Here is a 57671-nt window from a genome sequence, read left to right on the forward strand (position 1 = left end):
GCCCCTCCGCAGGCATAACCATGGCCACGGCGCTTGCAAGCGCGCTAGCCAAGATTCCAGTGCGGCGCGACATCGCCATGACCGGCGAAATCACCCTGCGCGGCAAGGTACTGCCCATCGGCGGCTTGAAGGAAAAACTGCTGGCGGCGCTGCGTGCGGGAATCTTCGAAGTCATCCTGCCCAAGGCCAACGAGAAAGATGTGGCCGAGTTACCCGACAACATCAAGAACTCCATGAAGCTCCACTTTGTCGACACCATGGACGAAGTGCTGGCCCTCGCGCTTGAAAGCCCGCTGCCAACCCCCATGCCTGAAGCCACGGAAGTCCTCACCGCCGTGCCGCCACAGGATGTCGCAGGCGGCGGCCAGGTCTCCCGTCAATAACAATCGGCAGAGCTTCCAACGCCCATTCTGTTACGTCTCAAGGCACGCTTCCACAGTCTGCCGAGAAGCTCCAGTCTTCGTAGTCCGGAGGGGAGCATGGGGCTTCAGCCCCACGAAAAGCGGCCATCGAATCAACGGGCTTTAGCCCCGGCCTCTTGTTTGCGCGCCCTTACTTGCCCTGGATGTCCTCGAAAGCATGCACCCAGGCATTCATCACATCGTCGAACGTGAACCCCGGTTCCACCTTGCAGTTCGAAAATGCATCGCCCTTCTTCTCGCACTCCGCGACCCTCTCGCCTTTCACGTTGTAGAGAGTGAGGCTGTTGGGGCCCTTGGGAATCTTTACCAGCGCCGGTTGCGTGACAGGCGGCTCTTCGAGGTTGATGGCATGGACGACCGGACCGTTGGCAGTCGCGGCCAACAGACAAATGGCAACGAGTGTATGCACGTTGACTCCAAATAAATTGATGAGAAGTGAATGCAGTATAGGGCAGGTTTCACGCAGAGCGTATTGTCTTTCTGTGGTCATTCGTCACAAGACATTACTTTTCGCACGGGCGCGTCGGGCCCACAGCCAGGCGCACTCTGCACGGCGCCTCGGTCTTGGTCCTGTATCCTCAAGAAAATGCGAGGCTGCACTCCCGAGACCTCTGCGGATGAGATCGACATGCCCTCAATGCGCTACACCACACAATTTCTCCTCTCTGCTATGGATGCTGCACAGTTCCCTTCGGTCTCAACTGTGCCGGAGATCGCATTCCTCGGACGTTCGAACGTCGGTAAATCGAGCCTGTTGAATGCGCTGGTGGGCGAGAAGGCCGCGAAAGTCTCGCAAACACCCGGTCGCACCCGCGCTATCAACTTCTTTGCTCTGCTTGACCCGCGGCAGCAGAGCAAACTCGTTTTCGCAGACCTTCCCGGCTACGGCTACGCCAAGATCTCAAAATCCATTTCAGCCGAATGGCCGAAGTTTATCGATCCGTATCTCGCCGAGCGCGAGACTCTCAAACTGTGCGTCTGTCTCGTAGACTCCAACATTCCTCCGCAGCCAAACGACGGAAAGCTCTTCGACTGGCTCCGCCATGCTGGCCGCGAGTTTCTGGTGGTCGCAACCAAGATTGATCGGCTCAGCGGCAACGCACGCACACGAAACCTTCTGGCTATCAAGAATGCTTTCGACCTCGGTGAAGTTCTTCCCGTCTCAGCCAAGACCGGCGCGGGCATTAAGGAACTCTGGAACCGCATCGAAGCGTAGAGCGCTGTCGAACCTCGCTAGCGCCATAGTTCTTAGATTCTTTAGATGTGAGGCGTCATTCTGAGTGAACCTCCTCCCAAGATGAGGTGTCATTCTGAATGAAAGGGGCCCCAAACGTACTTCGGTTTGGGGTGGTGAGCGAAGAATCTGCTTTTCGGGCTTAGGGCCCGACCGGAGGAACGAACTCTAAATTCTCCACCGCGTCGCGAATACAAAGGCCAACGGAAACCTTCGTTCCAATCGCACCACTCCCAACGGCTTCTCGAAAACGTCGCACGATCTCGCTCGCAGCGAGTGCATCGCAGTAAAGCGCTCTTCGCGCCTGCGCTGTACGCCCGAAGTACCGCGGACCAAGGCGGATCCACCGGGATGCCGGCCCGTCCTCCAGAAGACACGCGATGGCAATCGAATCAAGCCGCTGCATCCACTGCGCAGGAGCATGCTCCACCTGCCAATTAATCCAGGCAACGCTCGCATCCGGCTTATCAGGATGAACGTCCGTCTCTCCTGGGCCGAAGTGACATACCCTCCGCGGTTCATCGCTCAAGCCCGCAAAAAGCAGGTCGGGAAGCACCCCGCGCTCCAACATCTCGTGCTCCACTTCATCGGGTTCGGCAGTAACGCTCACCGCCACAGCATGCCGCTTGCGTATCTCGTTTTTCAGAATGCGCAGAGCTTCGTCCAGCGACGTAACCACGAAATCAACGACACCATCGCGCATCGCCACCTTCTGCGCTATCGGATCTTCCGCGGCTGCAAGCGTTGCACAACCCGCAACGTTGCCGGCGATCACCATGGCACGACTGTGCGCGTCCAGTTCGCCCACATATAGAAGCCTGCCGCCCAAATTCGGCTCTGCACCCTGATCGCTGGCGCTCGCACTCGCTGTGTCGCGCATAAGCGCGCGATAGAGGCAGAAAGCCTCAAGCTGCAGCGAGTCTGTCTTTGAGGGTGCAGGGTCAGACACGAATCGGAGATTCTCCACACGACGTGGCGTCGGCGCAACCTTGGCGCGTCAGTCCTTGACGCGTTCTATCATGTTCTTCTCGCGTACAAACAGGATGAGTTCACCGGGCAGTGCGGTGGTTTTGAATTTTCCACTTACCTTGGCCTTCGCACATCCGTTTTCGGTGACAAACCCCTTCGACATGATCTGTGGAACGAGATACCATACGTCGCCGAACGCATTCTTTTCCTTGTCGCAGTTGACGTAAATATCCATGGAGTTGTTATATGCGAGGTGAAGCGCCAACTCGTGCGTGTCGGCGGGAATCGTCATCTCCGCGGTGCCGTCCTCATTCTGCTTCACCCAATCCGGGTGCAACATTGTCTCGTGATCGACGCGCACCTGGTAGCCAGTCGGCATCACAGCGCGCCCCGTCTTACCGTCGAATACCTTGATGATGATGGTCTTGGTAGATTCGGCAGCATGCAGCCCGCCACTCAGCGCGACCACACACCCAAGCACGAGCATCCCTATCGTTCTACGAGCCATTCTGTTCCCTTCGCGACTACCACGCAGAGTATGGCTGCCCGTCTGATCCTGTTTCCTGCGACCCGGAATGCACATCATCGATGCCTGGATCAGTCTGATCCAGCGTGTGCAGAGAATCACTGATATCCGTGTTCCAGGTATCGCGCGCCTTGGTCATTGGATCTTCGGGGATGGCCTTGAGGTACCCCTCCTGCACCAGGTCGTCAAGCGATTGAGGCGCTTTCTGTTTGTCCATGGTGTAGGAGTCGATTGCAGAACGCATAACGCGCAAGTCTTCCTTGAGCACGGCTTCCTGCGCAGATTTGATCGCAGCTTTGAAACTCGGAATGGCAAGCGTCGTCAAGATGCCGATGATCATCATCACGATCATCAACTCCATCAGCGTGAAGCCTGCTTCCCGTTTTCCTTTGCTGCGCATCTGTACCTCTATTCTCCTACATCCTTTGACATTCGTTCTTGGCTTATCAGAGCGGGACACGTTACCTCGAGAGCAACCGCCCAAACCCCTGTTTTCCCCAAAGCGCGATAACCCTACCAATCGGAATACTTAGTACCGTCAAGTGCTGTGCCACTCGATTTCGAGTACACATCGAAGACACTTTGGCCGCCATAGGAATCCGACTTCGGATCATCCTGCATCGAGTGCAACCCCCACTCGGCCTTGCCCGACATCGGATCAACAGGAATGCGGCGAAGGAACTTTACCTTCTTGCCCTGGATATCGACACCATTAACCAGCGTCTCCAGGTCGGGCGGATAATTCTGGCTATCGACCTTGGTCTGGATGGCGCCCTTGTCCGCAGCATCTTTGTAGTGGTCGATGGCATCGCGCATCTCCCACAGCTCTCGCCGCAGTTCGCGCTCCCTGTCCCGTTTGACCTTGAAGCGCGCAATGGGGATTGCTGCCGACGCCAGGATTGACAAAATCGCCACAGTCACGATCAACTCAACCAGCGTCAGGCCGCGCTCCGAATTCCTTCGGATTGGCCGCCGAACTGTCATTCCGCTACTCCTACTGCACAACGATCGTGGTTTGTGAGGTTTGTGCCTGCAACGCCTTGCCGGCGCTGTTCATGGCGCCTGCGCGCGTAATGCTGATGCCGCTCTCCCCTTTGGCGGTCGCCTGAAACGTTAAGACGCAGACCACGCCGGCTCCGCTCACACCAGGTGCCCCCGGTGGACGCGAAACGTTCACAGTCAGGTTTCCACCATCGTCGCGGTGCGCCATCGACACAATCTGTCCATCACGATTCAGCAGATCCCCATCCCCCACGTTGACCAGCGTCATCTTCGATGGATCATATTGAACCTGCAGGGGAACAGACGAAACATCCGCTCCGCCGGTCAATACCACCGGAATCTGGAACGTTGTGCCGTTGACCACCGTTCCCGGCGAATTCAACATAAGATTGACTTTCCCGGCTGGGGCCGCGGAACCGGGCGATCCCGGTGGTGGACTGGCTTCTGCCGCGGCTCGGTTTGCATCCGCTGCCGCACCTCCGGCGTTCGCGGCTGCCCGCATCTGTGCAAGAGCCGCCGGTGCTGCTGCCTCTGCACTCGGCCCAGGCAACGCGCCCGGAGCAGGGTGGTTTTCCGATGGTGGCGGCGCCACAGAGGGCTGAGAGACACCCGTTTCTCCAGCGGAAATATGGCGCAACTCGACCGCCTGGGTTCCTGGACCAGTATCGATTGTCCGCAGGTTGTCCGGAGTAAGGTTCTGCGTTCGCACAACATGCGGGACCACCAGGAAGACAATCTCGTCATCCTGCCTGATCTTGTCCCTCGAACCGAAGAGATAACGCAGAATCGGGATGGAGCTTAGCCCCGGAATTCCGCTCCAGTTGTCCTGAATCTGCTGCTCCTGAATGCCACCCAGAATGTTGGCTTCTCCCTCGCGCAAACGGATGGTCTGCTCGGCGACGCGCTGGCTCAGAATTGGCTCCGTTACGCCGCTGATCGTTACCGAACCACTCTGCGCAAGCACTTCAATCTTGACCTTGAGGGTGACATCGCGATCAAAGTGCACGGTTGGCGTGACCTCGATGTTGACGCCTACGTCCTGGTACTGGAACTGCGTGTTTACCAGCGAGCTGACCAGCGCAGTCGCCGCACCGGTCTGATAGGAACCGGTCGCAATCGGGATGCGCGATCCGATCTTGAGAGTGGCCTTTTGCTGGTCGGCGGCACGAATCCGTGGATTCTGCAGGATCTTGGTATTGTTGTCAGTCAGCAGGGCGTTCGCCGTGGCCGCGCCAACTGTAACTGCAAAGTCGTTGGAATTCAGGTGGGCCAGGTTAAACAGCGTCGGGTTGTTGCCCGACGTGGTCGGCGTACAAGTTGTGTCGCCCGTTGGACAAGTAGTTGTGGTGCTGGTGCTTGTCGGCGGCTGCAACTGAACCCCCGCGCTGGACGGCCAGGTAATGCCGAGATTGCGCTCCCAATTCTTGCTCACTTCAAGGATCGCGATATCGACCACAACCTCAGGACGCGCCTTGTCCAGATCGTTCACGAGCTTCTGGGCAAGCAGCAGTTCGTCCGGCGTAGCCTTCATCACGATCGCGTTCTGGCTGGCGACCCCAAAAACCTTCGCATTCGGCATCACGTTGCGCAGCGCGGTTTGAACGTCATTCAGATCGTTCTGCTGCCATGCATTCGACAGGTAAAAGGTCTGCACTGCCTGTTCGTCGAGTTCTGCGCGCTTCGACCGTGAGTTCTGCGCAACAAATATTGTGTTCTGCGTGATCGGATGCCAGAACGTTCCCGACAGCGTGCCCACGATGCGCAGTGCATCGAGCAATGAAACGTTGTTCAGCTCGACCTGGATGCGCTTGGAGATGTAGTCGGGATCGAACAGCACGTTGATACCGGCAGCCTTGCCAATGGCCTGGTACACAAGCTTCGAATCTTGCGTCATCTGCATCGAGAGAGGCTCATTCGACATGGGCTTCAACTGGGCCGGAGACTCGATGGAGCTGATCTCCTCCCCTGTTTGCGCGCTCATCGGCGAACCGCTCTCCACAGCAGGCTCTTGCCCATGCCGGTTACGGATTTTCGAAATCTCCTGCTGCGCCGCCTCGTTGCTGGGATCGATCTCTGCGGCACGCAACAGTTCCGAGAGAGCGCCCTCTTCATTGCCGGCAGCCAGCAGGTTGCGCCCCTTGGTCACGTGCATCGCGGCGTCGCTAAACCGGACGCGGTAGAAGGCCGCTCGAAAAGTCTCATTCTTCGGCGACATCGAAAACGCCTTTTGGTAGTCCTGAAACGCCGTATCGAAATCGTCGCGCGACTCGGCACCTTGCCCCTGCTTGAAATAACTGTTCGCAGACTGCGCAAAGACACGTGTCGAACCCACAGTGAGAAGGGCGAGAATTCCGACTACGAGAATCCGGAAACGAGGATTCGAAAGGGTGGGGACGGAGGGTGCCGGAGATTGAACGCGGCTTTTCATCGGACTCCCGGGCATCGCTGAGGACTGGCCTTCCGGATCAAACGGAGGTGGGCAGACCATGGCCCTCTCGACGCCAGCAATTACAAATTTTCCGATATTGGTGCTTCCTACCAAAACGATGCCTCATTCTAGCAAAGCCCCACTGCAATATGGGGGTTAGCGTTGCGATGCTACGATGAAAGTTTAAGGGACTTTCCCCCATGCCGCGCCAAACCAGCCACACTATCGTACCCCGTGACACCCCCGGGCCGGAGAAAAAGGCCAAGCCTCGCGATCCTGTGGCCTCCGGGGAACGCGATGCCGCCCATAACCGGGTCGCCAGCCACAACTACTTTCTGCTCGAAAAGTTCGAGGCCGGCGTCGCCCTCCGTGGAACCGAAGTCAAGTCGATCCGGGAAGGAAAAGCGAACCTCAAGGACTCCTACGGCCTCATCAAGGACGGTGAAGCCTTCCTGCTGAATCTTCATATAGGACCTTATTCACACGGCAATATATCGAACCACGACGAGACCCGCACACGAAAGCTCCTGATGCACAAAGAGGAGGTCCGGCGGCTCATGGCAAAGACGCAGATCAAGGGACATACGCTCATTCCCACCCGCCTCTACTTCAAGAATGGCCGGGTCAAGTGCGAGCTGGCCGTCGCCAAAGGCAAACAGGACTGGGACAAGCGCGAAACCGAGCGCCGCCGCGAAGCCGACCGCGAAGCAAGATCCGCCATCAACGCCAGCAAACACAAAATGGGCCGATAACGAATCCGGAGGAAGCTCAGGCGAAGCGATTGATCTGATGGCCTCTTTCTGATCGTGGGCGAATTGTCGCCCACTCAACTCTGGCAAGTTTGCGCCTGACATAGAAGCATCTGTGGAAACCGGCCGCGACTGCTCGAAAACCTATGCCGAATTTCACGTCCTCCCCACAATGAAATAATGGCCTTGTATGAAGACTGAACTCTCCTTCTCTCCCCTCGCCCAGATCGAAACCGAACTCCTCGCCGTCACCGCCATCGACACCCAGACCGCCAAAGGCCCCGACGTTAAGCCCGAGCCAGTCCTGCTCACCAGTGATGAAGCCGTCCGCGCCGCCGCCGCAGCCGTGCTCTCCACCGGCGAATTCAAGGCCGCCGCCAACGAAACCCTGCTCCTCCACGCCCCCGCCGGACTCAAAGCCAAACGCCTCCTCATCGTCGGCCTCGGCAAAAAAGGCAAAGCCACTGTCCACGCCGTCCGCAACGCCGCCGGAACCGCCGTCCGCTACACCAAGCCCCGCGCCATCCGCGAACTGGCCTTCGCCCTGCCCGAGAACGACTCCGTAGGCCCGCTCCATGCAATGTGCCGAGCCGCCGCCGAAGGCGCCATCGTCGGCGACTTCGACCCAGACACCTACCGCAGCGAGCGCAAAGACGTCAGCGTGCACTCCTTCACCGTGGCCGCCCCGCCCAATGCCGACCAAGCCGCGGTCAAAGCGGCTTTCAACGCCGGCGTCATCATCGGCGACAGCCAGAACTTTGCCCGCTCCCTCGTCAACGAGCCCGGCAACAAACTCACCCCCACCGTCTTCGGTCAACGTGCCGCGAAGATGGCTGCCGAGGTCGGGCTGAAGTCGGAGGTCTACTCGACTGAAAAGCTCCACGAACTCAAGATGGGCGCATTCTGGAGCGTCTCCCAGGGCTCCGAAGAACCACCCGCCCTCATCGTCCTCAAGTACGAACCGGAGGGCGTGACCGAGGGCCCCGTCCTCGGCCTCGTCGGCAAAGGCATCACCTTCGACACCGGCGGCATCTCCATCAAGCCTGCCGACAACATGGAAAAGATGAAGTACGACATGGCCGGCGGCGCAGCCATGGTCGGAGCCATGCGCGCCATCGCACTGCTCAAGCCTCGTGTCCGCGTCATCGGCATCGTGTGCTCAGCCGAGAACATGCCCGACGGCAAAGCCCAGAAGCCCGGCGATATCCAGACCGCCATGTCCGGAAAAACCATCGAGATCATCAATACCGACGCCGAAGGCCGCCTCGTGTTGGCGGATGGCCTGACCTATGCGCGAAGCCTCGGCGCAACCCACCTCATCGACGCCGCCACGCTTACCGGTGCCTGTGTAGTCGCACTGGGAATGATCAACGCCGGTGCCTTCTCCAACGACGATGCCACGATCGAGAAGTTCCAGGCAGGCCTCGCCACATCCGGCGAAAAGTTCTGGCGCATGCCGCTCGGCGATGAGTACTACGACCAGATCCGCAGCGACATTGGCGATATCAAAAACACCGGCGGCCGCTGGGGTGGCGCCATCACCGCCGCCGAGTTCCTCCACGCCTTCGCCGAAGACACCCCGTGGATCCACCTCGACATCGCCGGCCTGGCCTGGATCGAAGACAAAAAGCCCTTCATCGCGAAAGGCCCAAGCGGCGTTGCCGTCCGCTCCATCCTCGAATGGGTCCGTAGCTACGAGTAGAGAATGGGTCCGCAACTACGAGTAGAGAATGGGTCCGCAGCTACGAGACGCGCCACAGAGCCTGTCATTCCGACCGAAGTGGAGGAACCTGCAGTTGCATTTCAAATCCCTCGAATCGAAAAACGCAACACCCGATGGACAAATTCCGTGAGCAGGTCTCTCCGTCTCAAATAAAGTCCTTCTTCCTCGATTGAAAGTAGAAGGCTCCCCCAAGCATCAGGGCAATCAAAGCAAACTCAACGATCAGCGAAATTGTCGCCGCCGGCCTCCACTGGATAACGGTGCCAAACATTCCATCGCGAATGCCCGGAATGTGAGCCACCAGATATCCAACAATATTGAGAGCCACGTTGCCCACCACCATGGCGGAAATCGCCCAGCCTTTGGACTCCGAGACCAGCGCAACGGCAATCATCAGGCATGTGCTGACGAGGATCTCAACAGCCATGATGATGGCGAATGCAAAAAAGCCGTGGATAACCGGCGCGGCCACAATCAAGGCCACGCTGCCTGCCAGCATCGTCAGCCAGAAAGGAACGAAGATCAGCAGATTGCCCAGAATCTTTGAAGTGGTGTACTCAAGATAGGAGATGGGCAGGCTCATCACAAACGCAAGCGTCTGATTCTCCCGCTCTCCAATCACGTTGGCCATCACCGTCATTGCGCTGATCATGGCCATGATGGTGACGAGCAAAATAAGACCCAGGGTAAAACCAGGTTTGCCGCCGAAGGCAACGATCCCAAGTGACACTGCGCCACCGGCCAGCGAGAGCAGAATTCCCTGCCGCTGAAAATACCAGTCCTTCAAAATCAGATTCTTGACCATTGAGTAGTTCATGCCGTAAGCCGCTCCCTTCTGCTGTGCACATTGGCAACAAAAATCTCTTCCAGGGTCATCGTGTCAACTGCCTGCACGGTCGCGCCCAGGTCGTTGCAGATCGAAACCATGGCCGGCTCGAACTGATTGGTGGTCAGCACCGGGAGTCGGCTGCTTCCACCCACCTCCACAACGCCGGGCAAGCGCGGAACCACGCCGTCTGCAGGCAACACCAGTCGCAGCCGACGCCATCGGTCGAGAAACACCTCTTTGTCGTCGGAATCGATAATCCGGCCCCGGTCGATGAAAGTAATCTGGTCCGAAATCTGCTCTACATCCAGCGTGTTGTGCGACGAAAACAGGATCGTGCGCTCCTCATCGGCCAGAGCAGCCATCAATTCACCAAGCACCTCCACGCGCGCAACCGGATCGAGCCCGGTGGTTGGCTCGTCCAGCACCAGCAGCCGCGGACGCCGCGCCAGCGCCAGCAGCAGCGCCGCCTTCACCCGCTGCCCATGCGATAACCCCTTGATCTTCTGCTGCGGCTTCAGGTCGAAGCGCTGCGTCAGTCGCTCGGCGTATGCCTGGTCCCACCGCGGATACATCGGCCGCAGAAAGTCCATGTGCCACGCAAGCGTCGCCGCGCCGTAAAGCCGCATGTCTTCTGAGACAAATCCGATGTCGAGCTTCGCTGCCGCCTGCTCCGCCGGCATCGCGTGGCCCAGCACGCGCACCGTCCCTGCATCCTGGTGAACCAGCCCCATCAAGATGCGGATGGTTGTGGACTTCCCTGCGCCATTCGCCCCGATGAAACCCATGATGCTGCCGGTGGACAGTTCAAGATGGATATTCTCCAGAGAAAAGTGCGTATATCTCTTGCTTACGCCATCGAATTGGACCGCAAGATCGTTCATACATTCTCCTTCGTGAGCCGCGCCTCGTTCAGCCGGTTTAAAGCGTCCTTGGTGCGGCGGGCAATCTCTTCGCTGCTCAGGCCAAGCAATTCGCCAAGCTGCGCTACCTTCTCCAGATGCTCCGAAAACTCCTCGTCATAGAGCCGTGCACTCAGGTCTGGATTGGGGGCAATCATCGACCCCTTCCCGTGCTGCGTCACGATCACGCCCTCGCGCTCCAGTTCAAGGTAGGCGCGCTTGATCGTGATCACACTCACCCGCAATGCCATCGCGAGCTGGCGAATGGACGGAATCTCCTCCCCCGGAGACCATTCCCCCACCGCCACCCTTTGCTTCACCTGCTCCATGATCTGCAGGTACATCGGCCGGCCATCAGACTGTGAAATGACAATGTCACTGTGCATGTCGATATACTGAGTATACACAGCAACAGCGAGCAGTCAAGACCGTTGTTGTCTTTTTGTTCCCAAGCCAGCCGCAAAAATTCAGATAACCACGACCGAGGGTGCCCCAGGTGGGAAACGCAATAGCCAGCCCTGAAAATTCAGATAAGCACGACCGAGGGCCCCATCCAAGCTCTGCTTGGGTGGGAAACACAAGAGCCAGCCGCGAAAATTCAGATAAGCACGACCGAGGGTGCCCCATCCAAGCTCTGCTTGGGTGGGAAACGCAGATCGCCTCTCCTATTCTCATCATCTTGGGTGGCGCAACATGTATGACTGTGGTGCGTCTTAACCTATGTCCCCTGCACGCCACTACCGGACGCGGTTATAAACGTGTCCACCGCCCTTGGGATCGATGCAGCTCAACGAATCGCCCGACACCTGGCAACTCCAGACCATGATTCCTTCTGAGAAGAAGGAATTCGATTGCAGTCGAAGTGTTCCGTCGCCACTGCTATACGAATAAACTCCTTCATCGGAGCCGGGATTCAAGACATACCGGCCGTCAGCGCCCAGGTGGAGACCAATCGTGCTGCCGATAAAAGTAGTGGCCTTCCAATCGCCGACGATCGGGTTCTGCGGCGCAGCGGGAGCAGGCTGCGGAGCCGGTTGAACGGGAGTACTCACGGGCGTGTCTGCTGCGGGCGCAGGTGTTGTGTCCGCTGAAGGCGCAGTCGCTGTGTCCGCTGCGGGCGCCGGCGCTGGAGCAGTGTACGCGGCGGGAGCAGCCGCAGGGGCAGCGTCTGGGGCCACGTTCTCGCGGGCAGCTTCCGATCCGGAAGAGTTTTGATTCAGTCGAGAGCCCATGGCCACCGCGATCACGATCAAAAGACAGGCGCCAAAGCCGCCCAGAACCCACAGAACCGGTTTGCCTTTTCCCGCGATCGCAGGTGGATACTGTGCCTGTGGCGATGGCTGCAGCTGTGGCGGTTGCGCTGGTTGCGCTGGTTGCGCTGTTTGCGCTGGCTGCGCCGGCAGCGCCGGAAGCGATATTTGAGGCGCACCCTGTCCTGTTGCACCCTGACCTGTTGCGACCTGTCCCGTCGCGCCCTGTCCAGTCGCGAATTGTCCTGCAGCATTCCCGTATGATTTCTCTGCACTACTGAGAATCGGCAAAGCAGCCACCGCCGCCGTAGCCTGATTCGCAGACGCGCCGATGGCCTTTCCGCAAGCACTGCAGAAGGAAGCATTCTCGGGATTTGGCGCGCCGCAATGAATGCAAAACATAATGATCCGTGGGAGAGGACGAAGTATACACGCCCGTGGCCTGTGACAACAAAAGCCTGGATGCCCCATTCATGCGGGTGCCCCCGGTCCCTTGCTTTTGGGGACCGGGGATAGCATTACGACCATCGATTCCGAATCAAGACCGGGTGCCCATGTCCCGCTTTTGGGACGTGGGATCCCACGACCTCCACCCCGCCGAGTTCACCGATTCCGCTTGAGCCGGGTGCCCCATGTCCCGCTTTTGGGACGTGGGATCCCACGACCTCCCCCCGCCGAGTTCACCGATTCCGCTTGAGCGACGTGCCGACCCGCTTTTCGGACACGGGAAACCACCCCATCTGCATCACACGCGCGGTTCACCCCAAAATCCGTCAAGGCCCTCAGCCGCCAATCTCCTTCTAACTCACTCAAAACAAACGCTAAAAAGTTCCTCAGCTTTTGCAGGTTATTTCGCCGATCGGCGTAGGCTGAAACCATGCAGGCGATCCTCACTACTTTTCCAATCATCGCGCTCTCACAATTTCACAGGTTTCCAAGCCTTGATAAGCACGAGATAACGCGCCAAAACGTGCCAAAATCGACCAAAATGAGCCAGAAAGCCCCCCGCAATAACGAGCTAACTACCAGTCTCACAACAAGTTATTGCTTGGCGCACCCGGGGATAGCGTTTTGGGCCTGTGAAACTGTGAGACTGTGAACCGCCCCGTAAGTCCTTTGCGAACGAACCTCTACAGCTAATTCGAATCGGCAGAATACTTTGGACGGTACCCCCGTCGCCATATGCTGAAAACAAGAAACTTAACCAGAGAGACGGGATAATAGGGGGGGGCCGGCAAAAACCGTTCGATCCTATCTCGGACCTGCCCTAAACGCCAACAATATTCCCATCGTCATCCACATCGACCGACATCGCACGCGGATGGCTCGGCAGTCCCGGCATCAGCATCATGTTGCCCGAAACCGCTACCACAAACCCCGCGCCCGCCGACAGCGAAACGTCGTTGATGTTCAATGCCCACCCAGTCGGTGCACCCATCCGCTTGGGATCGTCCGTCAGCGAGTACTGCGTCTTGGCGATGCAGACTGGAAGACGTGCGAATCCCCACGAAGCAAAGCGCTCAAGCTTCGCGCGTGCCCTCTCGCTGAAGACAACTCCATCCGCGCCGTATACCTGGATGGCCACCTTCAGAATCTTCACGTCGAGCGAATCTTCAAGCGCGTAAACCGGCTGAATCTCCGGCATTGGATTGGTCTCGATCGCCGAAACAATCTTGTGCGCAAGTTCGACCGCGCCCTCGCCGCCTTTGGTGAAAGCCTCAACCAGCGCGCAGGGAACGCCCTGCAGTGAGCACTCCGTCGCAATCGTCTCCAGGTCCTCTGCTCGATCTGCCGGGAAGCGATTGATGGCGACAACAATCGGCACGCCGTATCCTCGCAGGGTTTTGACGTGATGCGCGAGATTGCCAAAACCTGATTCCAGCTTGCCTTCGCCCTGCGCGCGCAGGCTCTGCGCGGTTACAACCAGCACCGCGGCCGCCGGCTGAATTCCCGAAGCGCGCATAACGATGTCGAAGTATTTCTCCGCGCCAAGGTCAGCAGCGAAGCCGCATTCGTTCACGACGTAATCGGCCAGCCGCACGCCCATCTTGTGCGCCAGGATGCTCGAAGTCCCATGCGCGATGTTCCCGAACGGCCCGGTGTGCACCAGCGCCGGTGTTCCCTCGGTGGTCTGCACCAGGTTCGGCTTGATCGCATCGTCCAGCAGCGCCAGCATGGCGCCCGTTGCGCCCAGATCGGCGGCCGTCACTGGACGCCCCGTGCGCGACTGCCCGACCACGATGGATTCGAGACGGTGCCGCAGATCCGCGCGGCTCAAGGCCAGCGCCATGATGGCCATGATCTCGGAAGCAGCGGTAATCACGAAGCCGGTTTCACGATTGGCGCCGTCTCCCTTCGCGCCAAGGCTCACTTCAATCCGGCGCAGCGCGCGATCGTTCATGTCCATCGCGCGCGGCCACGTAATCTGCGCAGGATCAAGATCGAGCGCGTTTCCGAAAAAGAGATGCGAATCGATCATCGCCGCCAGCAGATTGTGCGCAGAAGTGATGGCGTGAAAGTCGCCATGGAAATGCAGGTTGATCTTCTGGCTCGGTTCCACCTGCGACAGTCCGCCGCCGGCCGCGCCGCCCTTCAATCCGAAGACCGGTCCCAGCGACGGCTCGCGCGAGGTCAGGATCGATTTGCACCCGATCCGCTCGAGCCCCTGCGCGAGCCCGATCGATACGACCGTCTTGCCTTCGCCTGAAGTCGTCGGTGTTGTGGCCGTAACAATAATCAGCTTGCCGCGAACCGGAAACGCGGGGTTCTCCAGCAGATTCAAGTTGAGCTTCGCGCCATGTGCGCCGATAGGCTCGTATTCTGTCGGCAAAAGCGAGAGTTTCCGGGCAATCTCTTCAATAGGAAGCAGCATATGTGTATGCAGAGCGGTGGTATCCATAGCCTGACTCCAGTTCCTGACCGTCGAGCAATATACTCCCGCTGCCCGAAGGCGCCTGCCTGTGACGCAGGCTACACAAGTCGTAGGAGCGTTACATGGCTTCGGGACTTTCGATGCCAAGCCAACCGAGGACGGTGATCAGTTCCTGCATCGTGACTGCCGCCGTGGCAAGCAGGAACGTGCGGCGCTCGGGGTCCAATTCCGTGAGCACGTGATGTTTGTGGTAGAAGTTGTTGAATTCCTGTGCCAGCTGGAATGCATGCTTGGCAAGGTACGCGGGCTCCGAGGTGGCAATGCATTGCTCCAGCACCGCGGAGCGCCGCCCAGCCCGCAGCCAGAGCGACCAGATGTCCTCGCTGCCTTCGCCGATCAGAAAAGCGCCCGGATCGGAACCTGCAAATTCGCGCAGGACCGCCTCCGGCGTAGTCGATCCCTTGCGGAAAATATTGCGCGCCCGCACCACCGCGTATTGAATGTATGGCCCGGTTTCACCTTCAAAACTCAGCGCATCTTTGAAATCGAAAGCAATCACGGAATTGCGCGTGAACTTCAGCATGAAGTAGCGCAATGCGCCGATCGCAATCTGCTCCGCGATCAGCTGGCGCTCCTGCTCATCGCGTGAGGTCTGGCGCGTATCGACTTCAAAGCGTGTCGCTGCAATCAGCTTATCGATCAGGTCATCGGCCTTCACGCCGAATCCCTTGCGCCCGCTGACTTCGATGTACGAACGCGCTCGGTCTTCCTCTGCCAGCTCATAGCCAAGCTCCGCAGCGCAGCGTGGTGTCAACGCGACCATCTCGTAGCCGAAATGCGTGTAATGATCCGCCTGCTCGTTGTATCCCATGCCGCGGAGCGCCTGAATCACATTCGCCTGCGGATCGGACTGGCGCGAATCGATGACGTTGTAAATCGCCTGCGCGTCGCCGAAGTGCGGATGCGCTTCCTCGCCCTTCACCGCCGAGATCCAGCACTCATGGTCTGGATACGTGAAGAACTTGCGATACCCGAAATCGCGACCAAGAAGTCTGAACTTCCAGAGATGATAGGCAATGTCCTTGCCGACGTACGTCACCGTTCCATTGGAACGAACAATCACTTTTGCGTCTTCGTCGATGCCGTTCGAGCCGTCTTCCTGTTCTTTGGCAGGCACGCCCGTCCGCGACATCACCCAGCAGCCCTTGTTCTTGCCCTCGTTCTCGAAATAGAGCACGCCCTTCTGCTTCAATTGCTCGAAAGCAAGCGCCCAGAAGTTCAGGTGCAGAATCTCGCTCTCACGTGGCAGAAAGTCGTATTCGATGCCAAGCCGTAGCATCGTCTCTAAATGCCGCTTCAACACCGCCGTCGAGATCAGATCGGCAACATCGGCCGTCTCGTTGCCGCCCTCCTCGATCTCGTGAAGCGTCGCGTATCTCAGCTTCTTCCGCTCTTCGTTCTCTTCGGCCGTGCCGCTCGTGTACCACTGCGAAGTCCGCGCGTAGAGATCCCAGCAGTAGAAGTCGACGCGCTTGAAGTGCAGTTCCAGATTGTCAATGAGTCCGCGCACTTCCGCGAGCGATTTCTTCTCGAGGTGCAGGAAGCCAACCACCACATCCGCAACCTGCACGCCCGTGTTGTCGATATAGTTCTGCACCGCGACCTGGCGCCCTGCCGCACGCAGCAGGCGCACAAACGTGTCCCCAAGAATCGCGTTGCGCAGGTGGCCGATGTGAGCCGCCTTGTTGGGATTAATGCTGGTGTGCTCGACGAGCGCGTGAATTTCGGATTTGGCCGGCCCGGAGTCTTCACCGCTCGTCATCATGCGCACCGCGACCACCCGATCGAGATGTGCGTTGATATATCCGGCGCCCGCAATTTCGAAGGAGGCAAAGCCGCGCGGCGCGCCCAGTTCCGCCACAATCTCCTGTGCAATGACCTTGGGCGCCTTGCGCAGCTTGCGTGCAAGCTCAAATGCAATGGGTGTCGCCAGCTCACCGAAGCGAAGATCCGGCGGCGTCTCCAGCGGAATGTTCTCGACCGTCAGTTCGTACTTGGCCTTGAGCACATCGCGCAGATGTGACTCAAGCCGGTTCTTCAATTCCTGATACACGGGTGAATGCCTCGGAAATCCTTGATTAGCAAGGCTGATTCTACCAGACGTTGACCTTGCAAATGCCCGGTTCAAGAACGTCAGTAACGCGACAAAAGACACCGGTTCGCATCCGCAATTCCGGCTAGATTGCATGCGGATTTGGAAATTGAAGCAAGAAATCGCTTGACCCTGGAACTAGCTCCAGGGTTCATACTTCTCCCATGTCTGAGAAGCCAAGGGCATTCCGTTCGGGGGAGTTAGCGCGGGCGGTCGGGATCAGTACGGATTCCTTGCGGCACTACGAAAGGCTCGGCGTTCTTCCCAGGGCGCCGCGGACCACCTCAGGCTATCGCCTATATCCGCCGGAAAGCCTTGAACGCGTAGAGACCGTGCGCCATGCCCTGCAACTCGGATTTACACTGCCCGAACTCGCTGAGATCCTTCGCATCCGGGATCGTGGCGGAGCCCCATGCAGGCGCGTTCTCGGGATGCTTGAGAAAAAGCTCCACGTACTTCAAGAGCGCATCGCCGAGTTGCAGCAGACACAGAGGTATATGGAATCGATGGTGAGCGAGGGGCGCGCCCGAATCTCCCAGAGTCAATCCGGAGAGAAGGCATTTCTTCTGCGTTCGCTGAATGGTGCACCGGCCCCGGCAACCGTGAGTCGAGAACCACTAAGGAGGAAAAAACGAAGATGAACAAGGGGATGAGCGTATTCATTCTGGTATTCGTGGTTGCGGCGACCTCTCTGTTGAGGGCGCAGGCACCTATGTCTGAAGATCAGCCTTGTCCGATGCACACCTCGCATACCAGCTCGGAAGCTCATCATGCGATGGTGGAAGGCCATGGCGACCACGAGATGGGCTTTCCGCATGACAAGACAACGCATCACTTTAGACTCACCGAGAGCGGCGGATCCATCGAGGTCACGGCGAACGACCCGAAGGATTCAGCCAACATCGAAGCCATTCGGATGCACCTCGCGCACATCACCAAAGCCTTTGGCGAAGGAGACTATTCAGCGCCGATGCTTGTGCACGACGTAATTCCGCCCGGCGTGACGACCATGCAGTTGCTGAAAGAAAAAATCCGCTTCGAATACCATGCTGTCGACCGGGGAGGGCGTGTCAGCATTGCAACCGATGAACCCGTGGCACGTGCCTCCGTCCATGACTTTCTACGGTTCCAGATCACCGACCACGTCACAGGCGATTCAACGGATCTCGATGCCGGGAAATGAAAATCTGGGCAGTCTGCATGCCGTAAGATGAAGAAGATGCTGCTTCTGGAACATTCTCACCCTTGAACCAGAAAAAGCCCACAGACCCGATGGCCAAGCCCGACCCCAGTTCATCCCGTTTCTACCTCACGACGCCCATCTATTACGTCAATGCGCGTCCGCACCTGGGCCACGCGTATTCGACTATCGTGTGCGACGCGGTCGCTCGCCGGAAGCGGGCTCTGGGTATCGATACCTGGTTTCTGACAGGGACCGACGAGCACGGGCAGAAGATCGAGCGCTCCGCCAAGCTGGCCGGTCTCACACCTCAGGATTTCGCCGACAAAATCGCCGCTGAATTCCGCGCCCTCTGGGACCGGCTCGGACTCACGTACGACGACTTCATTCGAACCACCGAGCCCCGCCACAAGCGCGGCGTGCAAAAGCTCTTCGCCACTCTGCGGGATCGCGGATTCATTTACAAGGGCTCGTACACAGGCCAATACTGCGTCTCCGACGAGGCATGGGTCGATGTTCCTCCAGGTGCGCCGTGCCCTGACTGCGGTCGCATCACCGAAACTGTCAGTGAAGAAAACTACTTCTTCAAGCTCTCGGCTTTTGAACGCAGACTCCTCGATTTCTACGAAGAAAATCCAGGCTTCATGCAGCCCGAGTCCACCCGCCGCGAAGTCATCTCGTTCGTTCGCAGCGGACTCAAGGACCTCTCCATCAGCCGCAATAGTTTTACCTGGGGCATCCCGGTCCCGGGCGACGAATCCCACGTGGTCTATGTGTGGCTCGATGCACTGGCCAACTACATCACCGCGCTTGGCTACGGATCAGACGATCCGGCGGATCAAGCCCGCTTCCAAAAATTCTGGCCCGCCGACATTCACCTGATCGGCAAGGAGATCAGCCGCTTCCACTGTGTCTACTGGCCGGCATTTCTGATGGCCGCAGGTATTCCAACACCGCGCTCCGTCAAGGCAAATGGCTGGCTGCTCTTCGACCAGGGCAAGATGTCGAAGTCGCGCGGCAACATCGTGCGTGCCGACACCGTACGCGAAGTGCTCGGCGCGGATGCGCTGCGTTACTTCCTGCTCCGCGAGATCCCATTCGGCCAGGACGGCAACTTCAGTTTCGATGCACTGGTCCAGCGCTACAATGGCGACCTCGCCAACGGCTACGGCAACCTGGTCAGCCGCGTCGTCAACATGGTGCACAAATACTTCGGCGGAGTTGTGCCGGAAGCTGGCGCCGCGATGCAGGCCGAAATCGCTCTTCAAGAAAATGCGAAACGCACAATCGCCGAGTTCGGACCATCGTTCGACGAGTTGAATTTCTCTGAGGCGTTGAAATCGCTCTGGAGTCTCGTCGCGGAGACCGACGGTTATCTCACTGCCAATGCCCCATGGAAAAAACCTGCCGATCGCTCGGATTCCGATCACGCCGCTCTGCAGGCTCGCGTGCTAGCCACGGCAGCCGAGGCCATCCGGGTAATTACCGCACTTGTCTATCCCATCCTGCCCGACGCGGCATCCAAGGTGTGGCAGCAGCTTGGCCATGGCAATCTTGCCGACGCTGCGAAACAGGCGTTTCTCACCGACCTCGCGTGGGGCGGATTGAAGCCCGGCACCCGATTGGGAGAACCCTCGCCACTCTTTCCGCGCGCTGAAAAGGATGCGATCACCCGTATGCAGAATCTTGAAGACGAAAACAACAAAGACGCCGTAGAAGCCGCGAGCGGCAAAAAGAGCGCAGAACAGTCAGCGCCTCAGGCTCCCATGTCCGCTCTCGGAGTAAATCCCGATCCGAGCGCGCCGCCATCGGGCGCGACCTTGAAGCGCGCTCCGGCAGCGACCTCCGTACAGTCGCCTGCAAGCACTGAAGACGGTCCAGCCGGAACCGCGACGACGCCGGTCACCACCGCACCCAGCAATCCCGACAAGCCGGTTGACACGGCACACGTTCATTCCGTGCCGGCCGAACTCGCCAGCAGCCGCCTCGCTTCGACGCCTGCGGAAGCTCCAGCCAACAAGCCGCTCGATTCGAAGGAAGCCAACCAGGACCCTCCGACGGCGCCGACGCTTCCGGCGCACATCACGATTGACGACTTTGCGAAAGTGGAGCTGCGGGTCGCGCAAATCCTGGTGGCAGAGAGAATTCCCAAGGCTGACAAGCTTCTGCGTCTCGAGGTGGACCTCGGCTACGAAAAGCGTCAGATCCTCGCCGGAATCGCGCAGTTCTACGACCCCGAAAAGCTGATCGGCCGCAAGATCGTGATCGTCGCCAATCTCGCGCCGCGAAAGATGCGCGGCCTCGAGTCAAACGGCATGCTGCTCGCAGCTTCGTTGCCGCCAGACGGTTCGCCCGTGCTGGCCGGCTTTCTCGAAGATGTACCTCTCGGCGCGCGGCTAAAGTAGAGAATTGAATCAAAGATATGGAGTACGGGCGCTTGGAACAAGCCGCCTGAACTCGCTGGAGGCCTTTGCTTGCTGATCGATTCCCATGCGCATCTCGATAGCTCCCGCTACGACGACGACCGCGAGCAGATGCTGCAACGTGCGGCAGAGGCCGGCGTAGGCGCGGTGCTGTCCATTGGCATCGGCGAAAACCCTTCAGAAATGCATCAGGCTCTTGAAATTTGCCGCGAATTCAACGGCAAGGCTGGCATGCCGCGCCTCTACGCCAGCGCAGGAATCTATCCACACAATGCTGCCGAAGCCGACGATGCCGCTTTAGCCAAACTTGACAGTTTGCTCGCCGAACCAGAAGTCATCGCGTGCGGCGAAATCGGTCTCGATTACTACCACGAAGGCGCGGCTCATCCCGTTCAACGCGAAGGGCTTATCGCTCAGCTTAAAATTGCTGCCCCGCGCAAACGGCCCATTCTCATTCATTGCCGCCCAAAGGACGGCGTGACGGACGCTTGGGACGACCTCTTCGAAGTCCTCGACGAACACTGGGCTTCAACCGGCCTCGGCGGCGTAATGCACTGTTTCGGCGGAGGTTGGGAACAGGCGCGTCGCTCTCTCGATCTCGGCTTTTTGATCTCTCTTGCCGGAAATCTAACCTACCCCAAGGCACAGCCCCTGCGGGACGTCGCAGCCCGCGTACCGATTTACGGAGTCCTTGTTGAGACCGATGCACCCTGGCTGGCTCCCGCCGCGCTGAGGGGCAAGCGCAACGAGCCGGCCTTTGTCACCCAGACCGCACAGACACTCGCAGAATTGCACCACCTCACCAGTGAAGAAATCTCTCTTGCAACGACCAAAAACTTCGCCCGATTGTTCAACCTGACGGTCTGACGTGGGAAACTGATATTGTTGCACCGCCAGTGCAGAGCGGAACCAAAAGCAACCCAGGCATTTGAGGAACGGAATCATGGCCCAGGACAATTCATTCGATATCGTCAGCAAAGTCGACATCCAGGAAGTGCGCAACGCCATCGACCAGGCGATGAAAGAGATCCGTCAGCGCTTCGATCTGAAAGACACCCATTCCGAAATCAATCTTGAAGGCAACGATGCGATCCAAATGGCCTCGTCAAACGAGTACAAGCTTGAGGCCGTAAAGGAAATCCTCGGGCAAAAGCTTGTGAAACGTGGGGTGTCTCTCAAGAATCTCACCTATGACAAGGTCGAGCAGGCGGCTGGCCAGAGCGTACGCCAGAAGATCAGCCTCCAGCAGGGCATTCCCACTGAAAAAGCCAAAGAGATTGTGCGAATCGTCAAGGACTCGAAAAGGAAAGTGCAGGCGAGCATTCAAGGCGATTCTGTGAGAATATCGGGCAAAGACCGAGACGACCTTCAGGCAATTATTGCCGCACTACGGGGCAAAGATCTCGGCGTGGAACTGACTTTCACGAACTATCGCACGAACTGATCCTGCGAGACTCGGAGACCATTGAGCACCCTGGCAATAGCAACGGCGAAAGAGGTTTTCGAACTGCTGCGAGAAGACCTCGTAGCGATCGAGCAGGAGTTGGGGCGCGATGCGGCCTCCAGCGTCAGCACTATCACCGAGATTGCCGAGTACCTTCGTGAAGGTGGCGGCAAGCGCATTCGCCCCTCATTGCTATTGCTCGCGGCACATCTGCTTGACTACACCGGCCCCAGCGCAATCCGTCTCGGCGCAGTCGTGGAAATGGTGCACACCGCGACTCTCGTCCACGACGACATTATTGACGGCGCATCAACCCGTCGTGGCCGTCCGTCTCCCAATACAACCTGGGGCAACGAAAAATGCGTCCTCGCCGGCGACTGGCTCTACATGCAAGCCTTCAAGGTCGCACTCGAAGAAAAGAATCTGCGCGTACTCGAACTGCTCATCGGTCTGACGCAGCAGATGGTCGAAGGCGAATTGCTGCAGATCCAGAAACTTGGCAAAGCTGTTTCTGAAGCCGAGTACTATGACCTCATCTTCCGTAAAACCGCATGCCTCTTCTCGACCTCCATGCGGCTAGGCGCCGTGCTCGCCGGTGCTACCGAAGCACAGGAAGAAAAGCTTGCAGCGTATGGGCGAGCCGTTGGCCTGTCCTTTCAGATTGTCGACGACGTGCTCGATCTCACCGCGACTGAAGAAGTCCTTGGCAAGCCTGTCGCCAGTGATTTGCGCGAAGGCAAAACCACGCTCGCCGTCATTCACGCGTACGATCATGGCACTGCGCGCGAACGCCAGACGATTCAGCGTGTGCTTGATGATCGCAGCTTTGAATACGTGAGCAGGGAGCAGATCCGCGAGATTTTGCGGCGGAATGGCTCTGTCGAATACGCCATGGCCGCCGCCGATCGCTACGCGGTGCAATCGCGCCTGGCACTCGCTTCCCAGCCTGACTCTGACTTCAAACGCGCACTGCTTTGGGTCCCCGATTTTGTGGTTGCGCGCGATAAGTAGGACTCAGCGTCTCCGGTAAAATTCCAACGTAGAGGTCACTCAATCCCCGGAGGCTGAGCCTTGCCCAAAAAAGCAAAGAAAATCTGGAAACAGGTCGACCAATATTTCTCCGATGCGTTGATTGCTCCCGGCGAGGGATTCGACTCCGCGCTCGAGGAAAATCGAAAAGCAAATCTGCCTTCGATTGACGTAACAGCGCTGCAAGGCAAGTTCCTGGAATTGCTTGTCCGCGCGACTCGCACGCGCCGCGTTCTCGAGATCGGTACGCTCGGCGGATACAGCACACTCTGGCTCGCTCGCGCACTTCCGGATGATGGACTCGTCGTCACTCTCGAACTCGAATCACATCACGCTGCAGTCGCGAAGAAAAATCTCGAAGCAGCCGGTCTTGCCGACCGTGTCGAACTCCGCATCGGTCGAGCCGCCGACACTCTCGCAGCTCTTGTAAACGAACGCGCCGCGCCCTTCGACTTCATCTTCATCGACGCCGATAAATCCGGCTATCCGGAATATCTGCGATGGTCCATCGAACTCTCGCATCCCGGCACACTCATCATCGCCGACAACGTGGTGCGCGACGGCGAAGTAATCGACCCTGCAAGCCCGGACCCCAATATCCAGGGCGTCCGCCGCTTTACGGAGTTGATTGCGGTCGAGCCTCGACTCAGCACGACTGTGCTTCAGACCGTTGGCATGAAGGGCTACGACGGATTTGCAATCTCCGTCGTTCTTTGATGACAAGCGGCACAATCGATATTTCAAATCGCAATTGCAATCAGACGCCATTGCTGTTCGATAACGGACAGTCGTCGAGAATTCGCGTGGATTTGCATCTATCGCGTGTATCCTCAGCACGTCCGGAAAATTCGCTGGAACGTGACTTCTCCTTTGCGAACCAGCCCAAACAAAGGAAATTCCACAACGATGACCACCCTGTCGTGCCTCGAGTTCGCAAAATGATTCTGATTGCCTCCAGTTCCTTCGTGTCCCTTCTTCTTGCCCTGGCCACATGTGGCGGCCACTTTGACGTCGTGCAAGCCCAGGCCTCGCCCACGACCGCTCAGGCCCCGCCCGTCGCAGCCCAGGCCGCTCCAGCTTCGCCGCGCGATATCGTGGATACATGGCAGGGCACTTTGCATGCCGGCCGGGATTTGCGAGTCGTTGTCAAAGTCACCAAGGACGACAAAGGAGGGTACAAGGGTGCCTTCTACAGCATCGATCAAGGTGGTCAGCCACTCACTTTGGATTCGGTCACGTTGACGGGCCAGAACGTCAAAATGTCGCTAAAGCTGATCGGTGGCACGTTTCAGGGGAATCTAAGCGCCGACGGCAAGACCATTGATGGCAGCTGGAGCCAGGGGCCAAGTCCACTTCCTCTCGTGCTGACCCGTGCGACCCCGGAAACCGAATGGACCATTCCAACTCCACCTCCACCGGTCCCGCAGATGGCCGCGGATGCCAATCCCACTTTTGAAGTGGCGACAATCAAGCCGAGTGTCCCCAATAGACCCGGCAAAGGCTTTGGCTTCGGGGCGGATCGTTTCAGAACCGTGAACACCAATCTGAATGATCTGATTGCATTCGCATATGGTCTCCATTCCAAGCAGATTTTGGGCGCGCCAGATTGGTTCGGCACCGATCTCTATGACATCGAGGCGAAGCCCGACACCCCGGGACGACCTAGCCAAAAACAGATGGCCGGAATGGTCCAGAAGCTGCTGGCGGAACGCTTCATGCTGACCTTTCATCACGATAAGAAGGAGCTTGCAGTTTACGTCGTCAGCGTCGCGAGTGGAGAACCAAAGATGAGAAAGAGCACAGCCGGTCCGAACGACACGCCAGCTTTTTTCTTCCGGCAACTTGGTGACTTGGTCGTAAGAAACCAGACCATGGCGGATTTTGCGACATGGATGCAGTCCAGCGTCACGGACAGGCCAGTGGTGGATCAAACCGGACTCCCAGACAGATACGATTTCGAATTGAAATGGACCCCGGACGAATCCCAGTTTGGCCAGTTTCGAGGAGCCGGTGTGACCATACAGCCTCCCACAGATGAGGCGAATGCTGCTCCGGGTCTCTACACCGCGATTCAGGAACAACTTGGGCTGAAGATGGGACCTGCAAAGGTTCCCGACGATGTAATCGTGATCGATCATGCAGAGAAGCCGACTGCCAACTAGGGCTGAAAGATTCCAAGGTTGGCGGTCCAGCTTCTGCAAACGAAAAAGGGGCTTCCTTCGTCTTACAATTGGTCTCCCCCTTACCCCAGAATCACGATCCGGTGTCGCAATTGGACACCCATTCTCATCCGAGGTATCTACCATGAGCGAACGCGTGAGACGACACCTGAAGCATCTGCCGATTTCTTTGCTGATCGCGGCGTTGTGGCTTTCATCCCTCGGTCAGCTGCGTGGCCAATCTACCCCCTCTCCCAATGCCACCATGGAGAAGTCGGTAACCAGCCCCTCCCCCTCCACAAGCAGTATTAAGCCCGACTTGCCGAAGTTTGAGGTGTCGACCGTCAAGCCCGCCGCGCCCTCCGATAACAGCATGTTGAGGTTTACACCCGATGGCATCTCCATCAATGGTGTCCCCATGAAGATGTTGCTTGGCGAAGCTTTCGGAGTGGAAGATGACCGCATCCTCGGAGAGCCAGGCTGGGTGAAAAACCGCTTCGACATTGAGGCAAAGGTCGACGCGGAAGACGCGCCCAAACTGAAAGACATGAAGTTCGATCAGCGAAGGGCGATGATGTTGCCTTTACTTGAGGATCGATTCAACCTGAAGTATCACCACGAAACCCGCGAGTTGCCGATGTACGCGCTGGTTGTCGCGAAGGGTGGGCTGAAGATGAAAGCGTCGGCACCGGACGATCCTCCTAAAGCAGACGGTGCGCCGAAGCCGGAAGATGGCGCTGCAAAGGACAAGCCCCGCATGGGCCGACATAGCCTGATGATGAACGGCCGGGGACACCTCGAGTCGACGGGAACCACCACGGAAATGCTGGCCCATATCCTCGCACAGCAGTTGGGCCGCACCGTGGTGAACAAGACCGACCTGACCGGAAACTACGACTTCACTCTGCAGTGGACTCCGGATGATGTAGGCACGCCGATGGGTGGCGATGCCGGGCCAGGCAAGGGCGACATCTCACCCGACGCCGGAGGACCAACATTGCTTACGGCCCTCGAAGAACAGCTCGGATTGAAACTCGAAGCCTCGAAGGGCATGGTGGACGTGATCGTGATCGATCACATCGATCTACCTTCACAGAATTGACCGGGAACAACATCGAAGTCGCAGGTGTCTAACCAACTAGGGGTCCGTCGAGGTCAACGAGCAAGTCAGAAGAGCAACGTGGGGGTCTCAGGGTTGAGAGGGATGCTCAGCTTTTGCGCGCGACCATGGCTTGCTGCGGCAGGCCTCTCGGCCTTGTGCCTCGCGCCCCCATGCGCACCTCCCACGCACGCCTCCCTACAAGCCGAAAGAAACCCGCGGCAAATGCAGTTCGAAGTCTCATCTGTCCGACCCGATCGGTCAAGCGATCTCGTTCGCAGCTTTTGGTTCACGCCTGACGGCCTATACATCAAGGGCTTCCCTTTGCATGCAATTTTGCACACAGCATTCCTGGGTTTGCATGAATATGGCGACGACCGCCTGATTGGAGAGCCCGGATGGGTAAAGTCTGAGCGCTATGACATCCAAGCCAAAGTCGATGAAGCCGAGGTCGCACAGTGGAAGAAACTCCCGGTGGACCAGCAGCGACTGGCGCTGCAGGCTCTGATCGTCGAGCGTTTCAATCTTCGCTATCACCGTGAGTCTAGAACCTCTGCTGTCTATGTGCTTTCCATTGCGAAGGGCGGTCCGCGCTTAAAGCTGGCTAAGCTCGTTTCGACAAGTCAGGGTCCGCACATGTTCGCCCCGCTGGAGCCCGGAAATATGCAGTCGCACTCCACATACATGTGGCAGTTGGTTGAAGAACTTGAGAATCAGCTGAACTGCATGGTGCGCGACGAGAGCGGGCTCGGAGGGACCTATGACTACTCGCTTACATGGACGCCCGATGACCAAGCCCATGCGGAGTCGTCGGGCCCATCCCTCTTCACAGCGATGAAAGAACAGTTAGGTTTGAAGCTGGAAATGCAGAAAAGGCCGGTAGACGTCTTGATCATTGACCATATCGAACGGCCTTCTCCAAATTGATCAATTACTGGAGTGCACGAATGACGCAGTGGCGCTGGTTCACGAAATTGTTGATCCCTGTGCTGCTGTGCCTTTGCACCTCGTCGTTTGCCCGTGCTTCCAAATACTTCGGCCAGATCACATTCGGGGGTCTGCCCGTTCCCGGCGCTACCATCACCGCGACACAGGGCGACAAAACCATCAGCATCACGTCCGATGAAGGCGGAGTCTTCCACTTCGACGATCTTTCCGATGGGCAATGGAAGATTGAAGTCAGGATGCTTTGCTTTGAGACTGCCGACGCCGATGTGACGATTGCGCCGAAAATGCCGGCCGCTAAGTGGGAACTGAAGTTGCTCCCCACAGATCAGTTGCAGGCCCTCGCCAAAGCGCTTCCGCCACAGCCATCCGCATCGAAACCCGCTTTGCAGGCCGCGACGGAAAAGAAGCCGGAGAACGGAGCAGCGCCGCAGCCACCGGCAGAGATGCCGAAACCGCCGGACGATGCAAACCAGCAAAGCTCCGACGGATTCCTGGTCAACGGCAGCGTCAACAATGCAGCCACCTCGCAGTTCTCGCTGAACCAGGCCTTTGGCAATCGCCGCTTCAATACCAAGAGCCTCTACAATGGCGGCTTCGGTCTGATCCTCGATAATTCTGTGCTTGATGCGCGACAGTATTCGCTCAGCGGATTTTCAACACCGAAGCCGGCCTACGACCGCATCACCGCAGGATTTACAATTGGCGGCCCAATTAGAATTCCGCGCCTCCTTCCACGCGGTCCAAACTTCTTTGTCGGCTACCAGTGGACGCGCAATCACACCGCACAAACCGATTCAGCACTGGTTCCCACGCTTGACGAACGTCTGGGCACTGTCGATGGCACTACGTTCACTGTGAGTCCCGAGGCAGCGGCCCTGTTGCAGCTTTATCCTCTGCCCAACGTCTCAGGCAATCCGTCATACAATTTCCAGATTCCCGTGCTCAACAGCAGCCACGAGGACAATCTGCAATCGCGACTCGATAGGACGCTGGGTCGAAGAGATAGCCTTTGGGGCAACTTCAATTTTCAAAGCATCCGCGCCGATGGTGTCAACCTCTTCAACTTTGTCGACACTACCGACACATTCGGACTCAATACCAACGCCGATTGGTCGCACCGGCTGAACCAGCATATTTTCCTCAACCTCGGCTACCACTTCAGCCGCTTGCGCATGCTGGTACGGCCTGAATTTGACAACAAACAGAACATCTCCGCAGCAGCCGGCATCTCTGGCAACGATCAGGACGCCGCGAATTGGGGTCCACCGGCACTGACCTTCTCCAGCGGAATCGCCGCTCTCTCCGACGCGCAAAGCGCTTTCAATCGCAATCGAACTGACGGCTACTCGGCTTCCATCAACTTCTTTCGCGGCCACCACAACATCACCGTTGGCGGCGATCTGCGCAAGCAGGAGTTCAACGACTACTTCCAGCAGGACCCGCGCGGTAGTTTCACATTCACCGGTGCGGCAACCGGATCCGATTTTGCCGACTTCCTCACTAGCGTTCCAGATGCCAGCTCGATAGCGTTTGGCAACGCCGACAAATATTTCCGGCAGACCGTCTACGACGCGTACGCCACCGACGACTGGCGCGTGCTGCCTATTCTCACGATCAATGCAGGCGCGCGCTGGGAGTATGGCGCGCCGATGACAGAGCTGAAGGATCGCCTTGTGAATCTCGACGTGACTCAAGGCTTTACGCAAGCGGCGCCGGTCCTGGCCTCGAATCCCGTGGGAACCGTTACCGGTCAGAAATATCCTGATTCGCTTGTACGATCCGATCGGCTCGGCATTGAGCCGCGTATCGGCGTTTCGTGGCGGCCGATCCCCGCTTCCACCATCGTCGTTCGCGGAGGATACGGCATCTATCACGATACCTCGGTCTATGTTTCGCCTATGCTTCAGCTCGCACAGCAGGCGCCGCTTTCAAAGAGCGTGAGAGAACAGAACTCGCCGTCCTGCCCGCTCACTCTCGCCAACGGCTTCACGCAATGTGACACCACTACATCCGATACCTTCGCCATCGATCCCAACTTCCGCGTCGGCTACGCGCAAACCTGGCAGGTCTCCATTCAGCGCGACATGCCATGGGCGCTGCAAATGACAGCAACCTACCTCGGCGTAAAAGGTACGCATGGCGTTCAGGAGTTCCTGCCCAATAGCTATCCGCTCGGTGGCGTCGATCCCTGCCCTGGTTGCCCCGCCGGATTCGTCTACGAAACTTCCGGCGGAAATTCGACACGGCAGTCCGGCCAGCTTCAGTTGCGCCGCAGGTTGCGCGCCGGATTTGCCGCAACCCTCCTCTATACCTATTCGAAATCGATTGACGATGACGCAATGCTCGGCGGCCAGGGTCATCAGTCCAGTGCTTTGCAAACTGACTTCTCAGCCGGCTCCTCTGCCTCATCCTCCGCAAGCGCGCAGATCGCGCAGGACTGGCTCGACCTGAAAGCCGAGCGAGCCTTGTCCTCCTTCGATCAGCGCCATCTCCTTAGTCTGCAAGCGCAATACACCACGGGCCAGGGCCTCGAGGGCGGAACGTTGTTCGGCGGTTGGCGTGGTCGGGCTCTGAAAGAGTGGACCCTGCTGACGCAATTGAATGTCGGTACGGGCATGCCTGAAACGCCTGTAATTCCTGTAGCTGTGCCGGGAACCGGCTGGATCGGTCCGCTGCGGCCGAGTCTCACGGGCGCCCCGATATACGCCGGACAGAATGGCGCCCACATCAACTCGGCGGCCTTTGCCGCACCTGCCGCCGGCGCGTGGGGTTCAGCTGGTAGAAACTCCATCACCGGACCAAGCCAGTTCAGCCTCGACGGAGCCATGCAACGCACATTTCGCCCCAGCAAACACTTTTACCTTGACGCGCGCATCGATGCAACGAACCTGATGAATCACGCTGTTTTCGGCAGCTGGGTTACCACGCTGGAAAGCGCGCAATTCGGCCTGCCACAGGCAGTCAATCCGATGCGCAGTCTGCAAGCCACCATGCGGGTGAGGTTCTGACGATGCGCAAACTTGCCGCGTTGCTTCTCGCTCCCATCTTTGTCGCCTCATCGACCGCGCAGCAGATTGGCCAGAATCGTTCTGCCGACGGACAGGACAACTTCACCATGTCGGTCAAGGTGCAGCTCGTTGTCGAAGCAGTCGTCGTGAAAGACAAGCAGGGCAATCCTGTTCGTGGCCTCACTGCGAAGGATTTCATTGTGACCGAGGACAACATCCCCCAGACCATCAAGTTCTGCGAGCACCAGGACCTGTCTGAAACTGCGAAGCCACTACCCCCATCGAATCGCAGCGACGAGAACCTGAAAATATACAAGCGACTGGCGCACGAGAAAATTGCGCCCGAAACCACGGATAACGAACGCTACAAGAATCGCCGCCTGCTGGCTCTCTATTTCGACATGTCGGCCATGCGGCCTGCGGACCAGTTGCGCTCTCTTCAGGCGGCCGAACAATTCATCCGCACGCAGATGACCTCCGCCGACTTCGTTGCCATCATGCGCTACAACACCGGCTCAGTTGACATTCTGCAGGACTTTACCCAGGATCGCGATCGGTTGCTCAGCATTCTTGAGACCATGATCGTCGGCGAGGGCCAGGATTCAGCCGAAGATGTCGACGATGCAAGCGCCTCCGATACTGGCGCGGCCTTCGGCCAGGACGACAGCGAGTTCAACATCTTTAACACCGATCGGCAGCTCTCCGCTTTGCAGACTGCTGCCAAGATGCTCGGCCAGCTCAACGAGAAGAAGTCGCTGATTTACTTTGCCGGCGGTATGCGGCTTAACGGCATCGACAACCAGGCGCAGATGCATGCCACCGTCGATGCCGCGATCAGATCCGGTGTAACATTCTGGCCAATCGATGCCCGCGGTCTCGTTGCACAGGCGCCGCTCGGCGATGCAACGCAAGGCTCACAGGGAAATTCCGGCATCTACACCGGCGCCGCAGCCAACGCCCTGACTGCCAGTTTCCAGTACTCACAGGACACGCTCTATTCCCTGGCCGCCGACACCGGTGGAAAAGCGCTGCTCGATACCAACGACCTCGACAGCGGAATTGTCAACGCGCAGGATGCCATCTCCGACTACTACATCATCGGCTACTACACGACGAATCCTGCCAAGAACGGCCGCTTTCGTCGCGTGAAGATTGCGCTCAATCAGAATCTCGAAGCCAAGCTGGATTATCGCCAGGGTTACTACGCCGACAAGGAATTCAGCAAATTCACTGCCGTCGATAAGGAGCGCCAGCTCGAAGATGCCCTGATGCTCGAGGATCCCGTGACCGAACTCTCCATCGCCATGGAGATCGACCACTTTCAGCTCAATCGCGCCGAATACTTTGTGCCCATCATCGTCAAAATTCCTGGTCGCGAACTAGCATTGGCCAAGCGCGGAGGCGCCGAGCACACGCTGATCGACTTCGTCGGCGAAATCAAGGACATGGTCGGCGGCACCACGGTGTCGAACGTCCGCGACTTCGTGAACATCAAGCTCTCCGACGCAACGGCCGCCGAACTCGCGCATCGCCCCATCGAATACGACACAGGATTCACGCTCCTGCCCGGCAAATACATGATCAAGTTCCTCGCGCGCGACGACGAGACGGGCCGGATCGGAACCTACCAGACGACATTCGTAATCCCAAATCTAAACAAGGAAGATAAACGCGTTCCCATCAGTTCAGTGGTCTTGAGCAGCCAGCGCGTCGAGTTGAAAGATGCGATCTACGATGCCGCAAAAGCCAAGGATCGCGCCAAGGACGACGCCGTGAATCCCCTGGTGCAGAATGGCAAGAAACTTGTGCCCAGCGTAACCCGCGTTTTCAGCCAGAATCGCGATATCTACGTATATCTGCAGGCTTACAAATCACCCGCCGCTGCTCCGTCGAGCAGTGCACCAAATGCCGCCCCGCCAAGCCCGCAACCTTTGATGGCTTTCGTGACGCTTTACAACAATGGCGCTGAAGCGCTGAGGACACAGCCCATCGCGGTTGCTCCCAATGCTGCAACGCGTCTTGGCATAACGCCACTCAACTTCGACGTAAGCGCCGCAAATCTCAAGCCAGGACAATACGAGTGCCAGGTCACCGTTCTTGATCCCTCGACCGGAAAAGCCGCTTTCTGGCGCGCACCAGTCGTCATTGCACAATGATCTGCATAAACTGCAGTCCGCCTCCTGTGACCTAAGTCGCTGCCCGTCTCGCGGGGTGCAGGTAAGGTGTGCTTAAGAGAAATAGATTATGGCCACACAACCCATTCAACCGCTGCAATTTCCGAAACCTAAGAAAGCCTTTATCCGCCGCACTGCACCAGATCATTCCCAGCGCGCGCGTCACATAGTTCAGGGCGTGTTCCTGATCTTGAATGGCTGGCTCGGCCTCCAGTTCTACCTTTGGACGCGCTACTTTGAACACGGTGGAACCGGCTTGCTAGTTTCGCGGCCAGCCGGAGTTGAAGGCTGGCTTCCCATTGCCGGCCTGATGAACACGAAATACCTACTGATGACCGGCCATGTTCCACAGATCCATCCTGCCGCCATGTTCCTCTTCATCGGCTTCATGCTGATGAGTCTCTTTCTCAAAAAGGCATTCTGCTCCTGGCTCTGCCCAGTCGGCACGTTCTCTGAATTCCTGTGGAGGCTTGGCCGCCGCATCTTCGGCCGTAATTTGCGTCTCCCGCGTTGGTTCGACATTTCATTGCGCGGTTTGAAGTACGTGTTGCTCTTCCTCTTCGTCGCAGTCATCGGTGTCATGTCGGCTGCGGCGCTCGAAGACTTCATGGCGACACCGTATGGTCTCGTCGCCGATGTCAAAATGCTGAATTTCTTCCGCGACATCGGCCTCACAGCCGTCACTGTCGTCGGCCTGCTGATATTGCTCTCTGCGCTGGTACAGAACTTCTGGTGCCGCTATCTCTGCCCTTACGGCGCGATCATGGGATTGGCTTCCTTGTTGAGCCCTGTAAAAATCCGGCGCGATCAGGAAGCCTGCATCGACTGCGGCAAGTGCGCCAAGGCATGTCCCGCCGGAATCCAGGTCGACACGTTGATTCAGATTCGCACCGTTGAATGCACCGGTTGCCTGGAGTGTGTAGCGGCCTGTTCCACGCAGGAGGCGCTGCAATTCGCGCTTCCGCCGCGCCGCGCCCATACCTCTCGCGAACGCTGGCGCCGGCGTGTAGTCACTCCCCTGGCTTTCTGCGCAGTTCTTGCATATATCTTCTTCGGCGTGGTTCTCTTCGCCCGCGCCACCAATCACTGGCAGACCAATCTGCCCCAGTCGGTCTACATGCAATTGGTTCCCCACGCCAACCAGCTATCGCACCCTGGCATGTAGGCAATCGCGAGGGTCGGTTCGCAGCTGAGAGAGGTAGAATGCTCTCCAATGAATCCGCGCATCGAAAAGATACGCCAGCTTCTGGCTGAGCTGGAAATGGAGAACGCATCCTCTCCCCAGGGCGACGCGGGCTTCTCGGCCCTCGAATTGCCCGACATCATCGGCGAAATCGTCGACGACCTCCAACCCATTCTTACTGCCTACGACGCGGCCTTCTACTGGTTCCTCTTTCGCCATTCCATCGCGAAGGATGGTAACCCGCAGATTCGCGTCAGCCGCAGCAGCCTGCGCCGTGCTGTGGTCAAATCGTCCTACACCAATGCCGCCGAAAACAACATCTCGATCAGCAAGGTGCAGGACACGCTTCACGCACTCGAAGAGATTGGCGCAATCCAGAAGATGGGCGAACCCAATCGCCAGGGAACCCTCTATCGCGTCCTTATCCCCGACGAGATCGAGGCATGCCGCAAATTTCGCGCCGAGCGCCTCGCCGAAGAGACGGCATTGTTCCCCTTGTCCAACAAGGGCCCGCACGAAAAGCGTATGCAGGTTTTCGAGCGCGACAGATACACCTGCCGCAGATGCCAAAAGCAACTCACCCGGTTCACCGCAACCACGGATTACCTGAAATCACCCGCCGATGGCGGCGACGACAGCGCCGAAAACCTGATGACCACCTGCGCCGATTGCAATTCACGCTCACAAAAACAGCCATCGTAAGCGTTAGAGATAAAACTGGGTTTTGTATCGAGAACAGAACCGGATCCTTCCCGACGCTCATGCCCCAGGCTACTGGCTCTTACTTCGTGTGGCTGTGACGTTCGGGCAGCAACTCTCGCAGCGCCGCCGCGTAGTGCTCCGGGAGCGCCTTCCGCTTCAGCTGGTCGTCGCACACTACGTGCACCGTCTCGCCTTCCGCCAGTAGCCCAGGCTCTGTACCGTCAGAATTCTTGCGCAGAATGCGATAGGCAAACTTCAGCACCGATCCCCGCAGCATGGCAGGACGCGTCTCTATCAGAATCTCATCATCGTATTTCGCCGGAGATCGATACCTGCACGTAGCCTCAACCACGGGCAGAATGCATTCGTGCTCTTTTTCCAGTTGGCTGTACGCCAGTCCGAGCGAGCGCAGCAGTTCTACGCGCCCCAGCTCAAACCAGACAAGGTAGTTGGCGTAGTAGACGATGCCCATCTGATCCGTCTCTGCGTAACGCACGCGCACCTGGTGGGTAATCACTGGCATCGGGCAAGCCTCCAAGTCTTCAGTTCACAGTTATCAGTCCTCAGTATCTCTCTGCATCAGGACTGAAAACTGATCACTGAAAACTGACAACTGTTTTACGGCTTGAGGTGCGAGAAAATCTGCAGCTTGCTGACGTCGTTAAACATGATGAACGCAAAGAAAGCCACCAGCACCACAAACGCAGCCTGGTAGATGCGCTCCTTCACTATCATGCTGATGTCGCGCCGCATAATGCTCTCGATCATGAGCAGCAGAATCAGGCCGCCATCCAGAATCGGGAACGGAAGCAAGTTAAGGATCCCAAGGTTCAGGCTGATGCTCGCTGCCAGGCCGAACTTTGCCGACCAATAGGGCTCCTTCACAGCCTGCCCGGCAGCGACTGCGATGCCGACCGGGCCGGAAAGCTGCTTCACTGAGACCTGGTGCGTCAGCAGTTTCTTCAGTACGTTCACGATCAGCAGCGAGTTCTCCGCACAGAAGTCGCGCGATTCCCCGATTGCGCTCGCAAAATCCATCGGTTCGGCGCGCACCGGTACGTTTTCCGGCCCGGCGGGAAGAAATCCAAGCCTCCATCCACCGTCCTGCGTGTAGGGGTGAACCACGATCGGCGCCAGCGTCACATCCCTGCGCTCGATCGTCAGGGTGATTGGCTTCCCTTTTCCCGTCTGCATGTAGTCCACCAGCGGCAATACGGTATGGAATTCATGGCCATCAACGGCGACAATCTTGTCGCCCGAAACCAATCCCACCTGTTGCGCCGGTGAGCCGGGACTTACCTGATCGATTTGAATCGGACTCTGCGTGTATTGCACGAAGATCCCCGCCTTGCTCAGGTCGTCGTGCAATGCGTCGATTCTTCCCGGCAGATGAATGGACGTGCGGAAAGTGGCGCCATTGCGATCGACGGTGACAGGGACGGTCTTGTTTGCGTCGTCCCCGACAAGGTCGTGAAATTTCTGATAGTCGGGATGCGCCACGTTGTCGAATGCAGCAATGGCGTCGCCAGGCTTCAGGCCAGCCTGATCTGCCGCTGAACCGGGAGTCACCCACTCCAGTTTCGTGGTACGGATATCCGGCACTTCATTGATGAAGTTGAAGTAGACACACATCAGCCCAAAGGCCAGCAGAAAATTGAAAAACGGTCCTGCCACTCCAATGAGCATCCGCTGCCAGCGCGGATGAGCCATGAATGACCCTGGATCGTAAGATAGAGATTCTTCCGAACTCTGCGACTCTTCTTCGTACCCAAGTGTCTTCTGAACCTTGTAATTCCCCGACGGTGCGGGGAGTGTCACTACTTCGCCGGGATTCTCACCGGTCATCTTCACGAATCCGCCCAGCGGCAACAGGCACACCTTGTAGTCGGTGTCACCATACTTGATGCCAAACAGCCGCGGGCCAAACCCGACCGAGAAAGCTTCTACGCGAACTCCACAGAGCTTGGCGACCAGGAAGTGGCCAAATTCGTGCACCACCACCATGACGCCGACAAGAACGATGAAAGCTACCGCAGAAATAAAGAAATCGTGCATAAACGAGATAATTCAGACCTCTCACGGGCTCGTCGCGACACAGGCGAATCGGCGGACTCAGGCAACCAGCGCACGAGCTTTTAGACGCGCTTCCCGGTCCGATGCGAGCACCTCCGCGATGGTTGCGGGGTGCGACTCCGGCGTGGACGCAAGTACCTTTTCAATTGTACCCGGAATGCCGGTAAACGGAATTTTGCGCTCCAGAAAGGCTTCCACTGCCACCTCATCAGCCGCATTCAGTGCGATGCAATGGGCCCCGCCCCTCGCCGCCGCTTCATAGGCAAGGCGCAAGCAGGGAAAGCGCTCAAAATCCGGCTCCTCAAACTCCAGATGCCGCAGCGCAGACAGATCAAAGGTCAAGGTCGAGACCGGCCTCTCAGGGAAAGCAAGCGCATACAGAATCGGCAACCTCATGTCCGTCACCGAGATCTGCGCCAGGATCGAACCATCTACATACTCCACCAGGGAATGCACCGTCGACTGAGGGTGCACTGTGACCCGAACCTTGTCTGGCTGCACGTCAAACAGCCGGCATGCCTCGATAATCTCCAGCCCTTTATTGAGCATCGTGGCCGAATCAATGGTGATCCGGCGACCCATCACCCAGGTTGGGTGTTTCAACGCCTGCTCCGGCGTGATCCCGGCAAAGTCGGCCAATGGCGTTTTTCTGAACGGCCCACCCGAGGCGGTCAGCCAGATTGCTTTTACCTCGGCATGCGAGCCCACACGCATGCACTGGTGCACCGCGTTGTGCTCGCTGTCGATCGGCAGAATCGGCACATTGCGTTCACGCGCCGCAGCCGTCAAGATCTCCCCGGCGGCAACCATGCATTCTTTGTTTGCCAGTCCCACAGGCTTGCCGGCAAGAATTGCCGCGTGCGTTGCCTCAAGTCCCGCCACACCCACGATGGCAGAGACCACAAAGTCCGCTTCCGGGTGCGTGGAGCAGGCCACCGTCCCCAGCGCTCCATGAACCACGTCGATTCCGGTCACGCCAGCCTGTTTCAGCCGAGCATTCAATTCACACGCAAGCTCTTCCGTTGCCAGCGAAACCATCATGGGTCGCCACCGAACGGCCTGCGCGAACGCTTCGTCGACATTGCGCCCAGCCGCCAGCGTTGCTACCTGGTACCGGTCGGGAAACTGCTCAACAATGGATAGGGTGCTTTGGCCGATTGAGCCGGTGGAACCGAGAATGGCAAGCCGTTTCAACGTTACGCTAAGTCCATTTACAACAATAACAAACGAGAGTATTGCGCAAGCCTAGAATCGCAGGCGGATAATCTGAGCGTACCACAGCACTGGCGCAGCCAGCAGAAGGGCATCGATGCGATCGAGGATGCCTCCATGTCCCGGCAAGAGCGTTCCCGAGTCCTTCACGCCAGCCGAGCGCTTCAATGCGGATTCAGCCAGATCGCCGACCTGCGCCGCCACGTTCACTACCACCGCCAGAACCAGCCAATACCACACTGGCGCATCGGCAAACGACAGCTTTACCGAGTTCCATTGCGCCAGGTAAGAACTCAGTTCGAGCAGGACTCCAGTGACCGCAACCGCTCCCATCACCGATCCGATCGCCCCGACCCAGGTTTTGTTGGGGCTGAGACTTGGCGCCATCTTCCTCTTTCCAAACATTCGCCCGGCATACATCGCCACCGTGTCGCCGGCCCACACCGTGAGAAACAGAAACGCCAGCAACGACGGACCATTGGTGGCTTCCCGCAACATAGGGAGCGGAATCAAGGTCAGACCGAGGTAAAACAGCGCGAAAACGGACGCAGTAGCATCTGCCAATGCACGATCAACCGGCGAGCCAAATGTGCAGTAGATTAGAAGACCGATCGAAAGCATCCCAAACAGCGTCAGTGTCCCATCAGGCCATTGAAAACTGCCCACATACACCGCATAATTTCCCCCAAAAAGCGCAGCAATCGCCACCAATACGGCGATCCGCGGAGGTTTGGCGCCGCGATGCTCCGTCAGCGCCAGGAATTCCCAGGCTGCCAGCATAGCTACACCGGCAACCACCAGCGTAATCAGCCACATGGGGCCGAGGAACACCAGGACCAGCACCAGGGGTGCCAGGATGAGGGCGGTCAGAACTCGTTTCATTCCAGGGTTGAGAATACACCGCCGGGGTCGGCCAAGAGACATCGGGCTGTCGTTAGCGGACCGGCCACTCCCACTTCGGCGCGTTGAACAGGGTTCTGCCCTCGAGAACCGTCTCGCCAAACGACTTTTCAAGGTGCAATCGGGCGCATTTTGGATTTTGCTCGAGAGCCTGGATGAGAATCTGCGAATGCGACACGACCACAAGTTGCGTCGTCTCAGCCGCATGGACGATCAAACGCGCCAATGCCGGAAGCAGATCCGGGTGCAGGCTGGTTTCAGGTTCATTCAGAACCATCAACTCCGGTGGCCGTGGCGTCAGCAATGCCGCAGTCCACAACAGATAGCGCAGTGTTCCGTCAGAAAGCTCCGCAGCCGCAAGGGTTCGCAAGAGCCCATGCTGTCGCAACCGCACTTCAAAACGTCCCGCTTGCTCATCCACCTCAACATGACTTCCGGGAAAAGCGTCCTCCACCGTGCGATTGAGCGCTTCACGATTGCCAAACAGGCGAATCGTTTCGAGCGCCGCCGGCAGATCTGTGCCATCGTTGTTCAAAACCGGCGTGAAGGTGCCCACCTGCGGAGTCCGGACGGGCGAGGTAGAGTCGGTTCGAAACCCCTCGTAGAAACGCCACCCTCGAATCGACTCGCGCATTGCCAGCATTTCCGGGGCCCGTTGCGGATCGGCAATCGTGGCCAGCATGCTGTCAGTTGAGTTCAGTTCTTTGGTCAGGATCACTGGCTCTTCGTGTTTGCCGGTCTTTCCCGGCGCCAGTTGGACGAGACGGTTGTTGCGATCCACCAAAACTGAAGCCCTGCGGTAGATTCCGCCGTGCCAAATGCATTCGCGTTTGATAGCCGGGTCCAGCGGGAATGCGGCCTGCGCCGGCGGAGGATAACCAAGATCGATGCAGTAGCTGTAGGGATCGCCTGCAAACCCGAGCCTCAAGCTTACAGTCTTTTGTCGCGGCGTGCCTTCAACGGGAAACTCACTTTTGCGGACGCTGCGGGCAATCGTCTCCGGGCCAGCCCACAGCGTCGAGGGCAATCCACCCTCGCGGGCGAGTGATGCCACCACCGTGTTCAAAGCCGCATCACCCAGTAAGCGAAGAGAACGATACAAGCTCGACTTACCTGTGCCGTTTGCTCCCGTCACCAGGTTGAGCTGGCCAAGCGGCAACACCAGGTTGCGCAGAGAGCGATATCCCGACACTGCGAGCGTGTGAATCATTCCATCGAAGGATACGTGCTCGAGGAAGATTCTCGCGTGTGAATCCGGCGATCAGCTAGCTACGATCCTGATCTGCTCGGGGTCTTCTTCCACTTCGCCGACGTTCTCGCTCAGCCCGCCATAGCGGCGCTCGCGTTGCTGGAAAGCCGCAATCGCTTCAAGCAGGTGGATGCCGCGGAAATCCGGCCACAACCGCTCGGTCACGAAGATCTCGGTATACGCGATCTGCCACAGGAGGAAGTTCGAAATCCGCATTTCGCCGGATGTCCGGATCAGGAGATCGGGGTCGGGCATTTGCGCGGTGTAGAGATGGCGGTGAAGATCTTCTTCAGTGATGCGTTCAGAAGTCATTTGCTTCTGCTGCATCTCACGGGCTAGCGCGCGGCACGCATCCACGAGCTCAGATCGCGCGCCATAGTTCAGCGCCAGCGTTAGAGTCGTACCGGTGTTACGCGTCGTGGTCTCCTGCGCCCACTGCATCTTGTCCTGCACTTCGCGGGGCAATTCGTGCACGCGTCCGATGTAGCGGATGCGCACATTATTGTCCATCATGCGCTGCACGTTGCTCTCGAGATAACTCTTCAGCAGCCGCATCAAGAAATTGACTTCGGCACGCGGACGTCGCAGATTGTTCTCGAGAGAAAAAGCATAGAGCGTCAGCCACGGTAAACCGATGCGCGAAGCTGTTTCGGTCACCAGTTGCACACTCTTCGCGCCCTGCTGGTGCCCCAGAAAGCGCTTGAGCGATCGGTGACCGGCCCAGCGGCCATTCCCATCCATGATGATGGCAACGTGCTCGGGCAGACGCTCAGGCTTGAGCGTGTTATAGATCGCGCGCTCCTCTGAGGTAAGCTCACCGATCCGCAGCATGCCAGTTGGATGCAAGGAAATTGCCTCGACGGTATCTATTACGCTTCCCGGACGGTGACCGTTCCGCGTTCGCAAGACTTGGCTGGCGCCGGCTCACAAACCCGACGCGCTGAACGGGTCCAAATCAACGTCGACAAAGGAAAAACCCCGATGGCCGGGGAATTCTGGCGACACCTTCGAGCCTAGCACAATCACGCGCCGCAAGCCCTCAACCCGCCCGCAGATGAAGCGATTGTAATCTTTCCAACGAAACGGCCGGACGACCGGCACAAGGCCACCGGTCGCCCGCCCTACGAACGAGGAAACGAAAGGAGATGCTGGCTAACGGCCTAAGCCGTGCGCCGCCGCCCCGCAGCCATATCGCGCACTGACCCATACAGCAGCGTCCGGTGCAGCGAGTCGAGATAGGGCAGCATTGACGCAACCTCGGCCAGGAACGAGTCCGACAGAATCGCCGAAACCTCTTCGTCGCGACGGCTGCGCGAATCACGCACCAGCTGGCGCATGTCCACCTCGAGAGCATTAGCCAGCCGCTCCAGCGAACCCAGCGTCGGAATCGCCTTGCCGTTCTCGATCTTCGAGATGTAGGTGCGGGGCACCTGCATCCGGCTGGCGAGCTGACGCTGGCTCAGATGGCGCGCTCTGCGAATCTCGCGTACCTGTGACGCAACCTGCAATCCAGCTTCGGCAGAAGCAGCCACTGTGGGCATTGAGACTAGCTGTGGGGTTAACGGGGCCGGCTCCTCGATATCAAGGGGCCTGCGACATTTTCTGCACATTGAGTTGGTGGTTCTGTATTGCACCAAACTGCAGAAATCGCACCGCACGACTTCGCGTGTCTCCACGCTGATAAGAGTGGTAGCCATCGTTTAAGTTGCGGAGTGCCAGAGCAAGGTACTCCCGCGTTAAGTTGCACCGCGATAAGTGCTACTTTCGATCGAGTGAACCATAATTGTCAAGTAGAAACTTAGGGTCAACCCGAAGATTCCAGCATGAAACCCGAAGCAACCCGAAGAAACGCGAACCAAGGTGTGCAACACGTAGAATTCTGAGATGACTTTGACCGAAAACAGCGAGAAGAAATACGGGCGCGAACAGGCCTGGCAGTTACTCACGGAGTGGACCCAAAGTGAAAGCCTCCGCAAGCACGCACTGGCCGTGGAGATCTGCGTGACCGCTTGCGGTGAAGCAGAAGCCGGTCGCCTCGGCCTCACCGGTGACGAGCGTGCGCGGTTCGTCGAGCTCTACACCACCACGGGCCTGCTCCACGACTTCGACTACGAGCGCCACCCCACCCCCGAGGAGCATCCTTTCGTCGGTGTGCGCGAACTGGAGCGCCGGGGTTGGCCGGCTGAACTCCGCACCGCGATCCTGGGACACGCGCAATACTCCGGCGTTCCCCGCGTCACGCATTTAGACAAGTCTTTGTTCGCGTGCGACGAACTGGCTGGATTTCTCACCGCGTGTGCACTGGTCAAGCCGACCAAGGCCATCGCCGATGTCGAGGTTTCCAGCGTGCGCAAAAAAATGAAGGACAAAGCATTCGCCCGCGGCGTCAACCGCGAAGATGTGATTCAAGGCGCCGCCGAACTCGGTGTCGATCTCGACGCGCACATCGCGTTTTGTTTGGAAGCGATGAAGAGACGAGCGAGTGAACTCAGCTTGTAATGCATCCACCAGGCTCTGGCAGTTTGGCGCGGCATGGCTGGAAGAGCCTTCACAACCCTCACCAGTAGATCCTGATTCAGGTTCCAGGCGATAGACGCCGCGTGGCGGTAGTCCGGCTGACTCTTATTGCGACAGAGGGGGCTCGTTGAGCGGTGCTGCGACGCCGTGTGGGCAACGAGTCTCGGCCCAGCCATTCCAGCATGATGCGATTCGACTCGTCGGGGTTCTCTTCGAAGACACCATGACCGCAACCCGGAAGCACGATGAGTTTCGAAGCGCGCAGTTTGCGCCTCAGTTGTATGGCCGAGCTGAGACTGACAGTACAATCGCAATCGCCCCACACCAGCAGGATCGGGAACCGCTTCAGTCGCCGGATAGCACCCTCCAGCTTGACCATCTCGGCACACCAGCAGCGAATAATGCAGAGGACGTGGCGCAAGGTGGCAGGGTTCCGCAGGCTAACGACAATCTCCTGCAAACATCGATCGAGCACGCGGTCGGGACCTCCATACATCGATCCCAGCGCGACGCGCTGAATGCGTGCGGGAAGATAGGGCAGCATCCACGCGAGTAGCCCGCCCCAGCGCGTGCTGTAGACGCGCACCATAACATCGCTTGAGCGGCTGTATGGATTCGCAGGCGCGAACAGAATGAGCTTGCGTACACGCGTTGGATGCAGCGCCGCAAGCATCAATGCCACCGCTCCCCCATGCGAATGGGCAACGATGTCGGCCTCGGCCAGATTGAGCGCGTCCATGATCGCGACAATGCGGTTGGCGGTGGCTGAAAGCCCGGCATCCAAGCCACATACTCGTTCTGACTTACCCATGTTCACAAGATCGATCGCGTAAACACTGGCATTGCCGGCGAGGGCGACGATGTTGTTCCGCCAGTTTTCACTGGAACCAACCAGTCCATGGATGAGCACAACTGGCTTGCCGGTTCCCGCCTGGAGATAGTGCACTCGTGTGCCGGCCACATCCACGAATGCCTCTTGGTACTCCGGTTGAGGGGCCTCTTGCTCCATGGCAAGGAATCCTTTCTCCCAAATCCCCTAGTTCCACACGACGTAATGCTCCATGTTTAAGGCCCGTTCGTTCGAGCGCCGAAAAAGGCGACTTCGAAATATTGGATGGATAAAACGTGATCCGGGTTTTTTCGAGGTCGTCGCGGCCACCATGTCGGAGCGATGGTCAGGTCGGCTGTATATGTTCCCGGAGGGTCGGGTTCCCAAGAACTTATAGGGAGTCGCGGAAACTCGGAAACGAGCACGAAAACCGTCAAGGATGTGGCAGATGGTCCTCAATCGGCATCCAAATCTGCAGAGGCGCTTATGAACGTTGATCTGGCGCAGGAACTACTCAACGAGTTGGGTTCATCTCTCAAAATCCTTGAGACGGAGTACGCCGCTCTTTTGCAATTTCTGAAAGACAACGGGGTGCTTACAGACGACCAATTCGCGCCTTATTTGGCGCAGGCTGGAAAAGCCAGTAGCGTCAGGTGGCGTGCCGCCCATAACAGGCTGGAGAGCCTCTTCGCCTCTGAAAGGCAAAAAGAGGAGAACCTCCGGGAAGATGAGAAGCGTCAGACGGGCGCAGGACAAGCGCTCATTCAAAGTCAGGAACTCAACGCGAAGACGAAGAACGACGCAGACAGCGCCACTCCCGCGCCATGGACCGGTGAGGCGAAGATCAATGGAACGGGCGATGGATCTGCAAAGCAGGAAGTTTCTGAAAAGGACGATCAGCAAGACGAACGTGCTTCGAGCGGGGAGAAAAAGCTCGGCGCGGCCTCTAAAATTGCCTGACGAATCTGCGTCTGCTTCGGTGATTTGAACGAAGGCTCTACTTCATCGGGTCTTTCGCCCTTAGCTCGGCCACGATCTCCGCTGCGGCCTGGCGCGCTTTATCAGCCTGGTCGGGCGGGAAGCTGATTGCGCCCACACGCGCATGACCACCGCCGCCGTAGCGTTCGCACACCTGGGCCAGGTTCACCATCTTCGCCGGGTCTGCCTTCGTCCACGGATTCGAGCCCACCGACACCTTCGTCCTGAAGCTCGATTTCGAAAGACCGATCGAATACGTCGCCTTGGGATGCAGATAGTAGGGGATGAACTTGTTGTAGCCCTCGACCGGCCGATCCGTAATATCGAAAAAAATCGTTCCGTCGACCTCTTCGCTGCGGCTGCGGATCAGTTCGATTCCTTCCCTATGCCGCTCCAGCAGCGGCGGCAGCAGCGAAGCCACAAACGGCTGCGCCAGCACCTCGCTCAGCGGCATCTCCGTCAACAGCGGAATCAGCTTGGGAATAAACTCCGGGTCCTGAGTCGACTCAATAATCAGCGTCAGCTTCATCGCCGGAGCCGCCATCTCCACTGCGGCCTCGGGGCTCTCGTAGAGAGCTCCATCCACGATGTTGGCCCAATGAATCATATCCGCGACAGGTTCCGTGTTGAATCCGAACCTTGTCGATCCAATGTGCGCCAGGAAGCTCGTACATGACGTGTAGTTCGGATCGAAGAACTTCCGCGAACCGCAAACCGGATCCTTCTGGCAAGCGAGAAAATTCTCGTGGTCCGCCGGCGTCAAGAACGCCGAAAGATGATGATCGAACCACCATGTGATCCGAGGCGAAGCCGAATACTTGAAATCGACAATCGCATTCTCGTCGCCCGTAAACTCGCTCTCGTCGAATAGCGCGCCGGCCCGATGCACCAGCCCGTGGTAGTCGTACGCCGCGTCTTTGCAGATGCACTCGCGATGAAACCGCGTGAACAGCGATGCGGAGCAGGCTCCGTCGAAGCACTTGTCGTGATAGAAGACTTTAACCCGCAACCGCCACAACTCCTTGAGCCAGAATCCGCTAAAGCCGGAAGATTAAGCATCATGCGAGAGGCCGATTGTGTCAAGGCGGGCTCGCAAAGATGCGATGGCAATGAATTGGCCTACACCCCTTCGGCTGCCCATGCGAGCGCAAACTCCAGTAGAATTCTTTCGCACACTCACTGCTGCATCGGCCATCACAATTGCGAGGAGCATCCATGGATCCTGAAACCGAGCCAACCCCGCCGGCGCTCGAGCCACCCTCAACCAGCGTCTCCGACTCGATGTGTCTGGGCTTTCCCGGGGAAGACCCCCGAAAGCCCTATCGCGGCCTCAAATGGATCTTCGCAGGGCCCCAGGGCCTGCGTGCCGGCTGGTCCGTCCTCATCTTCTTCGCACTGTTTTTTCTTCTGGCGAATGGTTTTGGGTTTCTCTTTCTGAAACTTCATCTGACCGCCAGGGGCAACAGCTTCAATCCGCGACAGCAGCTCTTCTCGGAGTTATTTCAGGTGCTCGCACTGCTCTCTGCGGTGGCCATCATGGCGCTCATTGAGCGGCGCAAAATTCTTGATTACAACCTGCGGGGCACAAGGCGTGTCGCGCACTTCTTCGGCGGGTTTGTCGTCGGATTCGCGGCTCTCTCCGCGCTTGTCGGCTCTCTGGCCTGGGGTCACTGGTTGCGCTTTGGACCGGTTGCACTCACTGGATCGGAGATCCTGAAGTACGGTGCACTCTGGGGTGCGGTGTTCCTCCTTGTTGGCTGCTTTGAAGAAGGCACGATGCGTTGCTACCTCCAGTACACGTTCACGCGCGGAGTCAACTTCTGGTGGGCCTCCGGCTGCATTGCCTGTCTCTGCGCCCTGTTGATCGTAGGCCAGAAAGGAAACGGGGCATGGGGTGTCTATGCCATCGCACTTCTCGGCGTGGCACCCTGCCTGCTGCTGCATCTGAGAGGAGCAACCTGCGCCGGCTTCTGGAATGCGGCGTGGCTCACTTCAACGCTCTTTGGAGCTGGTCACACCGGCAACAACGGTGAGAACTGGATTGGCATATTCGCCGCGGCATTTATCGGTTTCGTCTTCTGCGTCAGCATCTGGGTTACCGGATCGGCATGGTGGGCGATCGGGTGCCATGCAGCCTGGGACTGGGCCGAGACTTATTTCTACGGCACGGCCGACAGCGGCTTTGTCGCTCCCGGACACCTGCTCAGCACTTCGCCTGCCGGCAATCCGCTGTGGAGCGGAGGGACAGACGGGCCTGAGGGCAGCCTGCTGGTCATCCCCATCGTCCTGCTGCTGCTGGCATGGCTGCTGGTAATCTATCGCCGCCCGAAGCCCGCCGAGCTCCGCTCGCCCGCGGCAACCGAGCAGTTGGCAAGCTGAAAGAGAATGCATGCGGCTCTGGCTTAATCGCACCGGCGACGTTTCCCTTCGCGAGCAGCTGATCACCCAGGTGGTGCTAGGCATCCTCAGCCGCGAGCTTGCACCGGGTCAGCGCCTGCCAAGCACGCGCGATCTATCCCGCCGTTTCGGCATCCATGCCAACACCGCCAGCGCCGCTTACCGCCAGCTCGAGACCGAAGGCTGGGTCGAAACGCGTCACGGCAGCGGCGTTTTCGTGCGCACCACGCGCCCCGAGGCGTCCCTCAGCCCTGAAATGGCCGTCGACCAGATGATTAGCTACCTGGCCGCCAAAGCCCGGAAACTCGGCGCCTCCGACGCTCTGCTCAAAGCGCGTCTCCGCCGCTGGCTCGCCCTGGAACCGCCCGCACGCTGGCTTGTCATCGAGCCCGACCCTGAGTTACGCCGCATCGTGGTAACCGAGATGGAACGGGCTTTGTCTCTTCCCGTCATCGGCTGCGGCCCCGAAGATTGCAGCAAGCCGAGCCTGCTTGAGGGCTCCATCGCCGCCGTGCTGCCCAGCAAGGCCGCCTCCGTTCGCAAGCTGCTGCCGGCTGGCAATGAGCTCACCACCCTCCAGGTTCATCCCGTAACGACGGAATTGCAGTCTTACTTGCAGCGCTATATGCCTGCCCACTCAACCGATCTGGTCGGGATAGCCTCCCGCTGGGTCGATTTCCAGCGCATCGGGCAAACCATGCTTGTTGCTGCAGGTCTTGCTCCCGAGTGCCTGCTCGTCCGCGACGCGACCAAGCCGGGATGGAAGCGCGGTCTCGAAGCCGCTGCTGCCGTTGTCTGCGACGCCGTACTCGAACACGATCTGCCTTCAGGATGCTTCCCGATCGTCTTCCGCCTCCTCGGCGATCCCTCGATTGCCGACCTGCGGGCCCGCGAAGATGCTGTCCTTTCCGCGATCCATTAGCACACTTTCGATTCTGTCCTCTTCACCCGACTGTCCCATCCCGCCATTCCCTAACATCGCAGGTCATGAAGGACCTTACGATTTTTCTACTCGCTTTTGGCCTCGTCTCATGCGCTGCAGGACAGGCATTGCCCGACAGCCCCGCACCTGCACCCCTGCCCGACCCAGCATGGGACCGCTTGCAGAGTCTGCTCAATGGCCAACCGATCGTTGTCGACAACACCAATGGGCCTGCCGTCCACTGCCTCTTCGCCGGAGTGACCGAGGCTTACCTGTTTTGCAGCCCGCCCGGTAATCCCGTCGGCGTGGGCTTCCGCTTCAATCACGCCGACGTACTGGGTGTGGATCTGGACCTGCCTCACCCGACGCTGAACCAGGCCAGGCGCCCCGAGCGCAACTACCACCCCGCATGGATCTCCAGCATGATCGCCGGCGGCATTGTTGTCGGACTCATCGCCTCGCAAAATACCGATGCAGGAAAAGCGACACAAGACGGATTCATTGGCGCAGCCATTGTCGGCCTCATCGGCGCCCCGCTTGCGTTCATTCCGCGTCGGCAATTTGCGCCTTCAGGGCCGGCCTATCCGCAGTACGGAATCGGCCTTCGATTTAATGGTTCGGCTCGCGCGCGTCCGCACCTGCTGCATTTCCCGGGGATTTCGCGCTGAACCTCCAGACGCATATCTGAAGGTTCATCGCATCCCGCGAACCGAACGTCATGGCGTTATCCTGTTGATGACGCATGTCGGAATCCCACGCAGCCAATCCACATACCGGCATTTATGTGCCAACGGCGCCGCCTCCGCGCAAGCGCCGCTGGCCCCGGGTTTTGCTGTTCACTGCCTTCTGGCTGGTGACGATTCTCGCAGTACTCAGCGTCGTCGGCATCCTCTGGCTGCGTTCCGCCGCAAAATCCGCGCTTCCCATCCTCGACGGCGACATCCAACTCGCCTCGCAGGGCGCGCCTGCGCTCTCCGCTCCCGTCACTGTCCGCCGCGATAAGCACGGCGTTCCCCACATTGACGCCGCCACTCAAGAAGATATGTTCGTTGCGCAGGGCTACGTGACGGCACAGGATCGCCTGTGGCAGATGGATGTCTATCGCCGCAATGCCAACGGCGAGCTTGCCGAAGTCATGGGCCCGTCCCTCCTCCGTCACGACAAGGCGCAGCGCATGTACGAGTTTCGCAACACGGCGCATCGCATCTATGCCAACCTGCCTGCCGAAGAGCGCGCCCGCTACGAAGCCTATGCGCGCGGTGTGAACCTTTACATGACGCAACACCAGAATTCACTTCCGCCCGAATTTCGGTTTCTGCACTACAAGCCGCAGCCCTGGACGGGCGCCGACTCCATCAGCATCGGCATGATGATGGTGGACATGCTCGACACGCATTGGTACACGAAGCTCTCGCGCGAGCGCATTGCGGCAAAGCTACACAATCCGAAGCTCGAGTCCGATCTGTACCCCGTCGGCTCCTGGCGCGACCATCCTCCCACCGGCGAACTGCTTGACATGAGCAAACCGCATCCCACGCCGTCCACCACCCCAGACGACGAGGACAATGAACGCAGCGAAATTCGGGCTCTCCCCGGCACCGATCTGCCGGGTGCCCTATCCATGCGCGGTATTCTCGCGCATGGGTGGGAAAGCACGGACTTCATCGTTTCTAGCTTTACCAGCACCTTCGGTCAACGCGCCTGCGACGGCTGCACCCCCGGCTCCAACAACTGGGTCATCGCCGGCACGCACACAGCGAGCGGAAAACCCCTACTCTCAAATGATATGCACCTCAGCCTGACCGAGCCGAACATCTGGTACATGGCCGATCTGCGTGCACCCGGCTTTCACGCCGCCGGGGTCACGCTGCCTGGGATGCTGTTCGTTATCGCCGGACACAACGAGCATATTGCCTGGGGATTCACCGCGCTTTACGGCGATGTGCAGGACCTCTACCTCGAAACGCTCGACGGAAAAGGCAACTTCAGGGTTGCAGATGGAAGTTGGAAACCTCTTGGCCTCGATCGCGAGACAATCCACGTGCGCGGCCGCAAAGACGTGACCTACGACGTGCGCATGAGTGACCACGGCCCCTTGCTCGATCCCCTGTTTACCAAGGATGACCGCGCCATCGCGCTCAAGTGGACGCTATACGACGCGACGCTGAACGCGATCCCCCTCTACGCAATGAACACCGCATCGAACTGGACTGAATTCTCGTCCGCGTTATCGCAGTGGTGCTGGCCCACGCAGAACGTCGTTTACTCCGACGACCAAGGCCACATCGGCTACCACGCAGTCGGCCGAATTCCCTTGCGATTGCCGGGAATTGCAAACGTACCCATCGCGCCGGCAAGCAAACTCTCTCATGAGTGGGAGGGCTACATCCCCTTCGACGATCTGCCCAACGCCTTCGATCCCCCCTCAGGATTTCTCGCCACCGCCAATTCCCGCGTAACCAGCGACAAATCCAAATACCCGCTGACCAACGAGTGGGCCGATCCCTATCGCGCGGAACGGATCTACAAACTGTTGCAGGGCCGCGATCAACTGAAGCCCACTGACATGCTCGCCACCCAGACGGATATCTACAGTGAGATGGACCAGGAGATGGGCCATCGCCTCGCATATGCCATCGATCACACCCCCAATGCAAACGACCAGCTTCGCAAGGCCGCCGACCTGATGCGCAGCTGGGATGGCCGGCTCAGCGTGGATTCCGCCGCAGCCTCGCTTGTAACCCAGACCCGCTATGCCATTCGCACCATGATGCTCGAACCCAAACTCGGCACCGGCGACGCCGAGAACTACGAGTGGTCCGAGTCCAACTTCGCGGTTGAAGAGATCGTGATGCATGCGGTCCCGGACTGGCTTCCGACGCGCTACAAGGACTGGGACGCATTCCTCACCGACGCCGTCCATCGCGCCATGCTCGATGCGAAAGCCCCGACCGACGTTAGCAAGTGGAACTACGGCTCATGGCACGTCGTGGACATCGAACATCCCTTGTCCAACTTTCTGCCCTACGTCAGCCGCATTGCCGGCACCGGCCTGTTGCCGCTCAGCGGAGACACAACGACCGTAAAGCAGGTGGGCCGCTCTTTCGGTCCATCACAGCGATTCACGATGGACTGGAGCAACATCGACGGCTCAACCGAAGACATCGTCCTTGGCGAAAGCGGCAACCCCTACAGCCCCTACTTCCGCGACCAGTGGAATGACTATTACAACGGCAGCACCTTCGCGTTGCCTTTCACTCCGGCCGCCGTCGCCGCCAACACCCATCACACCCTGCGCCTCCTCCCATGAACGACGACGACTCAGAGATATGGGAACCGGGACCAGACGCTCCGGACGCTAAGAACCGGGTGCCCCAGGTCTCGCGTTTGAGACCTGGGGATTTTAATCGATATCTCCGCTTCCTGGGCCCCGCCATCATCTGCCTCGCCGCATTCATCGCCACATCCCCCGACCTGATCCGCAAAACTTCCTGCGGCCACGACTACGATTTCCATCTCGCCTCGTGGCTCGATGCGGCGGCAAGTTGGCGCCACGGTCTGTTCTATCCTCATTGGGCGCCCAGCCCCAACTACGGTGCCGGTGAACCGCGTTTTGTCTTCTATCCGCCGCTCACATGGATGCTCGGCGCCGCCTTCAGCTTCATTCTTCCGTGGAAGGGCGTTGAGCTTGCGATCACCTTCACGTTTCTCGCCGCCACGGGTCTTGCAACCCGCATGCTGGCGCGCCAGGCGCTTGATGACGGACCCGCAACCCTCGCCGGATGCGCCGCACTGTTCTCCGGTTACTCCATGTTCACCACCTACGAGCGATCAGCATTCGGCGAGTTGGCTGGCGGGTTCTGGATACCGTTGCTTCTGCTACTCATCTTCCGGGATCGCAATCCGCAGGGCTCCGTCTGGCGTCGTGCCTTTGACGGATCGGCCACACTACTCGCCCTTGTCATTGCCGGTGCGTGGCTCTCGAACGCGCCTCTCGGCGTGATGGCTTGCTACCTGCTCGCCGCCGTGGCCCTCACCATCGCCTTGCTTCGGCGTTCGTGGGCTCCTGTCGTTCGCTCTGCAATCGCTGTCGCTCTCGGCCTTGGTCTCTCTGCAATTTATCTTCTCCCCGCCGCCACCGAGCAGCACTGGGTACAAATCAGCCAGGCGATAGACGACCCCGGCGTCGCCATTGAAAACAGTTTTCTCTTTGGCCGGCATGCCGACCCCAATCTCGAACTGCATGATGTCGAACTTTGGCGAGTCTCTGCGATTGCTGTCCTCATGATCGGCCTCGCGTTCCTGTGTGTATTCATCGCGTGGCGCCGCGGATTGCTTCGCCAACGCACCTGGTGGGTTCCGCTGGCCCTTATCCCCGCTGCCGTGCTGCTGCTGCAATTCCCCATCTCGCTTCCACTTTGGAATTTCCTGCCCAAGCTGCGCTTTCTCCAGTTTCCCTGGCGCTGGCTTGTCGTGATCGAAGCGCCGCTCGGCATCTTCTTCGCCGCGGCCATCTGGACCACCAGGCGCTGGTCGCGATTCGTTGCCGTCGGCGTGTCCTCCGTGCTCTTCCTTTCCATCATGTTCGTCACGCTGTTCATCTTCCATCAGGATTGCGACAGCGAAGACTCCGTCAAGGGAATGCTCTCTGCCTATCGCGGCGGGCGGGGTTTCCAGGGCACCGATGAATACGCTCCACCGGGCGCGGACGACAGCCTGATGGCCGTCGGTCTTCCCGATGCATGCCTCAGCAAGACCGCGGACGTCGTGCTCGCGAAATCAGACGACGGCAACACGCCGCAGTGGGACCCGACGAATGGCCATTGCGATGCAAGTTACTCATGGCTGCGACACTATGGCCGGCTTTGGCCGGAGCACATGCGACTGGACGCCGAGACTCCGCACGCCGGCTATCTCATACTGCATCTGCGCGACTACGCCGCCTGGAAGGTGAACGTCAATGGCCGCGACGTGACCTTCGGCGCCAATGCGGCGTATTCGCATCTTCCCCATCGCGACGATGGATTGATGGCTGTCCCGGTTCCGCAGGGCGCCGTGCAACTGGATGTGGATTGGATTACAACCGGCGACGTTGTGATGGGTCGCCTGGTGAGCCTGATGTCGTTCGGCTACCTCATAGTCCTCTGTTTAATCGAGCGAAAACTGAATGGCGCTCTCCGAAGCAAATCGGAACCTCGGGTATCATGAAGGAGGAATGCCTGCTGACGTGAAATCGCTCATACAAGAAGGCGCAGAGCTTACCGACCGCGCGCTCGAAGCGCTGATCCCCACGGTCGACACTGTTCCTGCGTCGATCCATGGCGCCATGCGCCATTCGGTCTTCGCCGGGGGCAAGCGTCTGCGGCCGGTGCTCGCCATGCAGGCGGCCGTCACCATCGCCGGTTCTGTTCCTCCCGGCATCGAACGCCTCGGTGCTGCCATCGAGATGCTGCACACCTATTCGCTCATTCACGACGACCTGCCCGCGCTCGACAACGACGACCTGCGCCGCGGCAAGCCTACTTGCCACGTGGCCTTCGGCGAAGCCATCGCCATTCTTGCCGGAGACGCGCTGCAAACCCGCGCCTTCGAGATTCTCGCAGGCCTCGATTCGCCGCCCGCAGCAACGGTGAAGATTATCGGCCTGATCGCCAACGCCGTTGGCACCGTTGACGGCATGATCGGCGGCCAGGTGCTCGACATCGAGAGCGAACATCAGAAACCGACGCCCGAACTTGTTGAGGCTATTCACCGCGCGAAGACCGGTGCACTCATCCGCGTCAGCGTTGTCTCAGGTGGCGTCTACGCGGGCGCCACTGCGGACGACGTGGTTCGCCTCGACATCTTCGGCCGCAAAGCAGGACTAGCGTTTCAGATCGTCGACGACGTGCTCGACATGACCGTGGACTCAGCACACTTGGGAAAGACGGCGGGCAAAGACCTCGCAACCGAGAAAGCCACATGGCCCGCAGTGTATGGCATCGAGCAGAGCCGCCGCGACGCCGCGATGCTGATCGACGAAGCCTTCGCGGCTCTCGAGCCTTACGGTTCACCGGCCGACGGGCTCAAGTCCGTTGCCCGCTATCTGGTCGAGCGCAAGAACTAGCGGGACTCAAGCGAGGAAGACATGCGGACCCTTTGCTCATTGCTTTTTTGGGTTGTTGGAATTGGCGTAGGAATGACGCAGCCGAGCCCGACCAATGCACATCAGATGGAACCGCCTAAGAGTTCCTGTAGATTCGACAAATTCGAGAATTTGCGCTCCATCAAGGATCCACCTCCCGAGGTGGATCTCTCATTTTTTGAAACGCCTTCCATTTCCAATAAGCCCGTGCACTTCCGGGTTGGAACACTCGTAAACGTGAATCGTCAGGAAGGAACCTGGTCTTGTGTGACCGGCCCTTCGAGGCGATGAGCGGGAGTGTGGGGCTGCGTTCCGGCTGGATACCGACCTCTTTCCTCGAACCACTCAAGCGCTAACGAGATCATTGCTCTCAGCAAAAAGCAAAATTAGGTCGAACTTTCATGCTATCGGGACTGGACATTCAAACCGCTCTCCGCGACTGCTTCGATCCCGAGGTGAAGCTGAACCTCGTCGACCTCGGCCTCATCTACTCGATCGAAACCGGCCCTGATCCGGAATCAACGCCCGCGTGGCCGCGCCAGTGGGTGAAGGTCACCATGACGCTCACCACGCAGTCCTGCCCGGCATCGGGCCTGATATTTGAGCAGGTACACAACCGGCTCGCCACCATTCCCGACATCAGCAAAGTGGATGTGAATCTGGTGTGGGAGCCCAAGTGGACGCCGCACCGCATCAGCGAAGCCGGCCGCCGCCAGTTGGGAATTTAGAGCTGGCTACGCCGGAGTCGTCGGCGAACGCCGCGACAAAACCCGCCGTATCGACTCACCTTTTTCGGTGATGTCTTCAACCACGTCCTGCACCTGCTCAAGCATGTATTGCGCGCGATCCACATACTCCGGCATGGCGTCCCACCAGTGGCGCAGGGTTTCTTCGTGATCCAGCAGGGCCAGCGCCGTGCCCGACGCAGCCATCACCAATCCCGCCCGTTTCTGCCCGGTCAGCAGCAGCAGTCCACCGGTAATCAGCGTCCCACAAGCGGCAAACTTTACCCAATCGAAGGAGTCTGTTTTCTGCATCTCGGTGATCCTCGGGGACCGGTTCTCCCGGCCCGGAAAAGTCGCAACGCTCATGGGGTCTCCTTCTTTGTTCAGATGCATTCCCGTGCATTGTGGCAGCAAGAGAATTCAACCGCGGCCTTCATGCCTCCCGCCGCGCTTTCCCGAGGCCATCTCAATCCAGGTCGAAATCGCGAAGAGGCTTGCCTGCTGGAGCATCCTTCGCCTTGCGCAGCGCCTCGGCAAACTTCTTGTCGAAGAGGTCTTCCTTGTTCTTTTCCGCGTCAACCGACTGACGAAAGATCGATTCCTTTCGTTCATCCTGCTCGCGCATGGCCTTGGCTGCGGTTTCGAGATCCTCAAACATGCGTTTGCGCGGCGCCGAGGTGTGGCTCACCACCAGTCCGGTAGCTGCATCCACCACGATCATTGCCCCGCAATCGGGACATGCAACCTGAAATGTATCTGCCTTCTCTTTGCCCATAACAATCAGAATTGTAGGCTCTTCGCCTCAATCGGGAAAGGCGAAGCCCGAATTCCCCCCGCAGTCCCCGATAGCCTCCTGAGTCCTCTCAATTCATTGAACTTCCCGTTCCGATCCCTCGTATCTTTACCAGCACGCAGTCCCCGCCAGGTTAACCATGTTCCTCGTATTGACGCGGATTCCAAGCCATCCGCTCTAAGGAGTCGAATGAAAATCCCGTTCCTCGCAACAGCCTCACTGGCCGCCATCTCCGCCTTCGCTCTGACCCCATCTGCATTTGCGCAAGCTCGCCTCGCCGGAGACTGGCAAGGCACCCTCGACGCGAATGGCACCACCTTCCACCTGGTTTGGCACCTCACCGCCGCCCCTGACGGAACCTTCACTTCCACCTTCGACAACCTCGACGAGGGCGTTTACGGCATCAAGGCCAAAACCACTACCATCAAGGGCTCCGATGTCGCTGCAGACGTCGACGACACGGTCCAGGCAAACGGGCAGCCCATGAAGGTCAGCGGCAGTCTTGTCGGCAAGCTCAATGCAGACGGGACCGAGATGACCGGCACATTTACGCAGGTCGAGCCCGAGGCTCAACCGACCGCCAACGTGGTCTTCAAGCATTCAGCCGCCCAGGCAGCGTCGCCCACAGTCACCCAGCAATCCATCGCCGGCGATTGGGCCGGCACCCTTAAGGCAGGCCCCGCCGAACTCCGGCTTGTGCTGCACATTACCGCCGCCAAAGACGGAAGCCTCACCGCAACTCTCGACAGTGTCGATCAGGGCGCGAATGGCATTCCCATCAATACCGTCACTCTCAAAGAAGGCAAACTCAATCTGGACGTGCAGGCCGTTAAAGGCACCTACGATGGCACGGTCACCAAGGACGCGTCTGAGATCAACGGCACCTGGTCTCAAGGCCAGCCCTTGGAACTCAGCTTCAAACGAGCCCAGCCGCAAGCCGCTGCTGCGGCTCCCAAACTGGCGGCACCCTCAGATATCGACGGCACCTGGCAGGGCTCCCTCGATACACCGAAAGGAACGTTGCGCATCCTTTTCAAAATCGTCAACACGGAAACCGGCTTGACCGCGACCATGCAGAGCCCCGATCAGGCCCCTGTTTGGATGCCGACCACCTCGGTTACCCGCTCCGGCGGCAAGATCACAATTGACATGAAAGCCTTTGGCGCCTCGTTCGAAGGCCAGATCAACGCCGCCAAAGACACGATTGAGGGCACATTCAACCAGGGCGGAGGCTCGCTGCCGCTTGTTCTCAAGAAAAGCTAGCGCCTCGCTTGCCTACTGATTCACTGCCGCAGCATGCACATGCACAATCACACGCCGATACGACGTGAGCCGCGGCGAACCCTCATCCGTCACCGCCAGAATCACGTGCGCCGCGCCATCGCCCTTGCACGGAATCAGCGGCAGCCACAGCGGCCTGCACGCCGCATCTGCCCTCACCGTCACACTTGGACCATCGCCTCCCAACAACGTCAGCGCAGCTAGGTTGCCGTCCGCAAGTCCCGCCTCGCCATAATGGAACCAGTGAAAATGAAGCCGCTGCCCGTCGGGATCGCTACTCTGTCCCGCATCGAGCTTAATCGTCTCGCCTACGTTCACATCCATCACCAGCGGAGCTGTCCCACCCTGCCCATTCACCACGGCAACCGGATTGTGATTCGCATGCGCAAAATCCGCCACCGTCCACGTCATGCGTGCGGCAAAATCATTCTGGAATGCCTCGCGCCAGCGCCAGATTGTCGCCTGGTCGCTTACGTGTTCCTTTCCGTCCACGCCGGTCACTGTATCCCGCGAATCGACCCGCGCAAACTCATCCCCGCCCTGGGTCCAGATCGGATGCGTCTCTCCATACGGCTGGCGAAATACATACCGTCCTCCCCATCCGCCCCAGTCCGGCCTCCGGTAGGCGTTCAGCCCGTTGTCAATCAGCCCCAGAAACGACGGCGTATCCCCCTCCATGATGAACATGAACTTCGGATATTTCTTCCCCAGCGACCCCTTGCTGCGAATATTCCCATCGAGCCATTCGTTCGTCACTGTCGTGAAGTCCGCGCCCTCGCCGTTGAGGTAGTACCGGTCCCCGCTGATTCCCGTCCAAGTCGCCGACGCATATTCCCCGCTCGTCGGCGTCGAAGGCGAAACAATGTAGAACAACTTCGGATACGTCCGCCGAATCACGGGCCCTGCATCGTCCTGGTCGCTGATCGAGTACACCCGCAGCCGCGCAATCAACTTCGTAGTTTCATCGGCAGTATGCGAGGCCGAGAGGTCAAGAAGCGCCTGCGCCAGCGTACCCGCACCTCCCCAGATGCAGATCCACAACGGACGCGCATCCTCGCGCTCCACCGCCCGCACAATCGCCTTCGAGCCCTCTGAGGACTTGCCCGCCCCGACCGCCGCCATGCCGTACGCGCCCTGCCCCGTGAACACCCGCGCATCCAGGTCACTTGCCTCCGGCCACCCCGTCGCGTGCAGCAGCAGATTCGGCCGCACCTGTGAGTACGCCTCGATCAACTGATGCATCGTCTCCGCATGCGTCTTCGTCTTC

General features: G+C 58.7%; 52 protein-coding genes (1 of these 52 running past the window's edge). 28 read left to right on the forward strand and 24 right to left on the reverse strand.

The genetic code is table 11. The annotated features are described in order from the left end of the window. Window positions 1-383: S16 family serine protease (locus VK574_RS05275; RefSeq protein ID WP_472798771.1), on the forward strand; the 383-nt coding region annotated here is incomplete at its 5' end. A gap of 169 nt (window positions 384-552) precedes the next feature. Here the strand turns inward: VK574_RS05275 and VK574_RS05280 are convergent. Continuing rightward, window positions 553-831 (reverse strand): hypothetical protein, encoded by a 279-nt coding sequence (locus VK574_RS05280; protein WP_472798772.1) that lies wholly within the window; start codon window positions 829-831, stop codon window positions 553-555. 228 nt (window positions 832-1059) lie between these two features. On the opposite strand from VK574_RS05280, the gene yihA reads away from it, so the two are divergent. Further along, a complete protein-coding gene (gene yihA, locus VK574_RS05285; protein WP_472798926.1) occupies window positions 1060-1638 on the forward strand; it encodes a ribosome biogenesis GTP-binding protein YihA/YsxC in 579 nt (192 codons plus the stop codon). Between the two features lie 160 nt (window positions 1639-1798). Here the strand turns inward: yihA and VK574_RS05290 are convergent, their stop codons facing one another. From VK574_RS05290 to VK574_RS05310, 5 genes are all read right to left on the reverse strand, one after another. Further along, window positions 1799-2605, reverse strand: coding sequence for a hypothetical protein (locus VK574_RS05290; RefSeq protein ID WP_472798773.1), 807 nt, complete (start codon window positions 2603-2605; stop codon window positions 1799-1801). A 48-nt stretch (window positions 2606-2653) separates the two neighbouring features. Beyond that, complete coding sequence (locus tag VK574_RS05295; protein ID WP_472798774.1) at window positions 2654-3133, reverse strand: hypothetical protein; 480 nt, start codon at window positions 3131-3133, stop codon at window positions 2654-2656. Between the two features lie 16 nt (window positions 3134-3149). Then, window positions 3150-3551 (reverse strand): type II secretion system protein, encoded by a 402-nt coding sequence (locus VK574_RS05300; protein WP_472798775.1) that lies wholly within the window; start codon window positions 3549-3551, stop codon window positions 3150-3152. Between the two features lie 113 nt (window positions 3552-3664). Next, on the reverse strand, window positions 3665-4135 hold the full coding sequence (locus VK574_RS05305; RefSeq protein ID WP_472798776.1) for a type II secretion system protein: 471 nt from the start codon (window positions 4133-4135) through the stop codon (window positions 3665-3667). Window positions 4136-4145: 10 nt separating this feature from the next. Then, complete coding sequence (locus VK574_RS05310; protein ID WP_472798777.1) at window positions 4146-6581, reverse strand: cohesin domain-containing protein; 2436 nt, start codon at window positions 6579-6581, stop codon at window positions 4146-4148. A gap of 200 nt (window positions 6582-6781) precedes the next feature. On the opposite strand from VK574_RS05310, the gene smpB reads away from it, so the two are divergent. Together smpB and VK574_RS05320 are read left to right on the forward strand one after the other, a co-directional pair. Next, complete coding sequence (gene smpB, locus VK574_RS05315) at window positions 6782-7333, forward strand: SsrA-binding protein SmpB (protein ID WP_472798778.1); 552 nt, start codon at window positions 6782-6784, stop codon at window positions 7331-7333. Window positions 7334-7520: 187 nt separating this feature from the next. Then, window positions 7521-9032, forward strand: coding sequence for a leucyl aminopeptidase (locus VK574_RS05320; RefSeq protein WP_472798779.1), 1512 nt, complete (start codon window positions 7521-7523; stop codon window positions 9030-9032). A 166-nt stretch (window positions 9033-9198) separates the two neighbouring features. Here the strand turns inward: VK574_RS05320 and VK574_RS05325 are convergent, their stop codons facing one another. The 6 genes from VK574_RS05325 to VK574_RS05350 form a co-directional block, all read right to left on the reverse strand. Beyond that, a complete protein-coding gene (locus tag VK574_RS05325; RefSeq protein ID WP_472798780.1) occupies window positions 9199-9870 on the reverse strand; it encodes a hypothetical protein in 672 nt (223 codons plus the stop codon). Further along, window positions 9867-10763 carry an ABC transporter ATP-binding protein gene (locus VK574_RS05330; RefSeq protein ID WP_472798781.1) on the reverse strand — a complete coding sequence of 299 codons (897 nt, stop codon included), beginning with the start codon at window positions 10761-10763 and terminating at the stop codon, window positions 9867-9869. The genes VK574_RS05325 and VK574_RS05330 overlap by 4 nt, the downstream gene beginning before the upstream one ends. Beyond that, complete coding sequence (locus VK574_RS05335; protein ID WP_472798782.1) at window positions 10760-11167, reverse strand: GntR family transcriptional regulator; 408 nt, start codon at window positions 11165-11167, stop codon at window positions 10760-10762. The genes VK574_RS05330 and VK574_RS05335 overlap by 4 nt, the downstream gene beginning before the upstream one ends. A gap of 351 nt (window positions 11168-11518) precedes the next feature. Next, entirely contained in the window at window positions 11519-12433 is a 915-nt protein-coding gene (locus tag VK574_RS05340) for a zinc ribbon domain-containing protein (RefSeq protein WP_472798783.1), read from the reverse strand. Window positions 12434-13298: 865 nt separating this feature from the next. Beyond that, a complete protein-coding gene (locus VK574_RS05345; protein WP_472798784.1) occupies window positions 13299-14930 on the reverse strand; it encodes a formate--tetrahydrofolate ligase in 1632 nt (543 codons plus the stop codon). A gap of 91 nt (window positions 14931-15021) precedes the next feature. Next, complete coding sequence (locus VK574_RS05350) at window positions 15022-17016, reverse strand: arginine--tRNA ligase (RefSeq protein ID WP_472798785.1); 1995 nt, start codon at window positions 17014-17016, stop codon at window positions 15022-15024. A gap of 203 nt (window positions 17017-17219) precedes the next feature. Between VK574_RS05350 and VK574_RS05355 the strand changes: the two genes are divergently transcribed. The 14 genes from VK574_RS05355 (at window position 17220) to VK574_RS05420 (ending at window position 34404) form a co-directional block, all read left to right on the forward strand. Next, the gene (locus VK574_RS05355) at window positions 17220-17696 is read left to right on the forward strand and encodes a heavy metal-responsive transcriptional regulator (RefSeq protein WP_472798786.1); all 477 of its coding nucleotides are present in this window, start codon (window positions 17220-17222) and stop codon (window positions 17694-17696) included. Window positions 17697-17704: 8 nt separating this feature from the next. After that, window positions 17705-18238: a hypothetical protein gene (locus tag VK574_RS05360; protein WP_472798787.1), complete on the forward strand. Its 534-nt coding sequence runs from the start codon at window positions 17705-17707 to the stop codon at window positions 18236-18238. 89 nt (window positions 18239-18327) lie between these two features. Next, the gene (gene metG / locus VK574_RS05365) at window positions 18328-20640 is read left to right on the forward strand and encodes a methionine--tRNA ligase (RefSeq protein WP_472798927.1); all 2313 of its coding nucleotides are present in this window, start codon (window positions 18328-18330) and stop codon (window positions 20638-20640) included. A gap of 69 nt (window positions 20641-20709) precedes the next feature. Further along, complete coding sequence (locus tag VK574_RS05370) at window positions 20710-21525, forward strand: TatD family hydrolase (protein ID WP_472798788.1); 816 nt, start codon at window positions 20710-20712, stop codon at window positions 21523-21525. Between the two features lie 76 nt (window positions 21526-21601). Next, on the forward strand, window positions 21602-22102 hold the full coding sequence (locus VK574_RS05375; protein WP_472798789.1) for a YajQ family cyclic di-GMP-binding protein: 501 nt from the start codon (window positions 21602-21604) through the stop codon (window positions 22100-22102). 21 nt (window positions 22103-22123) lie between these two features. Further along, on the forward strand, window positions 22124-23113 hold the full coding sequence (locus VK574_RS05380; protein WP_472798790.1) for a polyprenyl synthetase family protein: 990 nt from the start codon (window positions 22124-22126) through the stop codon (window positions 23111-23113). A gap of 60 nt (window positions 23114-23173) precedes the next feature. Then, on the forward strand, window positions 23174-23848 hold the full coding sequence (locus VK574_RS05385) for an O-methyltransferase (RefSeq protein ID WP_472798791.1): 675 nt from the start codon (window positions 23174-23176) through the stop codon (window positions 23846-23848). Between the two features lie 221 nt (window positions 23849-24069). Continuing rightward, entirely contained in the window at window positions 24070-25293 is a 1224-nt protein-coding gene (locus VK574_RS05390) for a TIGR03435 family protein (RefSeq protein ID WP_472798792.1), read from the forward strand. Window positions 25294-25435: 142 nt separating this feature from the next. Further along, window positions 25436-26392, forward strand: coding sequence for a TIGR03435 family protein (locus VK574_RS05395; RefSeq protein ID WP_472798793.1), 957 nt, complete (start codon window positions 25436-25438; stop codon window positions 26390-26392). Between the two features lie 222 nt (window positions 26393-26614). After that, a complete protein-coding gene (locus VK574_RS05400; RefSeq protein ID WP_472798794.1) occupies window positions 26615-27316 on the forward strand; it encodes a TIGR03435 family protein in 702 nt (233 codons plus the stop codon). Window positions 27317-27336: 20 nt separating this feature from the next. Then, window positions 27337-30345 (forward strand): outer membrane beta-barrel protein, encoded by a 3009-nt coding sequence (locus tag VK574_RS05405; protein WP_472798795.1) that lies wholly within the window; start codon window positions 27337-27339, stop codon window positions 30343-30345. A 2-nt stretch (window positions 30346-30347) separates the two neighbouring features. Further along, window positions 30348-32501: a VWA domain-containing protein gene (locus VK574_RS05410; protein WP_472798796.1), complete on the forward strand. Its 2154-nt coding sequence runs from the start codon at window positions 30348-30350 to the stop codon at window positions 32499-32501. A gap of 88 nt (window positions 32502-32589) precedes the next feature. Then, window positions 32590-33684: a 4Fe-4S binding protein gene (locus VK574_RS05415; RefSeq protein ID WP_472798797.1), complete on the forward strand. Its 1095-nt coding sequence runs from the start codon at window positions 32590-32592 to the stop codon at window positions 33682-33684. A 48-nt stretch (window positions 33685-33732) separates the two neighbouring features. Then, a complete protein-coding gene (locus VK574_RS05420) occupies window positions 33733-34404 on the forward strand; it encodes an HNH endonuclease (protein ID WP_472798798.1) in 672 nt (223 codons plus the stop codon). A gap of 79 nt (window positions 34405-34483) precedes the next feature. Here VK574_RS05420 and VK574_RS05425 read toward each other — a convergent pair whose 3' ends face one another. The 7 genes from VK574_RS05425 to VK574_RS05455 all read right to left on the reverse strand — a co-directional run bounded on the left by VK574_RS05425 (window position 34484) and on the right by VK574_RS05455 (window position 41379). Further along, a complete protein-coding gene (locus VK574_RS05425; protein WP_472798799.1) occupies window positions 34484-34927 on the reverse strand; it encodes an acyl-CoA thioesterase in 444 nt (147 codons plus the stop codon). A gap of 95 nt (window positions 34928-35022) precedes the next feature. Further along, window positions 35023-36459 (reverse strand): RIP metalloprotease RseP, encoded by a 1437-nt coding sequence (rseP, locus tag VK574_RS05430; RefSeq protein WP_472798800.1) that lies wholly within the window; start codon window positions 36457-36459, stop codon window positions 35023-35025. A 57-nt stretch (window positions 36460-36516) separates the two neighbouring features. Continuing rightward, window positions 36517-37671: a 1-deoxy-D-xylulose-5-phosphate reductoisomerase gene (dxr, locus tag VK574_RS05435; protein ID WP_472798801.1), complete on the reverse strand. Its 1155-nt coding sequence runs from the start codon at window positions 37669-37671 to the stop codon at window positions 36517-36519. Window positions 37672-37722: 51 nt separating this feature from the next. Beyond that, entirely contained in the window at window positions 37723-38571 is an 849-nt protein-coding gene (locus VK574_RS05440) for a phosphatidate cytidylyltransferase (protein WP_472798802.1), read from the reverse strand. A gap of 52 nt (window positions 38572-38623) precedes the next feature. Beyond that, on the reverse strand, window positions 38624-39799 hold the full coding sequence (locus VK574_RS05445) for an AAA family ATPase (RefSeq protein ID WP_472798803.1): 1176 nt from the start codon (window positions 39797-39799) through the stop codon (window positions 38624-38626). A 51-nt stretch (window positions 39800-39850) separates the two neighbouring features. Then, complete coding sequence (locus VK574_RS05450; RefSeq protein WP_472798928.1) at window positions 39851-40669, reverse strand: isoprenyl transferase; 819 nt, start codon at window positions 40667-40669, stop codon at window positions 39851-39853. 329 nt (window positions 40670-40998) lie between these two features. Beyond that, entirely contained in the window at window positions 40999-41379 is a 381-nt protein-coding gene (locus tag VK574_RS05455) for a helix-turn-helix domain-containing protein (protein ID WP_472798804.1), read from the reverse strand. A 349-nt stretch (window positions 41380-41728) separates the two neighbouring features. On the opposite strand from VK574_RS05455, the gene VK574_RS05460 reads away from it, so the two are divergent. After that, on the forward strand, window positions 41729-42337 hold the full coding sequence (locus tag VK574_RS05460) for an HAD family hydrolase (protein WP_472798805.1): 609 nt from the start codon (window positions 41729-41731) through the stop codon (window positions 42335-42337). Window positions 42338-42413: 76 nt separating this feature from the next. Here VK574_RS05460 and VK574_RS05465 read toward each other — a convergent pair whose 3' ends face one another. After that, on the reverse strand, window positions 42414-43364 hold the full coding sequence (locus VK574_RS05465; protein ID WP_472798806.1) for an alpha/beta fold hydrolase: 951 nt from the start codon (window positions 43362-43364) through the stop codon (window positions 42414-42416). A gap of 306 nt (window positions 43365-43670) precedes the next feature. Here VK574_RS05465 and VK574_RS05470 point away from each other — a divergent pair, with 306 nt between their 5' ends. Next, window positions 43671-44144 carry a hypothetical protein gene (locus VK574_RS05470; RefSeq protein ID WP_472798807.1) on the forward strand — a complete coding sequence of 158 codons (474 nt, stop codon included), beginning with the start codon at window positions 43671-43673 and terminating at the stop codon, window positions 44142-44144. A gap of 37 nt (window positions 44145-44181) precedes the next feature. Here the strand turns inward: VK574_RS05470 and VK574_RS05475 are convergent, their stop codons facing one another. Next, on the reverse strand, window positions 44182-45171 hold the full coding sequence (locus VK574_RS05475) for a DHH family phosphoesterase (protein ID WP_472798808.1): 990 nt from the start codon (window positions 45169-45171) through the stop codon (window positions 44182-44184). A gap of 206 nt (window positions 45172-45377) precedes the next feature. Between VK574_RS05475 and VK574_RS05480 the strand changes: the two genes are divergently transcribed. The 7 genes from VK574_RS05480 (at window position 45378) to VK574_RS05510 (ending at window position 54333) form a co-directional block, all read left to right on the forward strand. After that, the gene (locus tag VK574_RS05480; protein WP_472798809.1) at window positions 45378-46541 is read left to right on the forward strand and encodes a lysostaphin resistance A-like protein; all 1164 of its coding nucleotides are present in this window, start codon (window positions 45378-45380) and stop codon (window positions 46539-46541) included. A gap of 10 nt (window positions 46542-46551) precedes the next feature. Beyond that, entirely contained in the window at window positions 46552-47481 is a 930-nt protein-coding gene (locus tag VK574_RS05485) for a GntR family transcriptional regulator (protein ID WP_472798810.1), read from the forward strand. Window positions 47482-47546: 65 nt separating this feature from the next. Continuing rightward, complete coding sequence (locus tag VK574_RS05490; RefSeq protein WP_472798811.1) at window positions 47547-48149, forward strand: hypothetical protein; 603 nt, start codon at window positions 47547-47549, stop codon at window positions 48147-48149. 74 nt (window positions 48150-48223) lie between these two features. Beyond that, on the forward strand, window positions 48224-50791 hold the full coding sequence (locus tag VK574_RS05495; RefSeq protein WP_472798812.1) for a penicillin acylase family protein: 2568 nt from the start codon (window positions 48224-48226) through the stop codon (window positions 50789-50791). Continuing rightward, window positions 50788-52689, forward strand: a complete 1902-nt coding sequence (locus tag VK574_RS05500) for a hypothetical protein (RefSeq protein WP_472798813.1) — start codon at window positions 50788-50790, stop codon at window positions 52687-52689. The genes VK574_RS05495 and VK574_RS05500 overlap by 4 nt, the downstream gene beginning before the upstream one ends. A 7-nt stretch (window positions 52690-52696) precedes the next feature. Continuing rightward, entirely contained in the window at window positions 52697-53587 is an 891-nt protein-coding gene (locus tag VK574_RS05505) for a polyprenyl synthetase family protein (RefSeq protein ID WP_472798814.1), read from the forward strand. 419 nt (window positions 53588-54006) lie between these two features. Continuing rightward, entirely contained in the window at window positions 54007-54333 is a 327-nt protein-coding gene (locus tag VK574_RS05510; RefSeq protein ID WP_472798815.1) for a metal-sulfur cluster assembly factor, read from the forward strand. A gap of 6 nt (window positions 54334-54339) precedes the next feature. Here the strand turns inward: VK574_RS05510 and VK574_RS05515 are convergent, their stop codons facing one another. Both VK574_RS05515 and VK574_RS05520 read right to left on the reverse strand, forming a co-directional pair. Then, window positions 54340-54696, reverse strand: a complete 357-nt coding sequence (locus VK574_RS05515) for a hypothetical protein (RefSeq protein ID WP_472798816.1) — start codon at window positions 54694-54696, stop codon at window positions 54340-54342. Between the two features lie 100 nt (window positions 54697-54796). Further along, entirely contained in the window at window positions 54797-55105 is a 309-nt protein-coding gene (locus VK574_RS05520; RefSeq protein WP_472798817.1) for a hypothetical protein, read from the reverse strand. Window positions 55106-55312: 207 nt separating this feature from the next. Between VK574_RS05520 and VK574_RS05525 the strand changes: the two genes are divergently transcribed. Then, window positions 55313-56386, forward strand: a complete 1074-nt coding sequence (locus VK574_RS05525) for a hypothetical protein (RefSeq protein WP_472798818.1) — start codon at window positions 55313-55315, stop codon at window positions 56384-56386. 12 nt (window positions 56387-56398) lie between these two features. Here the strand turns inward: VK574_RS05525 and VK574_RS05530 are convergent, their stop codons facing one another. Next, a protein-coding gene (locus VK574_RS05530; RefSeq protein ID WP_472798819.1) for a DUF1593 domain-containing protein crosses the window boundary here: on the reverse strand, window positions 56399-57671 show its 3' portion. 236 nt of this gene lie beyond the right edge of the window; 1273 of the gene's 1509 nt are visible here — the last part of the coding sequence; its start codon lies off the right edge, out of view; the stop codon is at window positions 56399-56401.

The organism is Occallatibacter sp., assembly GCF_035317045.1.
Lineage (GTDB): Bacteria > Acidobacteriota > Terriglobia > Terriglobales > Acidobacteriaceae > Telmatobacter.

Coding starts and splice junctions, on each gene's coding strand:
- yihA (WP_472798926.1), top strand. CDS start 1,060: ATGCGCTACACCACACAATTTCTCCTCTCTGCTATGGATGCTGCACAG.
- VK574_RS05295 (WP_472798774.1), bottom strand. CDS start 3,133: ATGGCTCGTAGAACGATAGGGATGCTCGTGCTTGGGTGTGTGGTCGCG.
- VK574_RS05300 (WP_472798775.1), bottom strand. CDS start 3,551: ATGCGCAGCAAAGGAAAACGGGAAGCAGGCTTCACGCTGATGGAGTTG.
- VK574_RS05305 (WP_472798776.1), bottom strand. CDS start 4,135: ATGACAGTTCGGCGGCCAATCCGAAGGAATTCGGAGCGCGGCCTGACG.
- VK574_RS05310 (WP_472798777.1), bottom strand. CDS start 6,581: ATGAAAAGCCGCGTTCAATCTCCGGCACCCTCCGTCCCCACCCTTTCG.
- smpB (WP_472798778.1), top strand. CDS start 6,782: ATGCCGCGCCAAACCAGCCACACTATCGTACCCCGTGACACCCCCGGG.
- VK574_RS05320 (WP_472798779.1), top strand. CDS start 7,521: ATGAAGACTGAACTCTCCTTCTCTCCCCTCGCCCAGATCGAAACCGAA.
- VK574_RS05325 (WP_472798780.1), bottom strand. CDS start 9,870: ATGAACTACTCAATGGTCAAGAATCTGATTTTGAAGGACTGGTATTTT.
- VK574_RS05330 (WP_472798781.1), bottom strand. CDS start 10,763: ATGAACGATCTTGCGGTCCAATTCGATGGCGTAAGCAAGAGATATACG.
- VK574_RS05335 (WP_472798782.1), bottom strand. CDS start 11,167: ATGCACAGTGACATTGTCATTTCACAGTCTGATGGCCGGCCGATGTAC.
- VK574_RS05340 (WP_472798783.1), bottom strand. CDS start 12,433: ATGTTTTGCATTCATTGCGGCGCGCCAAATCCCGAGAATGCTTCCTTC.
- VK574_RS05345 (WP_472798784.1), bottom strand. CDS start 14,930: ATGGATACCACCGCTCTGCATACACATATGCTGCTTCCTATTGAAGAG.
- VK574_RS05355 (WP_472798786.1), top strand. CDS start 17,220: ATGTCTGAGAAGCCAAGGGCATTCCGTTCGGGGGAGTTAGCGCGGGCG.
- VK574_RS05360 (WP_472798787.1), top strand. CDS start 17,705: ATGAGCGTATTCATTCTGGTATTCGTGGTTGCGGCGACCTCTCTGTTG.
- metG (WP_472798927.1), top strand. CDS start 18,328: ATGGCCAAGCCCGACCCCAGTTCATCCCGTTTCTACCTCACGACGCCC.
- VK574_RS05375 (WP_472798789.1), top strand. CDS start 21,602: ATGGCCCAGGACAATTCATTCGATATCGTCAGCAAAGTCGACATCCAG.
- VK574_RS05390 (WP_472798792.1), top strand. CDS start 24,070: ATGATTCTGATTGCCTCCAGTTCCTTCGTGTCCCTTCTTCTTGCCCTG.
- VK574_RS05395 (WP_472798793.1), top strand. CDS start 25,436: ATGAGCGAACGCGTGAGACGACACCTGAAGCATCTGCCGATTTCTTTG.
- VK574_RS05400 (WP_472798794.1), top strand. CDS start 26,615: ATGCAGTTCGAAGTCTCATCTGTCCGACCCGATCGGTCAAGCGATCTC.
- VK574_RS05405 (WP_472798795.1), top strand. CDS start 27,337: ATGACGCAGTGGCGCTGGTTCACGAAATTGTTGATCCCTGTGCTGCTG.
- VK574_RS05410 (WP_472798796.1), top strand. CDS start 30,348: ATGCGCAAACTTGCCGCGTTGCTTCTCGCTCCCATCTTTGTCGCCTCA.
- VK574_RS05415 (WP_472798797.1), top strand. CDS start 32,590: ATGGCCACACAACCCATTCAACCGCTGCAATTTCCGAAACCTAAGAAA.
- VK574_RS05420 (WP_472798798.1), top strand. CDS start 33,733: ATGAATCCGCGCATCGAAAAGATACGCCAGCTTCTGGCTGAGCTGGAA.
- VK574_RS05425 (WP_472798799.1), bottom strand. CDS start 34,927: ATGCCAGTGATTACCCACCAGGTGCGCGTGCGTTACGCAGAGACGGAT.
- rseP (WP_472798800.1), bottom strand. CDS start 36,459: ATGCACGATTTCTTTATTTCTGCGGTAGCTTTCATCGTTCTTGTCGGC.
- VK574_RS05440 (WP_472798802.1), bottom strand. CDS start 38,571: ATGAAACGAGTTCTGACCGCCCTCATCCTGGCACCCCTGGTGCTGGTC.
- VK574_RS05445 (WP_472798803.1), bottom strand. CDS start 39,799: ATGATTCACACGCTCGCAGTGTCGGGATATCGCTCTCTGCGCAACCTG.
- VK574_RS05450 (WP_472798928.1), bottom strand. CDS start 40,669: ATGCTGCGGATCGGTGAGCTTACCTCAGAGGAGCGCGCGATCTATAAC.
- VK574_RS05455 (WP_472798804.1), bottom strand. CDS start 41,379: ATGCCCACAGTGGCTGCTTCTGCCGAAGCTGGATTGCAGGTTGCGTCA.
- VK574_RS05465 (WP_472798806.1), bottom strand. CDS start 43,364: ATGGAGCAAGAGGCCCCTCAACCGGAGTACCAAGAGGCATTCGTGGAT.
- VK574_RS05470 (WP_472798807.1), top strand. CDS start 43,671: ATGAACGTTGATCTGGCGCAGGAACTACTCAACGAGTTGGGTTCATCT.
- VK574_RS05480 (WP_472798809.1), top strand. CDS start 45,378: ATGGATCCTGAAACCGAGCCAACCCCGCCGGCGCTCGAGCCACCCTCA.
- VK574_RS05485 (WP_472798810.1), top strand. CDS start 46,552: ATGCGGCTCTGGCTTAATCGCACCGGCGACGTTTCCCTTCGCGAGCAG.
- VK574_RS05490 (WP_472798811.1), top strand. CDS start 47,547: ATGAAGGACCTTACGATTTTTCTACTCGCTTTTGGCCTCGTCTCATGC.
- VK574_RS05495 (WP_472798812.1), top strand. CDS start 48,224: ATGTCGGAATCCCACGCAGCCAATCCACATACCGGCATTTATGTGCCA.
- VK574_RS05500 (WP_472798813.1), top strand. CDS start 50,788: ATGAACGACGACGACTCAGAGATATGGGAACCGGGACCAGACGCTCCG.
- VK574_RS05505 (WP_472798814.1), top strand. CDS start 52,697: ATGCCTGCTGACGTGAAATCGCTCATACAAGAAGGCGCAGAGCTTACC.
- VK574_RS05510 (WP_472798815.1), top strand. CDS start 54,007: ATGCTATCGGGACTGGACATTCAAACCGCTCTCCGCGACTGCTTCGAT.
- VK574_RS05515 (WP_472798816.1), bottom strand. CDS start 54,696: ATGAGCGTTGCGACTTTTCCGGGCCGGGAGAACCGGTCCCCGAGGATC.
- VK574_RS05520 (WP_472798817.1), bottom strand. CDS start 55,105: ATGGGCAAAGAGAAGGCAGATACATTTCAGGTTGCATGTCCCGATTGC.
- VK574_RS05525 (WP_472798818.1), top strand. CDS start 55,313: ATGAAAATCCCGTTCCTCGCAACAGCCTCACTGGCCGCCATCTCCGCC.